Raw genomic sequence first — 57,451 nt, 5'->3', positions numbered from 1 at the left:
GATTGTGGCGGACGAAAAGGCCGGATTGCCCCCCGACCACCTCCAGCTTGTGATCGCATAGCTTGCCGGAAATGATATGGCGCGCTTCATCCATGTCGCGAGTGCGAACCACCGGATTCCGCGCGAAATATTCCTTCGCTGGCAAAGCCTCTGCTGTGGCCATCGGGTTCCTTGCAGGACGGTTGAAGGTTTTTCCGCGTCGATTTAGCGCATGAGTTCCAATTTGCTTCAAGCTTAAAATTTATACCGAAGACGGGTTCGTTTTTCGGATAACTGATTGCGTGAAAGCGTTGCAGTGTGGGCGGAGCATCCCGTTCCGATCTGCAACAACAGGACTCAGAATCATGGAAAAAGGTGTTGTGAAGGCCGATGTCGGCATGAACGATTTCGCATGGAACGTCGTGGGGCAAACCTATGTTCCCAAGTTTCTGACAGAGGAAACGTTCGTCTGGCACGCCACCATTCCCGCTGGCACTTTCGTACCGCCGCATATCCACCCGACACAGGACGAGTGGATCTACATGCTGGACGGTGATCTGGTCATCGAGTTCCCTGACGAACATTGCAAGGCCGGGACCGGCGACACGATCAAGATGCCGCGCGGTATCGCTCATGGCATCTTCAACCGCTCCGGCAAGACCGCGACATGCATTTTCGGAGTGTCGCCGGCGCGCGATCTCTACAAGCTGTTTACCGAGCTGGATGGCGTGCGGGACCCTCAGGAGCTGGTGCGCCTTTCCGCTTTGCGTGAAGTCAACTTCCTCCCCCCTTCCGATGCAGATTGACCCGAACCGGCCAGGCGACAGGGTAGGGCGGTCTGAAAGAGGCTCCGCTGCCCCTTCCGTCATCCGCCGAGCGAAACATGCGAACAAGGCCGGTCGCACGGCGGGGCGGATGGAATGAACCTGCCACCCTTGTGCGACTGGGACGACGCGTTCGCGAACATGAAACATGTCCAGAAGTCGGGTGAATTGCCTGACTTCTGGGCCGCCCGGGCGGCTGCCTACAGGGCCGGACTGCAGGCGGACGGACGCCGGCTGGACATGGATATCGCCTACGGCAGTCACCCACGGGAAAAGCTCGATATCGTCTGGCCGGACGGCACGCCAAAGGGACTTGCCGTGTTCATTCACGGCGGCTTCTGGATGCGGCTCGAAAAGGGCCACTGGACGGATTTTGCCGAAGGGGCGCGCGCACAAGGGTGGGCCGTCTGCGTGGCAAGCTACACCTTGGCACCAGAGGCGCGGATTCATGAGATCACGGCGCAGGTTGGCCAGGCCATTTCGACGGCGGCCGCGCTGGTGGACGGGCCCATACGCCTGTCCGGGCACTCGGCCGGCGGTCACCTGGTAACGCGCATGCTTTGCTCCGACAGCCCGCTCGCGGGCGACGTGCTCGCCCGCATTGCCCATACCCTGTCAATCAGCGGTCTTCATGACCTGCGACCGCTGCTGCACACCGCGATGAACCGTACGCTCAACCTGGATCTCGAAGAGGCCCGTGCCGAAAGTGCGGTTCTGGCGCAGCCGGCGGCAGCAACGCCCCTGACCTGCTGGGTCGGGGGTGGGGAACGGCCCGAATTCATCCGCCAGACCCGTCTCATGACCGACATGTGGGCGGGACTGGATGTGCCGGTGCACTGCGAAATCGACGGCAATCACAACCACTTCACGATCCTTGAAGGCTTGAGGGATGCGGGCTCGCCAATCACGGCCGCTTTTGTCGGCCCCGTTCCGCAGGATCGGCCGCGCGGCACGCTCGGGCGGACGCATGATTTTCAACCCTCAGGCACCTGAGAGATGGAGGAAGAAAAATGACATCCATGGCTCCGGGGATCGTCAAGTCCCGCCACGGTCTCGACGAGATAAGCTGGAACATTCTGGGCCAGACATATGTCCCCAAGCAGATGACCGAAGAGTGTTTGTCCTGGCATGCCACACTGCCGCCGGGAACCTTCGTGCCGCCACACATCCATCCCGACCAGGACGAATATCTCTATATTCTGGAAGGCCGTTTCGATTTCCTTCTGGACGGGCAGGACGCCGTCGGCGAGCCTGGAGATCTTGTGAAACTGCCCCGCGGCATTCCCCACGGCATCTTCAACAAGTCCGGGAAAACGATAAAAACGCTGTTCTGGGTAACCCCGACCGCGCAACTCTACGACCTGTTCTGGGCGCTTCACAATCTTGGCCCGGACGCCGATCCGGCCCAGATTGTTGCGGTGTCCGCAGCCCATTCCATCGATTTTCTTCCGCCCGAAACCGAGGATGCGCCATGAGCGTCCTGATCGCAGGGGCCGGGATCGGTGGGTTGACGACTGCCTTGATGTTGCACGCGCATGGCATCAAGGCCACGGTCGTGGAGCAGGCTGCGGAAGTTCGCGAAGTCGGGGTCGGTATCAACACCCTGCCTCATTCCATTGCCGAACTCGCCGAACTCGGCCTGTTGGCGCGGCTGGACGAGGTGGGACTGCGGACGCGCGAACTGCGGTATTTGACGCGCAACGGCCAGGAGATCTGGCGTGAACCGCGTGGTCTTCATGCCGGGCACGAGTATCCGCAGTTTTCCATTCACCGCGGTCGGCTTCTGAAGGTGTTGTTCGACGCAGTGGTCGAACGCATGGGACGAGAGGCCGTTTTGACGGGTCTGCGCCTGTCCGGCTTCATTCAGGACGACGCCGGCGTCACGGCACACTTCGTCGACACGGCTGACGGGCTCGGCTCGAGGACGATGCGCGGGGAGGTGCTGATTTGCGCCGACGGCATTCACAGTGTCGGCCGGCGCCGGTTCTATCCCGACGAGGGCGTGCCGAGCTGGGCCGGCGTCGTCATGTGGCGGGGGGCCGCGGAGTGGCCTGTCTGGGAGGATGGCGAGACCATGGCCATCGCCGGGGGCCTGGGCGCGAAGCTGGTGATCTATCCGATCGCACCCGCAAGGGACGGACGGCAGTTGATGAATTGGGTGGTGAACGTGCGCGTCGCCGATGCCTCGGTTTCGCCGCCGCCGCCGGAAAGCTGGTCGAAACAGGCGTCGCTTGCCAAAGTTCTGCCCTATGCCAGGCGCTTCCACGTGCCGGGCATGGATCTTGAGGCCCTCGTTCGTGCCAGCGGCCCGATCTTCGAATACCCGATGGCCGATCGCGATCCGCTGCCTCGCTGGACGCATGGGCGCGTCACGCTCTTGGGAGACGCGGCACACCCGATGTATCCGGTCGGGTCCAACGGCGCGGCACAGGCCATTCTGGATGCCCGCTGCCTTGCCGACGAAATGGCCGCTGCCGAGCACCCGCGCGAAGCACTCTATCGCTACGAACAGGACCGGTTGCCCAAGACCGCCGAGGTCGTGCGCACCAACCGGCTCGGCGGGCCCGAACGCGTGATCGACGAGGTCGAGAAGCTCAGTCCCCGGCGCTTTGAGAACGTGGACGACGTCCTTGGATATGAGGCTCGCAAGGCGATTGTCAAAGGGTACGCAAAGATGGCCGGCTTCGCCACGAAGGAAGACGCCTGAGCGCACAAGAAAGCCAAGGTGCCGGTCCGCGATCACGGGAAAACAAGAACAAACCTGTTCCGACGATTTCCGGCCCGCACTCACCCAGCCCCGGAGGGGGGCGAAAAGGAGGACTGATCATGAAAGCAAGATCGAAAAACACGATTGCAAACCTGGCGACCGTGCTGGCCTTGAATACCGCACTGTGTTCGGCCGCCCTTGCCGAGGATATCAAGATCGGGATGGTTGTGACGCTGTCCGGTCCGCCGGCCGCGCTTGGCCAGCAGATCGTCGACGGTTTCCAGCTTGCGCTGGATCAGAACGGCGGCAAGCTCGGTGGCGAAACCGTTTCCCTGATCGTCGAGGACGACGAACTCAAGCCGGACGTGGCTCTGCTCAAGGCAAAGTCGCTGGTCGAGCGTGACGAGGTCGATTTTGTCGTCGGGACCGTCTTTTCAAACACGCTGCAGGCGATCTTCAAGCCGGTAATCCAGTCCGACACCTTCCTGATCAGCCCGAATGCAGGGCCGTCGACATTCGCCGGAAAGAACTGCAACCCCAACTTCTTCGTTACCTCCTACCAGAACAACCAGAACGCCGAAGTAAGCGGCCTGATCGCCAATGAGATGGGGTTTGAGAACGTCGTCATCGTGGTGCCGAACTACCAGGCCGGACGCGACAACGTTGCCGGTTACAAGCAGACCTTCAAGGGCACCGTGGTGGATGAGGTTTTCACGCCTCTGGGACATCAGGATTTCTCGTCCGAGCTGGCGAAGATCTCCACATCCGATGCGGACGCCCTCTTCACATTCATGCCGGGCGGCATGGGCGTGCGCCTCGTCAAGCAGTTCGAGGCGTCCGGTCTTGATGAGAGCATCAAGTTCACGTCGGTCTTCACTACCGACGAAACGACCTTGCCGGGCCAGCAGGACGCAGCTGTCGGGTTTCTGTCTGCCGGCTCCTGGGCCCCGGACATGAAGACCGAAGCCAATCTGGCCTTTGTCTCTGCCTTCGAGGAGACATACGGCTATGTTCCAGGCTCTTTCGCCGCCCAGTCCTATGACACGGCCAATCTGATTGCCAGCGCATTGGAAAAGACCGGCGGCGACATGGGCGACAAGGACGCAATGCGCGCCGCGCTTGAGGCGGCGGACTTCAACTCCGTTCGCGGATCCTTCTCCTTCAGCAACAACCACTACCCGGTTCAGGATTTCCATCTGCTCGAGGTGGCGAAGCGGGAAGACGGCAAGTTCTGGACCACGGCGAAGAAGACCATCGTGACGGACTATGCCGACAGCTTCCATAGCGAGTGCAAAATGTAGGAACCGGATCGCGCCCGCCCAGTCATGGAGCGGGCGCGTCCGATCTATGGAAAGGCAGATACGTGTCCTTGACTCTCTTTCTGATCCAATGCCTGAACGGGCTTCAATACGGCACGCTCCTGTTTCTGATAGCCGCCGGCCTCACGCTTGTCTTCGGGGTCATGGGGTTCATCAATCTGGCCCATGGCGTGCAATACATGGTGGGAGCCTATCTGGTTTTTGCCTTTCAACAGTTGACCGGAAGCTTTGTCGCCGCGGTGATCCTGTCCATGGCTGCAGCACTTTTGCTTGGCCTGTTGCTGGAGCATTTCGTCTTCCGGCATCTTTACGGACGCGACCATCTGGCCCAGGTGCTGGCGACCTTCGGGATCATCATTTTTCTCAATGAGCTGGCCAAGATACTATTCGGCCCGGGAACGCTGACGATCGAACCGCCGGAGTTTCTCGCCGGGTCGGTCCAGCTGACCGAGCAGCTTCGCTATCCGGTGTATCGCTTCGTTACAATCCTTGCCGGCCTGATCGTTGCCGTCCTGCTTTACATCACGGTGACCCGGACGCGCGTGGGAATGCTGATCCGTGCCGGCGCGACGACGCCGGATATGGTTTCCGCGCTTGGGATCAACGTTCAGAAACTGTTCATGATTGTCTTCGGCGTCGGCGCGATGCTTGCGGGTTTTGCCGGCGTGATCGCCGCACCGATCTTTGCGATCGAGCCTGGCATGGGAGACAACATCCTGATCATCGCCTTTGTGGTCATCATCATTGGCGGCGTGGGGTCGATCCGCGGTGCTTTCTTGGGCGCCCTGATGGTCGGCCTTTTCGATACGGTCGGACGCACGCTCCTGATCGAGGGTCTCGAGGTCGTCTTCCCGCCGTCCGTCTCCAATCAGGTGGGTCCGGCTCTGGCATCGATGCTGGTCTACATCCTGATGGCCGCCGTCCTGGTGGTGCGCCCGCAAGGACTGCTGCCGGCGAAGGGGGCCGCATGATGCGGGTGGATCGCAGCTTCTTGGTGATGGCGCTTATCTTCGCGCTGCTGCTGGCCGCCCCGTTCGTCCTGCCGTTGGTGGAGCAGACCTACCTGTTGAGCCTTTTGATCAAGGCGATGCTCTTGGCGATTGCGGCAATTTCGCTCGACCTTCTTGTCGGTCACGGCGGGATGGTCAGCCTGGGACATGCGGCCTTCGTGGCGATCGGAGCCTATGCAGCGGCAATCGGTCTGGAAAGCGGCATCGAGAACATTCTGGCTCTGCTCGTTCTGGCGGTTCTCGTGTCCGGGCTTTTCGCCCTGGTCACCGGTGCGCTGGCGCTCAGGACCTCCGGTGTCTACTTCCTGATGATCACGCTCGCCTTCGGGCAAATGGCCTATTTCACGCTGACCTCCCTTGCTCCCTACGGCGGCGACGACGGCTTGACGCTCTGGTCCATGGCAACCTTGTTCGGCAGCGATGTGGTGCAAAACGGTGGCCAGCTTTATCTGGTGATCCTGCTGACGCTGCTCGCCAGTTGGTGGGGCGTTCACCGGCTGAGCAACGCCCGCTTCGGACGGGTTCTGCGCGCGGCACGCGACAATCCCGGTCGCACGGAGATCATGGGCTTTTCGATTTTCCGCTACCGTTTGACCGCCTATGTCATCGCCGGAATGATCGCTGCCGTTTCCGGCCTGCTGACAATGCAGCATGCGGAGTTCGTCAGCCCCGCCATGGCCGCCTGGCAGCGGTCCGGCGATCTTCTGGTGATCGTGGTCCTGGGGGGACTGGGAACGCGCAATGGCGCGCTGCTCGGAGCGTTGTTCCTTGTCCTCGTCGAGGAGGTCCTCGGTTCGATCTTTCACGAGTGGCGACTGCTCTACGGTCCGTTGCTGGTGCTCATGGCCCTGCACGCCAAGGGTGGACTGAGCGACCTGCTGTTTCCCGCGCACGGACCGGAAACGACGGATGCGACCCGGGCGAACGGGGAGCAAATCTGATGGACGTTCTGGAAATTCGTAACCTGAACAAGCGTTTCGGTGCGGTGCATGTCAGTCGGAACATCTCGCTCTCCGTTCCCGATGGTCAGTGTCATGCCGTCATCGGTCCCAACGGGGCGGGCAAGACAACGCTGATTCACCAGATCTCCGGCGTGCTGCAGCCGGATGCCGGCGAGGTCGTTCTCGCCGGCCGCGACATCACGGCGAGCAAGACATGGCAGCGTGCACAAGCCGGGCTCGGACGCACCTTTCAGCTGACCTCGGTGCTGCCGTCCTTCTCCGTTCTGGAGAACGTCGCTCTGGCTGCGCAGGCCAAGTCCGGATCGAGCTTCCGCTTCTTCCGCCCAGCCGGGCGGGAGGCAGATCTGAACGAAAAGGCCATGCGGACGCTGGAGCGCCTCAAAATCGGAGACCGGGCGCTTGTGCCCGCCGACGATTTGTCACACGGGGAAAGGCGTCTTCTGGAACTGGCCATCGCTTTGGCGGGGGCGCCGAGACTTTTGCTCCTGGACGAACCCATGGCCGGTCTCGGCCGGGTGGAGAGTGCGATGCTGATCGACATTCTGGCGGATTTGCGCCGCAGCATTCCCATGCTGCTGGTGGAGCATGATATGGACGCGATCTTCCAGCTGGCGGATACGGTCTCGGTTCTGGTCGACGGCCGGATTGTGGCGCAGGGGGCCCCTGAAGACATAAGGAACGACCCGGCGGCCCGGGCGGCCTACCTTGGAGACAAAGGACAATGAGCGCGCTTCTGACCGTTGCCAATCTGCATGCAGGTTACGGAAGAGCCAAGGTCCTGTTCGGAATCGATTTCGATCTGGCCGAAGGTCAGGTGACCACGCTCATGGGCCGCAACGGCATGGGCAAGTCGACCACCGTGCGATGCCTGATGGGTCTTTTGAAGCCAAGCGAAGGCAGGATCCTCGTGAAGGGCGAGGACCTGACCGGGGAACCTCCCTACAGGGTTGCCCAGGCCGGGCTGGGGCTGGTCCCGGAGGGGCGGCGGGTTTTCCCCTCGCTTACCGTTGTTGAAAATCTGCGCGCAACAGCCCGCGCCGCGCCGGACGGCTGGACGGTTGAAAAGGTCTTCGAGGCCTTTCCGCGCCTTGCGGAGCGCAGGCGCAACCTCGGCTTCCAGCTGTCGGGCGGCGAACAGCAGATGTTGGCCATCGGGCGCGCCCTGATGACCAACCCGGACCTGCTGATTCTCGACGAGGCCACCGAAGGACTGGCTCCGCTCATCCGCGAGGAGATCTGGTCCATGCTCGCCCGCTTGAAGGCCAGCGGCCTTTCGATCCTCCTGATCGACAAGAACCTGGACGAACTTTCCGACATTACGGACCGATACTACGTAATCGAAAAGGGCGAAATCGTCTGGAGCGGTGCTGCCAAGGCATTTGACGCGAACCGGGAGAAGGTGGAGCAGTACCTGCATCTGTGAGATGGGAAAGAGGCCGTCTTGGGCGCGGTCCAGAGGGGGGAGGTCTCTCTTCCACCTGACCTTTTTCTGTTTTCGGCTTTTTGAAAGTGGGCTCTTGCCGGTTTTTCGGACACTCGGCCAAGCCAACATAGCTTGCCCTCGAACTCCACGGGGCTCGGACAGTCCAGTGTCGAGGGCCGCCGCCAAGGGGGGCGAAGCGCTCGACATCTTCGACCACGTCTGCCCCGCCCGTCACCCCTCGTGCTGTCGACCTTGCGCGCTGTCCGCTCGCGGGGCGCTGGGCGGCATGGCTGAGCGCCGATGGCTCGTCGCGTGTGCTGCAGCCCCTCTTTGCCGGTCTGATCGAAAAACCCGGGACCGGAGCATTACCGCCCTTGCCTGGTCCATTGCAGTCCTGGTGAAAGGGGGGAAGCTCCAGGCAATCTGCCGCAAATCCGGAGCCGGCCGCATTGCCGATGTGGCGGTGGTCTGCCAGTCTGTCGGCACGCCGGCAACGCCTCGGGTCTGTGACCCGCGCGCATTGACGGGCCAGGCCAGCGGAGACGATACATGAAAATCGCTTATACGATGGCGCAACAGCGTGGCGACATGGATCGCCTGCTTGCCGGGGTCGCGGAGGCGCTTGCCGCGCGCGGACTGAGGTGTTGCGGCATCGTCCAGATCAACTCCCCCGACTGCGACGACCGGACCTGCGACATGGATGTTCAGGTGCTGCCCGACGGCCCGCGCATCCGTATTTCGCAGTCTCTTGGCCCCGAGGCACGCGGGTGCCGTCTCGATGTCGGAGCGCTGGAGACCGCGGTCGGGGAATGCGGACGCCGGCTCGATTCGCAAGCGGACGTCTTGATCGTCAACAAGTTCGGAAAGCGCGAGGCGGAAGGCGGCGGGTTTCGCGACCTGATCGCCGAGGCGTTGTCCCTGGACATACCGGTGATCGTCGGGGTGAACGGCCTCAACGAGGCGGCGTTCCTGGCGTTTTCCGCGGGAGCGGCCGTGTCGCTTCCCCCGCGCGCAGACAAGGTACTCGACTGGGTGCTCGCCGCCGCCGCTCGGCTTGACGAAACGGCCTGAGCAACGGCGGCGGACGCGAGTGCCGGGTCTATCCTGCCTGGTAGGCCGATGCCGCCGTTCGCAGGAAGGTCAGACTGCGGGCGAAGGCGCGCTGTGCCGAGGGCGCGTCGTAGGCGCTCTTTCGCCAGTTGTTGAAACCGTGGCCGGCTCCGTCATAGCTGAAGACCTTGGCGCCGTCGGGAAGCTGACGGCGCAGTTCGGCGATGGCCTCGGGCGGGGTGCCTTTGTCGTCGGCGCCGAAGTGCAGCATGATCGGGCAGGCGACATTGCCGGCGATGCCGAGCTTCTCGATGCCGACACCGTAATAGCCGACGGCAGCGTCGATCCCGGATCGTGTCGCGCAGATGGTGGCGAGCTTTCCGCCGAAACAAAAGCCGAGCAGGAAGACAGGAGCGCCGCCCGCGGTCCGCGCGTGGCCGGCCAGGGCCATCACGTCCTCCGCCGCCTGGTCCCAGTCGAGCCGGGCGTACATTGCGCGCGCCGTTTCCAGGTCGTCGCCGTCATAGCCGAGCTGGACGCCAGGCTCGATGCGCCAGAAGAGATCCGGCACGATCACGTGAAATCCTTCGTCCGCCCATTGGTCCGCCAGTTCGCGAATGTGCTGGTTCGTTCCAAAGATTTCCTGGAGCAGGATGATTCGCCCGACCGGCGCGCCCGTTGCCGTTTGCGGCGGAAATACTTCATAGCAGGGGAGGTCGGCGTTGCCCGTTGCGATCCGGGTGTCTTTGCCGCGTGTCTGTTTCATCTGGTTCTCCGAAGAAAAACGGAGGTCCGCGTCACCGGACCTCCGGATTTTGGGTCACGTGCCCGGGCTTACTCGAAGCGCGCGTTGTAGGCGCGCGAGAGAAAGTCCTGGAGCCAGGTCTTGTCGTCGTCCGACATGGCTTTGGTCGCGCTGATCGCCGCTTCCAGTTCTTCGCCCGCATAAGGCGCATAGCCATTGAGGGAGGCGTCGATCTCCTTGAGGAATACCGGGTCCGCCAGCATCGAGTTGATGCCCTCTTCCAGCGCCGCGACGGCAGCGTCCGGTGCGTCTTCGTGGACCATCAGCACCCGCCCGAGGCTCACGGTCGCACCGGTCATCGCCATATAGGCGCTCCACGCCGGCCCTTCGGGGTCCGCACCGTCATTCAGGCTGCGGTAGACGTCCGCGACCGTCGGAAGATCCGGAACGGAAGGATCGGCGACGAGCTTGCCCTTGCCGTTGATGAAGCCTTGCGAGAACAGCGGAATCGCCTTGCCTTCATCGATCATCGGCTGAACCTTGCCGGTGTAGTTCGGCATTGTCTGACCGTCGATGTTGGCCTCGCCGCGTTCGAAGGCGAGCAGGGTTTCCGACTTGCCCTCATACCCGGTGATGGCCTTGATCTCGGTGCCCAGGACCTTGAGACCGAGAAGCGTGTCGATCGAGGCCATGATCCCGGCACTGGCGTGGATCAGTCGATCGGAGGAAGCCGGAATGTCTTCGGGCTTTTCAATCCCCAGATCCGCCGCGGCAAAGGTGACGCGTCCCACCGGCCCCGCCATCAGCGGGTCATACTGCCCGAGCTCCGCGCGCGAGCCGCGCAGACCGAGCATGATCCGCATCAGCAGCTGGCCGGTGCCGACCATGAGGGTCTCGCCATTGGGGTCGACGCGGCTGACGTAATGGTTCGACGCCAGGATCGAACCGGATCCCGGCATGTTCTCCACGATGATCGCCGGGTTGCCCGGAATGTGGTTGTCGAGATGTTCAGCAAGGACGCGCGCGAACTGATCCGTGCCGCCGCCGGGTGAAAAACCGACGAGCAGCGTTACCGTCTTTCCCTCGAAATACGCGTCCGCCTGTGCCGCCATCGGCGCCATTGATGCCGCGCAAAGCGCGAGACCGGCAAGAATTGTTTTCTTCATGAAGGTCCTCCCTTACCAACCGTTCGGCTCCGTCCGAACGATAACTGTTGACAGTTAAGGCGCATATTGATTGAAATTCAAGAGTTGATTGTAAAAAGTGTCGATACTTTCTTGGGGGGAAACCATGCTCGATGCCGCCGTTCAGGCATTTTTCATCGTGTTGCAGCCAGGGCATCTGGTCTATCTGATGGTCGGCGTCGGGGTCGGCCTGGCGGTTGGCGTCCTGCCCGGTCTCGGCGGAATTGTCGGCATGGCGCTTCTGCTTCCGCTTACCTTCACGATGGACGCGACGGCTGGTCTGGCGATGTTGATCGGCGTGGCCGCCGTGATCACCACGTCGGATACCTTCGTATCCGTCCTGATGGGAGTGCCGGGCTCGGCCGGATCGCAGGCAACGGTCGTTGACGGCTATGCCATGGCGCAAAAGGGCGAGGGCGCGCGTGCCCTGTCGGCGGCTTTTCTGGCCTCCATGTTCGGCGGCATCATCGGGGCGCTTGCCCTGTGCCTGTCGCTGCCGATCGCGCGCGAGCTGGTCCTGTCGTTCGCCTCGCCGGAGCTGCTGATGATGAGCGTCATGGGGCTTTGCATGATCGGCGTGCTGTCGGGCAATGCGCCGCTCAAGGGCATCCTGGCTGCCTCGCTCGGCCTGTTCCTCGGCACCTGGGGGGCATCCAACATCACTGCGGAATACCGATACTCCTTCGACATGGACTATCTGTTCGACGGTGTTCCGCTGGTTGTCCTGTCGCTCGGTCTCTACGCCATCCCCGAGTTTCTCGACGTCCTGTCGCGCGGCGGGTCGATCGCGCGCAAGGGGCTTTCGGTCGGATCGGGCTGGGGCGAGGGCGCGCGCGATGTCCGCCGTCACTGGCCGCTCGTGGCGCGCCACTCGCTTGTCGGCGTGGGGGTCGGGATCGTGCCTGGTCTCGGCGCCTCGATCGTCGACTGGCTCAACTACGGGCTGCTGGTGCGCACGGCCCGCGACAAGTCGAAATTCGGCTCCGGCGATGTGCGTGGCGTGATCGCGCCTGAAAGCGCCAACAACGCCAAGGAAGGCGGCGCGTTGATCCCCACGCTTCTTTTCGGGGTCCCCGGGAGCGCGGGCATGGCGCTCCTGCTGAGCGCCATGGTGGTTCAGGGCATTCAGCCCGGCCCGCGCATGCTGACCGACAATCTGGAACTGATCTTTGCCCTTGTCTGGAGCCTGGCGATCGGCAATGTCGTTGGAACAGCGATCTGCTTCGTGCTGTCGCGGCCGATCAGCCGCCTCGCGCTCGTGCCGTTCAATCTCCTGTTTCCGATTGTGTTCACGCTGATCATCGTCGGGGCCTACCAGTCGACGCGTCATATCGGCGACCTGATGGCGCTCATCGCCTGCGGGGTTCTCGGCTGGCTGATGAAGCGCTTCGGCTTTCCCCGCGCGCCGCTCCTGATCGGCTTCATCCTGAGCGCGCTCGTCGAGCGCAACCTCTGGATCACGCTCAATCGTTACGGATGGGACTGGCTGTCGCGGCCCGGCGTGCTGGTGATCGGCGTCTTCACCATCCTGTTCCTCGGATTTGGCGTGCGCGCGGCGCTGCGCCGGGAGAAAGCGGCATGACCAAGCGTGAGCGAACCTATCACCTTCTGTTCCTGGCGCTGCTTGCCGCGATTTTCGGCTACGGCCTTGTCACCGCGCTCGGGTTTTTCCCCGGAGGCCGGTTCTTCCCCGTCACGGCAACCGCCATCGGCCTTGCGTGCTGTGGCGCGCTCGCGCTGCATCTCTTTTGGGGGGCGGAGGCCGGAGCGGCGCTCGATGCCAGCACCAAGCCGGCGGAATTTTCCTATGCGGCGCTGTTCTTCCTCGCATTCGGGTTTTACATTGCGGTTGTCTATGCGACCGGTTTCTTTCCGGCCACGGCCCTGGCCCTGCTTGTCTTTCTTCGAGGCTATGCAAGGGTCGGACTGGTTGCGTCGGCCTGTGTCACAGGGGCGACCCTTGGGGGCACGTATCTCTTCGGCATCCTGTTGAACATTTCATGGCCCCGGGGGGTGCTCTCAAGCCTTGTCTAGTATCGCCGTCGCCTCTCGCTATGGGTTGAGTCTTTCGTTCGGACTGACGGGGGGCGCCGTCTTCTATCTGCTAGGCCTGCCCTTGCCCTGGATGCTGGGCGCGATGCTGCTGACCTTGATTTGCAGCGTATCGGGCCTGCCGCTGGCCTCGCCAAAGTCGGCGCGGCCGGCGATGAGCGCCATTATCGGCGTGGTGCTTGGAACCTATTTCCAGCCCGAGCTCTTTGCCCACGCCGGCGAATGGCTCTTCAGCATTTCCGCGCTTTTCGTCTTCATCGCGCTCGCGGGCGGGATCGGCGTGACCTATTTTCATTTCGTCGGGCGCATGGACTGGAAGACCGCCTATTTCGCCGGCATGCCCGGCGGGCTGATCGAGATGGTGCTGGCTGCGGACGCAAACGGCGCGGATTCGCGCAAGGTCGCACTGGTGCATTCGACTCGCATCTTCCTCACGGTGATGATGCTTCCGCCCCTGGTCACATGGATGGAAGGGGCGGCCGGACCCGCGTCCGCACGCCCGATGATGCCTGTCACGGTCGAAAGCGTCGTGCTGGTCCTTCTCCTCGCCGCGGGCGGCGCCCTGCTCGGGCGATTGCTGCATCTGCCGGCGCGCTATCTGATGGGACCGATGCTTCTGTGTGCGACGCTCAACCTCTCCGGTGTGCTGCATGATCTCGCTCCGCCGACATTGCTTGTCTGGGGCGCGCAGATCGTGATCGGAACGGTGATCGGCTGCCGCTTCATCGGTGTCGACTGGCGGCATGTCATCGGCGTCGTCGTGCTGACGGCGGGCTCGATCCTCGCCTTTTTGTGCCTCGCGTTTGCCGTTGCCATCCTGCTTCAGTCCGTGATGGGCATCCCGCTTGCGCAGGGTGTTCTTGCCTTTGCGCCCGGCGGGGTGGCGGAAATGAGCCTCGTGGCGATTGCGCTCCATGTCGATGCGGCATTCGTCGCGCTCCATCACGTGATCCGGATTTCGGTGGTGATGGCGGTTGCGCCGCTCGTGTTCAGGTTTTTGAAACGCGGCACGTAAAAAAGCGGGCGCCACGCAGGCGCCCGCTCGTTGTCTTGCCAGGATCGTTCGCCGCCCGGTATCAGGCCTCGCCCGGCCCCTTGCGCACGGAAAGTCCGGACATGTAATCGGCAACCTCGTCGGTCGGGATCACGTCGGCGTATTTGCAGTTCAGGTCGAACAGGCTCATGGCGTGGCTCGACTCGAACCGGTCGAAGGCGGTTTCTTCCGGGATGACCACCTTGAAGTTGAACGAATAGCCGTCGACCGCGGTGGCGCGCAGGCAGCCCGAAGAGGTGCAGCCGCACAGGATCAGCGTGTCGACATCCAGGAAATTCAGGTGGCTCATGAACATCGTGCCGAAAAAGGCCGACGGCTTGCGCTTGCCGATCAGGATATCCTGCGGCTGAGGCGCGAGCGGAGCCACGGTCTGCGTCGCGTGGCTGCCTTCCTGGCTGGTCTTTTCGGTGCCGCGGTGGCTCTTGCCGACCTGGACGCCGCTGTCGATCATGTCGGCGCGGCGCTCCGACTGCGTGTAGAACACCGGCAGGTTCTTCTCCCGGGCAATCTTCAGGAGGCGTTCGATGTGCGGCACGGTCTTCCAGCCGGCCTCGCCGCAATGGGTGCGGTATTTCTTCACACCCTCGCGCTGGTCCTCGCCCGGTTCGTCACCGCAGAAATTGTACTGCACGTCGATGATGAACAGGGCCGGCCGTGTCCCGAAGCCGCCACGCTTGCCGTAGCCGGCGAGCTGGAAGATTTCCTTGTCCTTGTCGGTCAGGAACTTGTCCCAGATGCGTTCGCTCATGTCTTGAAGTCCTTTCAGCCTAGGCGCTTGAGATAGTGTCCGGGGGGCGTGTCCAGGCGAACCGCCTTTCCATCATCCACAGTGAGGGTCCCGCGCAGAACGGTGTGCGTGACCGCCCCTCGGAAGGTCTTGCCCTCGAAGGGCGAGTAATCGGAGTGGGAGGGGTAGTCCGCCGGGTCGACCGTGGTCGATCCGGCCGGGTCGACGATCGCGAAATCGGCATCATAGCCCGGCTGGATCCGGCCCTTGTTCGGCAGGGAATAAAGCTCCGCGACATTGCGCGAGGTCGTTGCGGCCAGCGTTTCGATGGCCACGCCGCGCTTGTAGTAGCCTTCCTCGACCAATACGGGAATGATCTGCGCAAGGCCCGGGAAACCGGCGGTCGCCGTCCAGATGTCCGGTCCCTTCGTCGCGCGCTTGCGGGCAACATGGTCCGATCCGATGGTGGTGACCTCGCCGTTGCGCACGCCTTCCCACAGACCGTCGACATCGGCCTGGCTGCGCAGCGGCGGATTGACCTTGCCGATCGATCCGATGCCGCTGTCGGCCGTCAGGGACAGGTAGTGGATGCAGGTTTCGATATGGATCGGCGGACGTCCCGGATGACGCAGGCGGCGCACGAGGTCCAGGCTTTCCACCGCCGACATGTGGACGACATTCACCGGACAGCCCGCCTTTTCGCCGAAAAAGGCCACGCGGAAGACGTTTTCCGTTTCCAGGAAGCCGGGCGACTGCTCGTCCCACGCCTGAAGGTCGTCGCGTCCGGCGGCCTTGAGCGGCTCGCGGAACACCGGAATCACCTCGGTGTTCTCGCAATGAACGCTGACGACACCATTCTTGACGCGCGCGCCGGCCTGCAACGCGCGAAAGAGCAGGGCGTCGTCGACCTCCGTGAAGCCCTTTGCCGCGCCCGTTGCGCCCTTGTACATCAGGTAGACCTTGATGGAGGAGACGCCATAGCGCTTCGACAGCGCCTGCAACTCCTCGACATGGCGGGTCGACGTGACGCCGAAGTGGAGACCGAAGTCGACGCTGGAGCGGGCCTCGCCTTCTGCAATCCAGGGCGCGGTCGAGGCGTCGAGATCCTCACTTCGCCAGAAACTCATCAATCCGGTGACGCCGCCAAGCGCCGCGGTCGCGGTTTCCGTCGTCCAGTCGTTTTGCTTGTCGCCGAAGCCGATATGGGTGTGGGGGTCGATGACACCCGGCAGGATCCAGCGATCCGTGCAATCGATCACGCGTCCGGCCTCGACCCGCTCCGACGGATCCAGGATCGCCGCGATGCGGCCCCCGATGATGCCGATGCTGCCGCGCGACACGCCCTCGCCCGGGAAGACGATGTCGCCATTGGTAAGCGCAAGATCAAATTTCATTCCGCTGCCTCGCGTTGCATGGCGAGGAGCCGCTCGCCGCTGTCGTTCCAGACTTCCTGGCGAACGATCCGCCGGTTCACGATCTCGAAGCGATCGACGAAACGGATGCCGTCGAACGCTGTGCCGTCCGGCCACTCTCCATAAAGCGTTCCGGAGACGAGAACGACGGTCTTGTCGTCGTCCTGCCAGGCGTCACGTCGCGAAATCGATTTCCTGATCGTGTTGTAACGCCCACCGGAATTGCGCACGATCTGGGAGATGTCGGTGAAGTTGCGGCCGCCGGGGAAGGTGATCTGCGGTGCATCGCCGACAAAGGCCTGCGCTGCATCGAGATCCCGGCGTTCCATCGCGTCGAGATATCCCACCGCGATTTCCTTTGCCTCATCCAGGTCCATGCGTGTCTCCCTTTCAAGCTGGGTAAATGCGTGTGCCGGCCAAACCGCCGCCCGGTCTTGCCGGTTCAAAGGTGCCGGGACCCCGTGTCCGGGCCAGCTGCGGCCTCCGGTGCTGTCAGTTCGCCGAGCAGTGTTTCGAAAATTCCGCCGCGCGCGAGCTGAATGCGCTCTTGCGTGCCGGAAATGTCAATCCGCGCGGAAAAGTCGGTCACGGTTCCGTCTTCGGCTTGCGCGCGTACCTGCAGCGCCTTTCCGTGCGCAAGCGCATCCCGGATGCCGCTGAACGTGTAGCGCTCGAAGCCGGTCAGGCCGAGGTTGCCGGCCGTGGCGCCTGCGTCGAACACCAGTGGCAGGATGCCCATTCCGATCAGGTTCGCGCGATGGATACGTTCAAACGATTCCGCCAGAACCAACTGGATTCCGAGAAGCTTCGGACCCTTGGCAGCCCAGTCGCGGCTGGACCCCATTCCGTAGTCCTTGCCGGCAAGCACGAATGCGGGCGTCTCCGTCTCGCGATACTGCGTGGCGGCATCGAAGATCGTGACCGGATCGCCGTCCGGCGAAAGTCGGGTGAAACCGCCCTCCAGGCCGCCGGCAAGATCGTTCTTCATGCGCTGGTTGGCAAACGTGATCCGCGCCATGAACTCGTGGTTGCCGCGTCGCTGCGTGACCGCGTTGAAGTCCTTCGGTTCCACGCCGCTGTCGATCAGGTAACGGCCGGCCTGGCTGTCGGCCAGGATCTCGCCTGACGGCGTGACATGGTCGGTTGTCAGCGAATGACCTGCCTTCACCAGCACTCTCGCGCCGTCGATGACGTCCGGCAGCGGACCGCGCGTCAGATCGAAGAAGGGCGGGCGCTTGATATAGGTAGAGGCCGGATCCCAGGGGAACACGGCGCCGGTGGCCGTTTCCAGACCATGCCAAAGCTCGGATCCGTCGAACAGCGTCTTGTAGCTCTCGCGGAACCGGTCGGCCCGCTGGCTGTCGCGCACCAGCCGGTCGATTTCATCGCGGTCCGGCCAGATGTCGCGCAGAAAGACCGGCGTGCCATCGGCGCCTGTTCCCAGCGGTTCGGTCTCGAAGTCGATGTCGACGCGCCCGGCAAGCGCAAAGGCGACGACCAACGGGGGCGAGGCCAGATAGGCCGCGCGGCAGGTCTTGTGGATACGCCCCTCGAAATTGCGGTTGCCGGACAGAACGGCGGCCGCCACGAGACCGTTGTCGAGCACGGCCTCGGCGATTTCCGGACGCACCGGCCCGGACTTGCCAGAGCATGTGGTGCAGCCATAACCGACGATGTGAAAGCCGAGCCCTTCCAGCGGGGCCATAAGGTCGGCGTCAGTGAGATAATCGCGCACCAGACGCGACCCCGGGGCAAGCGATGTCTTGACCCACGCCGGCGTTTCCAGCCCGAGCGCGCGTGCGTTCCGCGCCAGAAGGCCGGCGCCGATCATCACCGAGGGGTTGGACGTGTTGGTGCAGGAAGTGATTGCCGCTACGGTAATCGTGCCATGCGTGAGTTCAACGTCCTGACCGTCAAGCCGGGTGCGAACGCGGGTGTCGATCTCCGCCTCGGACAGGCCGTATCCGCCGTCCTGTGTCGGCTGGGCGAGCGTGTCGCGAAAGGCCGGCTTGATCTCGGTCACCGATACCCTGTCCTGCGGCCGCTTGGGACCGGCGACACTCGGGACAATCGACGAAAGGTCGATCTCCAGCGTCTGCGAAAACACCGGGTCCGGGTCGTCGGTTTGCGCAAAGAGGCCGCTCGCCCGGGCATAGGCCTCGACAAGCTCGACATGCTCGGGCGCGCGCCCCGACTGGCGAAGGTAGTCTATCGTGCGTGCATCGATGGGGAAGTAGCCGACGGTTGCGCCGTACTCCGGGGCCATGTTGGCCAGTGTTGCCCGGTCGGGAACGGCAAGGGCTGCAACGCCCGGCCCGAAGAACTCGACGAAGGCGCCGACCACGTTCAGCTCGCGCAGGCGTTGCGTCACCGTCAGGACCAGGTCGGTCGTGGTCGCGCCCGCAGGCAGCGCGCCCGTCAGGCGCACGCCGACGACCCGGGGGATGCGAACGACGTATTTTTGACCAAGCGCGGCAGCCTCGCCGTCGATGCCGCCGACACCCCAGGCGAGAAGGCCCAGACCGTTGACCATCGGCGTGTGGGAATCGCAGCCAAGCACGAATTCCGGCGCGACAATGGGTCCGACGCCCTCCACGGCGACGGTGTCGACGACACGCGCGAGCTTTTCCAGGTGAACCTGGTGAATGATGCCGGCGCCGGGCGGGACCACCTTGAGACGCTCGAAGGCCTGCTGCGCCCACTTGAAGAACGCATAGCGTTCGTGGTTGCGCTCGTATTCCTTCTCGATGTTGCGCGCCTCGGCGTCCGCGCGTCCCGCGACATCGACGATAAGCGAATGGTCGACGACCAGCGTGACCGGCACGCTCGGCTCGACTGTCGCCGGATCCTTGCCCTTCGACGCAAGCACATCGCGCGCGGCGGCAAGATCCATCAGCGCCGGCAGTCCGCTGGAATCGGGAAGAAGCACGCGCGTCACGGAGAGCGGAACGACCAGATCGCCGTCGTCGCCGGACCAGGCTGCGACGCGCTCGACGGTCGCGCTCAGACCGGGGTCGACCAGGGCCTGCCGTGCCAGATTTTCCAGAACAACGCCAAGGCTTTTCGGCAGCGGCGTTTGCCGCGCCTGTGTCAGGGCCTTCACGTCGATGATGGTGTGAGCGTCCGCGCCGCTGTCCGGGAGCGTGGCGAAGGGTATGCGCGTTTGGCTTTGCATTGGTCCTCCTTTCCTTCGCACATATCTGTCCGACGAAAAAGTGTCAACACTTTTGTTGAAACAAGCTTGAATGTGGATGAAAATTGGGCTAGCGTCCCCGATATTGCAATATGTATCAGTGAAGTGTCGACAGAAGGGGCGTGTCTTGGCGGTGAAGCAGCAGAGGACTCTGGTCGACCAGGTTTTTGAGAAGATATTCGACCTTCTGGTCCGTGGCGAGATCCCCCTGGGCGGGGTCGTGAATGAAGCGGCGCTTGCAGAGCGTTTTCAGGTGTCGCGAGGTCCGGTGCGCGAGGCGGTGAAGCATTTGCAGGGGCGAGCGCTGGTCGTGAAGGAACCCTATCTCAAGGCGCGGGTGGTTGATCTGTCCGTTGTCGACATGATCCAGATTTTCCAGTTGCGCGAGGCCGTTGAAGGCATGTCGGTGCGCCTGGCGACACAAAACATGTCCAACGAGGGCCTGGACCGGCTCCTGTCGGATTTCTCCGACGCGCTGGAAAACCAGGACGGTCCGGCGCTCGATGTGCATGTTCGCATTGCCGAGGCGAGCGGAAACAGCCGGATCCGCTCGTTGCTGTGCGACGAACTCTACTACTTGCTGCGGTTGTATCGCGCCCGGTCCGGCGACGCGCCGGGACGACGCCAGAATGCCTTTTCCGAACATTGGCAGATCCTGCGTGCCATGAAGGCGCGCGATGCGGATCTCGCCGAATCCTTGATGCGCGCGCATATCGCGCGTGCCACCAGCGCCCTTCATGACCTTCTGGAATCCAGGGATGAGGACGGCGCGGACCAATCCGAAAAGAGGAATGCCGGATGAAGAAAACCGATCCCCGACAGGCAAAGCCGACAAGGGTCTTGCGGGAACTGCTCGCAGGCGAGGACATCCTCGTTTCACCCGGCGTCTATGACGGCTACAGCATTCGTCTGGTCGAGAAGATGGGCTTCAAGACCGCCTGTACAACCGGAGCCGGGCTGGCCAATTCGCGCATGGGCGTGCCGGATGTCGGCATCATGGGTCTGACCGACAATGTCGACGCCTGCCGGATGATCGCGCGCAGCGTTTCCATCCCGGTGATGGCGGATGCGGACACGGGCTACGGCAATCCGGTCACCGTCTATCACACGATCCAGCGCTTCGAGGAAGCCGGCGTCGCCGGTGTCAACATCGAGGACCAGGTCAGTCCCAAGCGTTGCGGCCACATGGCGGGCAAGGACGTGATCGACATGCGCGAGATGGCGCGCAAGATCGAGGCCGCCTGCGATGCCCGCCGCGACGACGATTTCGTCGTTCTGGCGCGTACCGACGCGATTGCCGTCGAGGGGCTGGAAGGCGCCATTCGCCGCGCGCGGCTCTATGCGAGCGCAGGTGCGGACATGATCTTCGCCGACGCCATTCAGGGCGAGGACCAGATCAAGGCCCTGGTCGACGCGGTTCCGATTCCGGTCTCCGTCAACATGGGCTTCGGCATTCGCAACCGTCCCACCACCCCGCTCGTGCCGATCCGTCGCCTGGCCGAACTGGGCGTCAGGCGCGTGACCCTGCCGCGCATGTTGCCGGCCGCCGCCCTGATGGCGATGGAAAACGCCCTGGCGATCCTCAAGGACTCCATTCCCAGTGGCGAGGTTGTTGATCGTCCCGACCTTCTCGTCGGCATCGACGATATCTGGGGGCTGATGGGCCAGCCCGAGGTCAAGACGATGGAAGCCTATTACAACGATCTGGATGGCGTGGATCTCGCACCGGCCAATGCGCCGCTGGAATCCGGCACGGCCGTTTAACCGGTCTCTTTCCATCGTGAAGCGAACAGCGGCGGCCCCTGTGGCCGCCGTTTTCGTTTGTGGGGGGCTTGCCGCGTGTGAGCCTGTGCCGTTTCTCCTGCGGCTTGTTTAAAGCCGGTGACGGGCAGATGCGGCGGGCACGGCCCGCGACACCTGCAAGCGGCACATGCGAACAAGCGGCACATGCGAAAAGAAAAGGGCCGGCGCATGGGCCGGCCCTTTTCAAACGACGTGTCGTTTCGCGGATTGCTAGAATGCCCGCTTGAGCCTGCGGGCACCGCGTCGCAGCGCCGGAAGCATCAGGAGCAGGATCAATCCGGCGGAGCAGGCGAGAAAGGCCGCGCTGATCGGACGGTCGATGAAGGTCGAGAGATCGCCGCGCGAAAACAGCAGCGCCCGACGGAAATGCTGTTCGATCATCGGCCCGAGGATGAAGCCCATCAGCAGCGGCGCGGTTGGATAGTTCAGCATGTTCATCAGGTAGCCGATCACGCCGAAGACGATGACCATGATGACGTCGAACGGGTTGTTGTTGACGCTGTAGACACCGACGCAGATGAAGAAGATCACCGCAGGAAACAACAGCCGTTGCGGGATCGTCAGGATGCGGACCCAGACGCCGATCAGCGGAATGTTCAGGACCAGCAGCATCAGGTTGCCGATCCAGAAGCTGACCACAAGACCCCAGAACAGGTCCGTGTGGACGGTGAAGAATTCCGGTCGGGGCGTGATGCCGTGGATCATCATTGCGCCAAGCAGAACGGCCATCGACGCATCGCCCGGAATCCCGAGAGCAAGCGTTGGAATGAAGGCGGCCTGGGTGGAGGCATTGTTCGCGGCTTCCGGCGCCGAGATGCCCTCGATCGCTCCCTTGCCGAAACGCGAGGGATCGCGCGCCACCCGCTTTTCCATGGCATAGGCAAGGAAGGCGGCAAGCGTCGGCCCGGCGCCGGGCAGGATGCCGATGAAGGATCCGATGCCCGCGCCGCGGATCGCCGGCCTCCAGGTCTGGCGCAGGTCGTCGCGGGTCGGCATGAGTTCGCGCAGGCGCACCTTCTGCAGATTGTCCGTCGGCCGGTCCGGCTGCCCCGCATTCTTCAGGATTTCCGCCACGCCGAACAGGCCCATCGCCATGGCGACGAGGTTGAGCCCGTCCTGCAATTCCAGGATGCCGAAGGTGTAGCGAATGGTTCCGGAGGTCGTGTCCATTCCCACCATCGCCAGGAGCAGTCCGGCGATCACCGAGATGATGCCCTTCATCGGGCTTCCCACCGCCATCGTCGCGGCGGCGATCAGCCCCAGCAGCATGATCGAGAAATATTCCGCGGAGGAGAACTGGAGCGCCATCTTGCCGAGGGCAGGGGCGAAACCCATCAAGAGCACGATGGCGACGCATCCGCCGAAGAACGAGGTGATCGTGGTGATGAAAAGCGCAACGCCGGCCCGTCCCTGTTTGGCCATCGGGTACCCGTCAAGCGCGGTCACCGCCGTGGTCGAGGTTCCCGGCAGATTGAGCAGGATGGAGGCGGTGGAGCCGCCGTACTGCGCGCCGTAGAAGATGCCGGCGAGCATGATCAGCGCGCTCATCGGCTGCAGGTGATAGGTGATCGGCAGGGTCATCGCCACGGCGGCGAGAGGGCCGATCCCTGGAAGCACGCCGATGAACATGCCGAGCGACACGCCGATCAGGCAAAACAGCAGGCCCTCCCATGTGACCGCCATTTCGACGCCGAGTGCAAATCCGGAAAACAGGTCCATAGCTTTTATCCTCCGAAGGGGGATAGCGGGATGCCGAGACCCCGGATGAAGATGGCGTAGCCGGCAACACACAGGCCAGCGGCAAGCAGCAGGCTTGAGCGCCAGGTCGACGAAATCTCCACTGACGCGCAGGCGAGCACGAGGATCACCGTCGAGGGTACGAAACCCACCCTGTCGATCAGCAGGGCCCAGGCGAGGATCCCGCCCATGATCAGGACGAAAGGCTTCAATCGCGGACGGGTCGCGCTTGGCGGGGTGTTGCGGTTCTGGATGGCGGCGATCGCCGCGCAGGCGACCAGAAGAACGCCGAGCGTGATCGGTACGAACCCGGGTCCCATGCGCGTGACCGAGCCGACGGGATAGTCCCGCGCGATCCACAGGGCGCCGAACCCGGTTGCCATGAAGGCGAAGGCCGCTGCCAGCTCCGCCCGGTTCCACTTCGCTTTCATACGTCCTCCCGGTTCGACTGAACCCGTTTCAAGAGCGTGGCGCCGGAGGCGAGCGAGGCACCGCCGCATTGATACAACGTTTGTCCGGTAATGCTGCCGGCATCTGGCCCGAGAAGAAAGGCGACAGTTCCGGCAATCTCCCCGGCGGTGACAAGTCGGCCGATCGGCGGAACCGCAACCGTCGCATTCGCGCGGTCGGGATCCGCCAGCATCGGCGTATCGGTTGCGCCCGGCGCCACCACATTCACTGTGATGCCGCGCGCGACGAGGTCAAGCGCCAGCGAGCGCGCCAACCCGTCGAGGGCCGACTTCGACGCGGCATACAGCATTCGTCCCGCGCGGCCCTGTGCGGCTCGGCTGGACACCAGCACGATGCGGCCCGCACCGTCCGTCATGGTCGGTGTGACGGTATCGGCAAGACGTGCCGCAGCGGCCACATGAACGGCCCATAGTTCTGTGCCACCGTCGTTCCAGGTGGCTTGATGGGCGTCGCTGCGCATCACGCCGGCTGCATGGACCAGCGCCGTCCAGCGTTGGCCCGCCACCGCACGGCAGACGCGCGCGCAGGCCTCATGATCCGCAAGATCGGCAACGATATGGTCGTGGAGGGCGGGAGAGGTCGGAGTGGCCGGCGCGCGGTCGATACCGGTGACACGCCAACCCGCCTGCGTCAGGCGTTGTGCGACTGCGTAGCCGATGCCCGAAGCCGCGCCCGTGACCAGCGCCGTCGCCATACCGTCGCCCTTCAATGATCTGTCGTTCATTCCGCTCCCGATTGCCCGGGCCGCCGCCCGCCGTCCTTCGCGACCGCCTTCATACTCCTATTTTGGGTCAAACTGTCAACAGTATATCTATTCGCTTGAATCTTTGGTTGACTGCCGGACATGCGCCCGATTGGTAACCTACGGAAAACCACGAATAAATAGTAAGCCGATAACGTCAGTTGCATGGGCGACCCGCTTCTCGGAAAAGGTCTCATGCGATTCCGCGCAAAATGGTTGACACTTCCGCCTTCTCTCGGGAATAGTGTTGACACTTTTAGGGAGCGGAGAGAACATGAGGACAATTGTCGGGGTTTCCCTGCTTTTGGCGTCGGCGGCACCGTGCATGCGGTGGTGGCCATGACGCAGCCTTTCGACATCGAGCTTGACGTGCTGGTCATCGGCGCGGGCGGCTGCGGCCTGACGGCTGCCGTTGCCGCGCATGAGGCGGGCGCCGAAACGGCGATTGTCGAAAAGCTAGAGCGTGCGGGCGGGAACACCGGCCTTTCCAGCGGATCCGTGCCGGGAGCGGGGACACGCTTCCAGGCACTTGCCGGGGTCGCGGACGATGCCTGTCGGTTCCGCCGCGACCTGACGCAGGTTTCCGGTTCCCACGATGTGCCGCACATCGAAAGGATGCTCGCCGACATTTCTGCCGAGCTTGTCGAATGGCTGGTGGACTGTGCGGGCGTTAATCTGGAGCTGGTGGAAACCTACCGTCACGTCGGGCATTCGGTTGCACGTCTTCATGCGCCGCCGTCGCGCGACGGCGCCGATCTGGTGCGGGATCTGGAGCGCGCCGTCGAAACGCGGGGCATCGCCGTCGCCTTCGGGCAGCCGGCGGTACGATTGCTGGTGTCGGGCGAGCGCGTCGTCGGGGCGGAGACCCTTGACCGGCGTGGCGAGGTCACACGGATCGCGGCGTCTTCTGTTGTTCTTGGATCCAATGGCTTTGGCGCTTCGCGCACGCTGCTGGATCAGCTTTGTCCGTTGGCGGCACGTGCGGAATACGCCGGTGCGCCGGGAAGCGAAGGCGAGGCGATCCGCTGGGGGCGGGAACTCGGCGCGGGCCTTGGCAATGTGAGCGCCTTTCAGGGCCATGCCGGACTTTCCGCCCGCAATGGCGCGCTCGTGACCTGGACCGTGATCGAGCGCGGCGGGATCATCGTCGATCGTCACGGAAAAAGATTTGCCGACGAAACGATCGGCTATTCGGCCTTTGCCGCGCAGGAGCTTTCCGCCGACGGCCCGTTTTACATGATTTACGACCGGCGCATTGCCGACGATGTGCGCGCCGGACAGCCGCCCTTTGCGCAGGTGTGTCAGCCGGGCGTGAGCGTTCAGGCGGATACGCTTGACGATATCGCGCACCGGTTCGAGCTTGATCCGCAGACGTTGTCTCGTACGGTTGCGGATGCGTCCCGCGCGGCCCGGGGCGGCGAGGATCCCTGTGCCCGGCGCGACTGGGGCCTGGGCGCGCTTGCCGCGCCCTATTGCGCCACGCCGATCACCCCGGCCCTGTTTCACACACAGGGCGGCCTGATGATCGACACCGATGCCCGTGTGCTTCGCACGGACGAAACGGTTGTCGACGGTCTTTTTGCCGGCGGCGGAGCGGCTGCCGGCATCAGCGGCCGAAGCGGTGCCGGCGGATATACGTCCGGAAACGGACTCCTGTCCGCACTTGGCCTCGGCTACGTCGCCGGGCGCGCGGCGGCCCGAAACGCCATGCAGGTGGCTCAGCCCCACCTTGCATCTCTTTCCCATACCCATGTCCAACACGGAGGATGACATGTTACGCAAACTCACAGGCCTGATGGCCGGCGCGGCACTTGCGCTTGGCGCAACGGTGGCCCAGGCGGAGGACTTTCCGTCCCGCCCGGTGACCATCGTGGTGCCCTATTCGCCCGGCTCCACGGACACTCTGGCACGGACGCTGTCGGAAGGTCTGTCCAAGGAACTCGGCACACCGGTCGTTGTCGAAACGCGCCCGGGTGCTGGCGGCACGGTTGGTGGCGCTTATGTCGCCAATGCCGATCCGGACGGATATACACTCCTGTTTGCAGTGAGTTCCGTGCAGACCGTGGCCCCGCATCAGCGTGAGCTTCCCTACGGGTTCGACGATCTCAAGCCGGTTGCCCGCGTCGCGGTCGGACCGAATGTGATCGCTGCAAGGGTCGGCGCGCCTTTCGAGACCATGGAAGAGATGATCGCCTATGCCAAGGAGAACCCGGACAAGGTGAGCTACGGCAGCGCCGGCACCGGTGGTGCCACGCATATTGCCGCAGAGGCGATCGCCCGTGAGGCAGAGCTCGATCTGTTCCATATTCCCTTCGGCGGTGTGACCCCGGCGATTGCGGCAACCGTTGCCGGCGATGTGGATCTGGTGCTTGGCTTTGCCTCCGCGATCCTGCCGCAGGCCGAATCGGGCAAGCTTGTGGCCCTGGCGCAGTTGAGCGAAACGCGTGCCTCGCTCGCTCCCGACCTGCCGACGCTGATGGAAGCCGGTGTCGACCTGGCCCTGCCGCCCAACGTCGGTCTTTGGGCGCCGGCCGGAACGCCGGACGAGGTCGTCAACAAGATCTCGGCAGCCGTGAAGGCGGCCGCCGCCGGCGAGACCTTCGTCAACTTCGGCAAGTCGACGCTCACGGAGATCGATTATGCCGATGCGATGACCTTCACGGAGGTTCTCCAGGCTGAGAACTCCTACTTCGCATGGCTGCTCCCGACCATCGACTTTACCAAGTAAGTCGGTTTCCCAGTCGCGAGAAGAGGCCGGCGCCGGCAACGGCGCCGGCCTTTTTGCATTCGTCTCCCGCCGGCGCCGTCACGGCATCGCGCTGCCGGCCCGCCCGTCCGCCTGGCTTGGACGGCGCGTCGTTTCGCGAACAACAAGCTCGCCCGCAAATTTTAGCTGTTCCGGACGCGTGGCGTCCGCTTCGATGTTTTGCAGGAGAAGTCTCACCGCTTCCGGCACCATGACGTCGGGCGGCTGGGTCACGGTCGTCAGCGCATAGGACGGCCAGGCCGCCATCGGCGCGTCGTCATAGCCGACAACGGCGACATCCTGCGGTACGGACAGGCCGAGCTCGTGGCGCAGGACGTCGAGCGCGGCCACAGCCATATGATCGTTTGCGCAAAACAGCGCGTCCGGAAACGGCGGCGCGGCAAACAGGCGACGCGTGGCCGCCCGCGCCTCCTCGCGATCGTAATGCCCGATGTCTTCGCGGTAGAGCGTGCGCCCGTTTTGCGCCAGCATCCTGGTGAAACCCAAACGGCGGTCCCGATCCGTGGAGCTTCCCGCCCAGCCAGCAAGATAGGCGATGCGATCATGGCCGCAGTCCAGCAGGAAGCGGGCGACTTTCTCGCCGCCGTCGACATTGTCCGAACTGACCGCCGAAAGCGTTTCGTCGTCGAGGGTGCGGTTGAACAGGACCACCGGAATTCCGTTCGAGGCACATCTTGCGGCGAGTTCGGATGACAGGCCTGCAGACACCATGATCAGGCCGTCGACCTGATACTCCAGCAATTCGCCGAGGATGACGTCCATCGTGTCCGTGGACTGCTGCGTGAAAAACATCAGCGCATGGAAGCCGTTGTGCTGCAATTGGCGGGAAAGTTTTTCCAGGACATTGGGATAATAGAGATTGTCGAGATAGGCGACCACGATTCCGATCATGCCGGAACGCCGGGTGATCAGGGAACGGGCTATCTTGTTCGGCCGGTAACCCAGCGCGCTCGCGGCTGCAAGCACCTTCGCGCGCGTTTCCGCGGAAACGCTGGCGCCTGGCGTGAAGGTTCTGCTTACCGCTGATTGACTGACTCCCGCCAGGCGAGCGACGTCGAGAGAGGTTGCGGCCGCCATCGCTCTATCCGGCCGTCCAGCCACCGTCGATCATGACCGACGAGCCGGTGATGAGCGCCGCGGCGTCGGATGCCAGAAACACCACCGCCCCGGTGATGTCGGTGACCTCGCCGGTCCGGCCGAGGTGGATCTTCGAGCGTATCCAGTCCATTCGCACCGGGTCCTGCATCGTGGAGGCGGTCAGCGCGGTGGCCACGAAGGTCGGGCAGACCGTGTTCACCCGAACGTTGTGCTTGCCCAGTTCGATGGCCATCGCCCTGGTGAGCCCTTCCAGGGCGTGTTTGGAGGCGGTGTAGATCGTCCGGTCGATCCCGCCGACATGCCCCATCTGGCTGGACGTCTGGATGATTGATCCTCCGCGTCCCTGCGCCACCATGCCGCGCGAGACCGCCTGTGCGATAAAATACGCAGCGCGCACATTGACCGAAAACACCGTGTCAAAATCCGCGGGCGTTGCATCCAGAAACGGGCCCGGGCGATTGATCCCGGCGTTGTTGAAGAGAATGTCGAAAGCGCCGGCCCCGTTGATCGCCTCGAGGGCCGAGGGCAGGTCGGCGACATCCAGTGGCAGGATTTCCGCAGTCCCGCCCGCCTTGCGGATCGCCTCGGCGCCCGCCGTCAGATCCGCGCGCGAGCGCGCTGCAAGCACGACACTGGCGCCAGCATCGGCAAGTGCCGCGGCCGCCGCCAATCCGATCCCGCGGCTGGCGCCGGTCACCAGGGCGCGCTTGCCCTCCAGGCGAAACGATGGCGGGTTCGGCAGGGGCGTGCTCATGGTCTGGTCGTCCTTTCTCTCGCGTCTTGGCCCTCAAAGGGCCGACGAAACCCTCAAGCAGGCACGAACGTGCGCAATGGCGCCCGATGTCGGCCACAGCCGGGCCTTTCGTGGTGCGGGTAGCTCTGTGCGTTTTCCGCGCTTTTCCCCGCCGCAGCCCGCCGCTGGAGCGGCCCGCCTGCCGGGTCGGACGCCCGGGGTTCAGATGGGTGATCGTGTTTTTCGCCTGACCTGGCGTGTCGCCTTGCGGTTGTCCTGCCCTTTCGATCAAACTATCGTTCGGGACACGGATAGCCAAGGCCCATGCGGCACGCGCGCGCTTCGGAACACCGGATTCGCATGCATTTTCAGCGATAGATCCGGCGTTGCCTGCAATCGACATTGACCGCCTTGTCAGGGCGGTCTTAGGATCGTGCACAAATCCTGGTTGTCGAAGCTGGACTGGAACCTTGCATGATTGATTTCGCTCTTCGCCGTGCCCGCCGCCTTGGCGCGGCCACGATGGTTGCCGCCGGTTTTGCCCTCGCGTTCGGCCTGGGCGCGTCCGGGCCGGTGCAGGCACAGTCGGGCGGGGAACAGGGCACGGGGGAGCCGGCTCAAAACTGGGTGGTTCAATGCAGCGAGGAAACCCCGAAGCAGTGTCGCGCGATGCAGAACATCGTCATGCAGAAGACCAGTCAGCGTCTTTTGACGGTCGTTGTCGAGCCCCGCGAAGGCGCGCCCAATCATGCCCTCGTCCTGGCCCTGCCCCATGGGGTGTTTCTGCCTGCGGGGGCCACTGTCAAGGTCGACGACGGAGCGCCTGCGCCGATGGTCATACAGACCAGCGACGCGAATGGCGCCTACGCGGGAATGGCGATCAGCGACGAATTGCTGGCATCGCTCAAGAAAGGCACCCAGTTGACGGTCGCGTTCAAGACCGCGCAGCGCAAGGACCTTGCTGTCCCCGTCACGCTGATCGGGTTTACCGCGGCATATTCGCAGCTGGGCGGCTAGGGCGCGGTCCCCGTCCTGCCGACACCATCGAGGGAAATCGCCGCTTTCATCAAGCGGCGATTTGTTTTGGACTGATGAGTGAGTGTCACTCGCCCTGTTCCAGACGCACCAGCTCGCCCCAGTTGCGCATCGACATCATGTGACAATAGATCGCCGGCAGTGCGTCGGCATGGCGAAGGTCGAGGAAGGCCTCGTCCGAAAGCGCCGCAAAGCGTTTGTCGTCGACGACCAGGAAATCGTTCACCGTCAGCACTTCGCCCGATGCCAGCGTGAACCGTCCTGCATTGGGAACCAGAAGGTCGTGTTCGGCGAGTTTGGCGAGAACGCGTTCGCTGGCCTGGGCTTCGCGCTGGAACGCCCCGCAAAACTCCAGAGCCTTGCGCGTGATCTCGGCCGGCTCGCCGTCCTCGAAAAGCGCCGTCCCCTCGTCCGTTCCGACCTTGTCGCTGGCCGCGTCGATGCAAAGGACGAACTCGCTCTGATCCTCGCTGCGCGCCAGCACGAAGGGATAACGCCGGGCGTAGGAGGGGATGTAGGTGTTGGGCTGCCAGTTTCCTTCCCCGTCCACGAACAGGTTTTTGCCAGCGCGCAGGCCAAGTACGGCAACGGCGGCCGGCGGGGTGGTTCCAGCCGCGAACACGATGGGGTAGTGGCGCGCGGCGGCGGCGAACTCGACCGCGTTCAACGGAACCGCGTGGCTGGCTTTCGAGAAGGCGTAGTCGGGGGTCAAGTCCACGCGAACGTCCGCGTGGCGTTCAGAACGGATGGCTTCCGCGCGTTCGTAAAACAGCGGCATGCCCGACGGGGCGGCCTCCGCCTTGCGCGGTGCGGTGCCGTCGGCCTCTGACTGTGTCATGCTGGATCGTCCTTCGCCGGTTGGGACGTTGCGGGAGGAACGGGCGTGTCTCGGACAGACCCGGTCGAATGGCACTTTTTGTACAATTCCTATCGCAGGTTGCCTAGGGTCGGAAGCTGGGTATATGCATACTGTCGGTTGCGGAACTCCGGTTCCGGTAACCTCGATCCGTGAAATCAGCAACTGCTGCGAAACCGGGACTGTCCATGGCGCAATCCGATGCCGAAAAAAATTGGATCAGGGGCACGCATCTGGGCGTTGCGATCACGGGCGAGGACATTGTTCTCGACGGCGGGGTCTTTCGCGACTGCCGGTTCGACGCGTGCCGCCTGCACTACGACGGAGGAATGCTCCCCGTTCTGACAGGATGCCATTTCAACGATTGCACATGGCTGTTCGGCGGGGCGGCCGCGAACACGTTGACCATGCTTTCGGCGCTCAACCAGGGCGGGTTCGATGTCATTGTCGAGCGCACGCTTGCCGCGATCCGCAGCGGCACGATTGCCAGGCCGGCGCCGGTGGAACAGGCGAGCACCCCGGGCCGCCGCAGGGTGATCGATCTCGGGTTCGGCCAGTTTCCGGTGCCAAAAGTGTTGCGCAGGTCGGCGGCGCGGCCGACCGGCGGCTCCGGCCCGGGCCGACACGACAAGAAAGGACACGACACATGAGCGAACAGATCGACCTCTCGGCTGCGACCATGGCCGACTTCGAGGCCTGCAGGGACAAGCCGATCCGGCTCACGCTCGATGGCGAGAGCATGCCTTTGACAATTGCCGAGATCGCTCCGGTCGGTGGACCGGAACGCGATGGCGGGGCATTTTCCGTCGTGTTCCGCGGGCCGGTGGAGCCGGTTGTCGAGCAGGCGATCCATCAGATCGAGATCGAGGGCACCGGCGAAACGGCCCTGTTCATCGTTCCGCTCGGACCCGATGGCGAGGGAATGCTCTACGAGGCCGTGTTTAACTAGGGGCGGCGTCGCCCGGGGGATCCCACCGCAGCAGGTGGTAGACACCCTTGTCCTCGCGCTTGGTGAAGCCGAGGCGCCGGTAGAGCCGCATTGCCGGATTGTTGTGCTCCACGTGGATGCCGACGCCGAGACGCTTGCGCCCGGCGAGGTCCATCACGTCGCGCAGCATGGCGTCCCCGTAGCCTCTCCCCCGGCTTTCCGGCATCAGGGCGATGTCGATGATGCGGATTTCGGAGGGCCATCGCTCCAGATACAGCCGGCCGATGGCGATGCCGCCGCGTTCCACGACCAGCCAGTCGGCATCGGGATAATGCTGCATGTAATGGGCATGCTGCGCCTGGAACTGCATGTCGAGAAACGCGGTCTTTTCGGCGTCGCTCCACGGCAGCGGCGCGACCTCCTCGCGCCGGGTCGAGGCGTAGAGCGCTGCCAGGAAAGGCAGGTCGGCTTCCGCGATCCGGCGGAAGGAAAGCCCGCGCCTTGCAGCGCGGGCGAGTTCGGGAAGATGATTGCCTGATTTGGCGGGCAGGATGTCGGAAGCATCCATCATTTCACGTCGGCGTCGCCGTTGGAGGCGTGAGATCGCGTATGATGCCGAAGGCGCCGACGCCGCCGGTGGCAAGCACCGTCCATCCGGCCGACCAACTGGATGAGTCGATCGTGTATTGCGGGAGCGCCTGGAGACCGCCGGAGCCGCCGTCCTGCTGAGCGTACATCAGACGACCGTCGGCGCTGTAGTTCATCGCCGCGGCGCCGAGCCCCGGGACTTTGCCGACCTTCTCCCATCCGAGCCAATGCTGGAAGTGACTGTCGATCTGCAAGTTGCCGTAGAGGCGGCCCTCGTCGTCCGCCGCGAGCAATACCACGTGATTGGCCGCATTGAAGGAGGCGGAGACGGAGACCATCGCGCCGTCGAGCACGCCCATGCGCGCCCACCCGGACCAAGTCTCGGAACCGGGAGGGTCCTGGCGGATCTGCATGATGTTGGTCTCGTCGCCGATCATGAAGATGTTCACGGCGTCCTGACGGTCGAGCACAGCGGCGGGCACGCCGCCCGGCGTGCCGCTGGTTTCGTCGGTGATCGTCGTCCAGCCGGTCCAGTTCGAGATATCGAAGGCGTTGTCCACCTTCTGTTGATTGACCGCTAGCGCTTCCTGACCCTCGGGCCCGATGTTGGCGATGAGCATCACGCGCCCGCCGGCATTGTTGGTGACGACGAGGGACGCGACATCGGAGCCGGGAAGTGCCTGCCAGTCGCTCCAGGGTTTGTCCGGCGGCGCGCTCTCGTAAACCGTGACCTTTATCGGCTCGCTCTGCCCTGGCGGAATCTGCTCCACCGTCGTTTCGACGACCTTGTCCGGGTTCTGGAAGGCCCAGTACACCGTGCGGTCGGCGACGGCGAAGGCCGCGATCCGACCGCCGGCGTTGACCGTCATGCCGAGCTGCGAGACCTGGGTCACGCCGGACGGCATGCCAAGGCTCACGGGTGCGATCCAATGCTTGTCGTCCGTCGAATTAGGCGTTTCGGCGATATACTCTATGTCCGGGTTGATCCCTTCTGTCTGCGCCACCAAGGCGACGCGTCCGTCATGGGTGCAGCCGGTGGCGAGTCGGTCGTAAGGCTTGTCGTTGATGGCGGCCCAGTTTCCGCTCCATGGGCCATTCGGCTCGGTTTGCGCGGTCCACATCAAACTGTTGCCCCGATCGGTGCGGATCGCGACCACCATCAGCCTGGAGAGTTCGGCGAAGGGCGTCATGGCCGGCTCGTCGGTGGACGAGGGCAGGAAGGCGTCGTCTTCCAGTGTCAGTTCGGTTGCGTCAGTCATATGCGCGCTCCCATGGGTCTGTATTCGGGGGCGTGAGCCCGCCTTGTTATCCTCGCGAGGGATAAAGCCCTTGAAGTGCGATGATGAAATTCATCGTGAGATAGGGCTGCATGTTGTTGTGCGCCTGCGACCCACCCTCGGTGGGGAGTGTCTCGTACGCCATATCAATGTCGGGGGTGCCGGCGTGGTATGGACTTAAAGGAGATGCGGCGAATGTGCGGGTGTCGCTCGGCGCCGCTTCGGTTGCCAGAGTGCCTCCTTCCGAATACATGGAATGGTTGTGATTGGGCAGTTGGGACTCGGCGAGCGTCACCATTTCCGTACCGCCGCGTTGGCCGAGCCGGCGCGAGGTCAGGCCCGGTCCGCGACCCGGATGCATGGGCGCGCGCCCGGCCATGTTGGGTAGGGCCGTGGTCGTGCGCCCGTCGCCGCCATAGGTCGTTCCGATGAGGGAAAAGAGCGCGGTATTTTGAGAGATCGGCAGGAGCTGGCCATTGCAAAAGGCCCAGCTGCGGGGGGCGAAATTGCCGGCAAAGATGCGGATCTCCGCGATGAAGGGTTCAGACATGGCGGATCACTCCTCAGTGACGGCTTGGGTAGATGCCAAACAGCGCAATGATGAAATTGACACAGAGAAAGGGCATAAGATTGGTGTGCGAGCGGCTTCCGCCGGTGTTGGTCACCGCTTGCGGGGACATAGCGGTTGTGGGTGCCCCTTCCGTGTATAAGTTGCCGGACGCACTTTGCCCTGAGACCCGCCCTTGGGGGCTATCGCTGTTGGCAACGGTCGTGCTCGCCTGCATCGGATGGGTATGAGAGGGCATCTGGTTTGCGGTGAGCGTGACCTTTTCCGCCCCGCCCCGGCTGCCGAGGCGGCGTTCGGACAGGCCCGGGCCATGGCCGGCATGCAGCGGAATGCGCCCGCGCATATCCGGCAGGCCGAAGGTCGTGCGCCCGTCGCCGCCGTAAATTGTGCCGAGCAGGGAAAACAGTGCGTCGTTCTGGCTGACCGCAAGCAACTGGCCATCGCAAAAGGCCCAGCCGCGCGGAGCGAAATTTCCGGCGAACATGCGGATCTCGCCGACGAAGGGTTCGGACATTCCAGGTCCTCCCGTGATTTACGTGATGAAAATGGGACAAGGCTCAATTGCGCGAGGGGAAGAGCCCTTGCAGCGCTATGCAAAAGTTAATGGTGAGATAGGGCTGCATGTTCTCATGCGCCTGACTGCCGCCCACATTCAGGATCGTGCCCGCGCGCAAGCTCACCGCATTCGCGGGTGAATAATCGACATAAGTGCCGGCCGATCTGGCTAAAGCGTTGTTCGTGGGAAAAAGCTCACCACCTTGTGCGGAGTTCGCGCGCGCATAATGCGTATGGTTGGGCATTTCGTTGGCGGACAGCGTATGGGTCTCCTCCCCGCTCTTTTGACCTTCGGTATGGAAGTCCCCTCCATTGCTGCGCCCGACATGGATCGGCGTTCGGCCGCGCAGATCCGGAAGCGCGAAACTGGTCCGGCCGTCGCCGCCATACGTCGTCCCCAGAAGGGAATAGAGCGACTGGTTCTGATTGATGGGCAGGATCTGTCCATCGCAAAAGGCCCACCCCCTCGGCGCGAATGTGAAACCCACCATCCGAACTTCAGCCAGAAATGGCTCTGACATCTCGAATCCTCCTGAGTTTAAAAATAAGTGAAACAGTTGCGACAAACTGCGGCAACATAATATTCACAGAATCCAAACCATCGAATTGAGAATTTAGACTATATATTAACATAGTGTCGACAATAGATAAAACTGTCAATGGCAAAAGAATTATAAACATATTAAAAGTTGTTTTTTGTATATTAAAAAAGGCGTCATGATCGCTCATCCTACCGAGTGTCCGGTCGTGCTCGGGCACAAAAGCATCATGGTGTCGTGCAAGCTCCCGGATTTGCGGGAACAAGCCCGTTGTTCAGCACGACGTCAACATTGTCAGTACTGGCTGTGATCGAGTTTTGATTGTCGAGGAACGTTCGAGCGGATCCGGAGTCATTGGCGGGTCCTGTGAAGCCAGGGAGCAGCAGATTGGCTTCTGAGCCGCCAGAGCCGACCACATTGAATACAATGCCATCGGTGGCGCCACTCACGGTATTGCCGGAAATATCCGCGCAAAGTGTTGCTGGGGTGAGGAAGCCGACAAGAGCATTTATGTTGTCTCCTGCGCCGGTCGACACGATCGTGTTGTTTGAGATCGTTGCGTCGAGGCGTCCTGTTCCTTGAAGTTCGATACGGATGCCTTGACGATTGTTGGTGTTTATCTGGTTGTTGTCGATCAGGGCGACTGTGGTACCGGAAAAACCGCCGGAGTGAGTGATATCGACACCGATGCCTGAAAAGCCCGTGAACTCCAGCAGCGAGTTTTGAACCGTGAACGTACCCGCGAAGTCGTCCGCGCCGATCAAGCGTTCGCCGCTATTTGAGTTGGACGTATTCTCGATATGCAGGCCGTCGATCACGCTGCCGTCGGCGACCGTGATCGTCGTCGTGCCGCCCGATGTCAGCAGCGGGGCGCCGGAGCCCGTGTTCGGATTGGTTATCGTCGTGCCGCCGGAAATTCCGGTGAGCTCGATGTTGGACGGGGCGCCGCCGCCGAAGGTGAAGCTGTCCACATTGCGGAAACTGAGCAGCGACTGGTCGGTATCGAGCGCGAAGTCACCCGAGCCCAGATTGATGGTGTCCTGTCCGCCGCCGCCGGCATTGTCCAGCAGCACGATATAGTTCGCGCTCGCCGTCTCCGCGTCGGCGATCGATGCGGCATTGGCGGCCGAGGAGCCGTCCTCCGCGCCCGTCGGGGTTGCCGCCACCCAATAGACGGTGCCGCCGCCGCCACCGCCGCCGAGATTGGACGTGCCGCTGCCGGGAAACGCGACATCCTCGAAGTTATAGGTGCCGTTCGCCGTGACGCCGGTGATCACGATCGCCGTCGTCGTGTTGGAGATGTTGGAGTTCGTGTTGGTGGCGCCCTCGCCGTCGCCGTACTGGAAGGTGCCGGTGATATTGGCATTCGTCAGGTCGACGCCGACCGCGAGATTGTTGATCGTCGATGAGTTGGTCGTCGTCATGTTCGAGGCATTGGTCGCGCCGGTGAGGTCGATGCCGGTGGTGCCGGTGGTCAGCGAGGCGCTGGAAATGTCGAGTGTCGCGAAATTCACCGCGCCCGAGGCGCTGGTGAGATCGACGCCCGTCGTATTGTCGGCGAGGTTGGTGATGTCGACGTCGCCGAAGGTCGTGCCCGCCGTCGTGCCGATGACGATGCCGCGTGCGCCCGGATTGATGATCGTGGTCGCGCCGAAGGTCGCACCGCTGCCGGAGATTTCGATGCCGTCTCCGGCGGCGTTGGTGATGCCTGTCGTGCCGAACTGGATCGTCGCCGCGTTGTTGGTCAGCACGACGCCGTCATCAGACGCGCCCGCCACGCTGACGGCGCCGCCGTTGAAAGTGCCGCCGCTGACGCTGGTCAGGCTGATTGCATCGCCCGTCACCGTGCCGGTTGCGCTGAGCGTGTCGAAGGTGACGCCGTCACCGCCGATCGTGGTGTTCTGGATATCCACCGCTGTGCCGGTGTTGGTCGTCACCGTGTTGCCGGGTCCCTGAACGGTCACCGTCCCGCTGTTGTCGGCAACAAAGCCCGCGCCGCTCGTGGTGTCGATGTCGAGCCCGCCGCCGATAAAGTTGATCGCCGTCCCGGTGTTGTTCGTCAGGCTGACGGCGGTGTTCGTACCCGTGCTGAGCGTCTTCGTGCCGCCCGAGAAATTGATCGTGCCGTTATTGTTCGCGATGACCTGGATACCGCCTGCCGCTCCGGTCGCGCTCAGATTGCCCGAGAAGGTTACGGTTCCGGCGCTGCGCCCGGAAATCTCGATGAGATCGTTCGCCGTGGTCTTGGTGACGGTCGCGGCAATCGTCACATTGGCTGAACCGCCGTTGATATCCACGGCGATGCCGGCCGGATCATTGGTCGCGCCGATCGATCCGCCGCTGATCGTTACGGAGCTGTGGGCGTTTGAGATTTCCACACCATCGCCGTCAGTGCCATCGATGTCGACGGTGCCGAATGTCACGGCCCCATTCGCCCCGCTGAGGTTGATGCCGGCCCCCGCCGCGCCGTCGATCGTCGCGGACGTGAAGTTGAACGTCGACGTGGAAAAGCCGGAAATCACGATGCCATCGCCGGCGGCCGACGTGTTGGCGACGCTCACCGCGCCCCCGTTGAAGGCGCCGCCATCGACATCGAAGAGCCTCACTGCGTCACCGGAGACGGTACTCGACGCTGCCAGCGTGTCGAAGGAAACGCCGCTGCCGCCGACGATGACTTGGTTCATCGACAGGATCTGGCCCGTCGCCGTGTTGATCGCCTGTGTGCCGGTTCCCGAGACATTGACCGTCAGCGACGCTCCGCCGGTGCCGTTGGCGTCGAAGCCGGTGGCTGCATTGGTGTCGATGTCGAGCGCACCGGTGAAATTCACCGTGGCCGTATCGCCGGCGCCGAGATCCAGGTCGACACCGCCGCCAGCGGAGCCGGCATTGTTGATGGTCGTCGCGCCGATATTGAACGTGCCCGTCGAATTTGTGATCCGCACGCCCGCCCCGGAGGAGTCGGTCACATTGAGCGTGCCGATGTCCACCGCGGTTGCACCGGCGCCGCCGACCGCATCGCCGCCGTCGATGAAGACGCCCGAGCCGGTCGCGTTGGACGAGGTGACGCTTTGAAGGTCGAGGCTGATCTGCGTGGGATTGATGTAGAGCGCGGTGCCGTTGTTGGAGGTGATCTGGTTGTTGCTCGACGGATCGTTGATCGTGACCGTGCCGGAATCGGTCGCCCGGAAGCCGAAAGCGCCGGTGCCGTTCACCGTGATGTCGACGCCGTTGAACGTGTAGGCGCCGGTATTGGCCCCGCCGGCATCTGCCCCCAGATCGACGCCGTCCGCGCCGGCGGCCGCGCCGCTGTTGGTGATCGTCGTGCGCCCGCCGAAGGTCACGTCGCCGTCGGAATTGACGATCCGGATCGCGTCGAACGTGTTGGCGGTGATGTTCGTCGGGCCGGCGACCGTGACGGTCGATGCGCCGGGTGCATCGAACCCGTCGACCGTGAAGCCCAGTGCGACATTGGCCAGGTCCAGGGATGCAAAATCGAGATCGAAGCCTGTCGCCGCATTGGTGATCGTCGCGACCGCGGCGCCCGTGCCGGACGGGTCGGTGGCGTTGCCGATGCTCACGGTGCCGAAGTCTATGTCGACATCCGTTGCGGAAATCGTGTCGATGGAGATACCGTCCCCGCCGGAATCCACCTCGCCGACCGTCGTGTTGATGTTGACGGCGCCGAAGCTGATCGTCTGCGTGGCCTGGCTGAGATTGCCGATCTCGATACCGAAACCGGTGTAATTGTCCAGCGTCGTCGTGCCGGTGACGGAAAAGCTCGAGCCGCTTCCCAGATCGTCTAGCACGATGCCGTTGCCAACCGTTCCGCCGCCATTGGCCGAAATCGTGTCGAAGGTCATCCCGCCCGGATCGAGCGTGACTGCGTTGAGCGCGACGGCCTGACCGGTGGCACCCACGATTGTGTTGGTGCCTGTCATCGTGCCACTGAGCGACCCGCCGCCCGAACCGTCGAGGCGCAGGCCGCTCGTCAGCGTCAGGTCGGAGAAGGCAGCCGTGGAAGCGCCCGCCGTCGTCGCCAGGTCGATGGCCCAGGCACCGGTGCCGCCGCCGATGCTGCTGGAGCGCAAGGTTGCAGTGTGTGCCGCGCCGAAGCTTGCGGTGATGCCGTCACCCGTGCCGCCGTTTCGGATGTCGACGGTCTGGATGGTCGACGTGCCGGCAAGCTCGACGGTGTTGTTCGCGCCCGTCGTGGTCAGGATCGGAACGACGCTGTCGATGCCGGTTCCCGGCGCCACGATATCCGAGCTCGAAGAGATGCCCGTCAGCAGAACGCTCGCCGGCGGACCGGACGCGGAGATGCCAAGGGTCGATGCATCGACGGTTTCGCCGGCGACCATGCCGACCAGTGCCTGGCCGTCGGCGAGATTGAGCGTGCCGTCGCCCTGGGCCGCGGCGTCGATGATGTGCTGGACGCCGCCGGTCGTCTCGTCGACGAGGACGATGACGCCGGCGCCGGAGGCCTTGGCTTCAGCGATCGTGCCGGGATCGGAGAATGTACCATTGCCGGACGTGCCGCCGGTGCCGACGACGAAGAACGTCGGGCCCTGCAGGTTGGAGATGTTGCTCGCGCCGAAACCGACGTCCTCGAAGTCGTATTCGCCGGTTGCGGTGACGCCCGTCGTCACAATCGCGACATTGCCGGCGATGCCCGAGGTGTCGATCAGGCTTGCGACCGGCGCGGAGCCGTCGCCGTACTGGAACCGCACGCCGTTGGCGATATCGGAGTTGGTCAGGTCGATGCCGGTCTGGACGCCCTGGATCGTGCCCGATCCGGTGGTCACGACATCCTTGCTGTTGTCGTAGCCGGTCAGGTCGATACCCTTGGAGCCGACGGTGTTGGTTCCGGTGATGTCGAGCGTGGCGAAGGTGATCTGACCGTCGAACGTCCCGCCGGAGAGATTGACGCCCGTGCCCGCGCCGACATTGGTGATGTCGACGTTGCCGAAGGTCATGTCTCCATTGGTGCCGGTCGCGACGATGCCGTTGCCGCCGGTGCCCATGGCGATGGTCATGTCGCCGGTCGTCAGCGTACCGCCGTTGCCGTTGAGCAGCAGTCCGTCGCCGCTGGTCAGCGTCAGGTCGACCGTGCCGAACTGCATGTTCGCGGAGACATTGGTTGCGGCAATGGCGGATCCGGTCGAGCCGGCTATGGACGTCGTGCCGCTGACGGTGAAAGCGCCGCCCGTCACCGAATTGAAGCCGAGCCCGGCTGCGCCTGCCAGATTCGTACCGGTGATGGAGGTGAAGTTCACGCCGCCAGCGCCAAAGGCGATGCCGGCAAAATTCGTGATCTGTGCATTGTTGACGGAAAGCGACCCGGTTCCGACCGAGAGTGTGCCGCCGTTCTGAACGACCATGCCGAAGCCGGCGTCTGTTTCGATGTCGATGTCGGCGAAGTTGACGGTGACGTTCTGCCCCGTGTTGTCGATGAAGACGCCGGACGACGTGACTGGCGTGGTGGTGCCGATATCCACGGTTCCGGTGAAGGAAATCGAATGCGCTCCGGTGGAGGCGAAGGAAAAGATGCCTGCCGTCCCCGCACCGTTTGCAACGACGGAACCTGCATGCGTGAAGCTGCCGCCGCTGCGATTGCTGATGCTGACCGCGGTGCCGCCGGTCGCGTTGATCGAGCTTGCCGCATCGAAGGAGAAAACGGCATCGCCGTCGTCGATCGAAAGTGTGTTGCCGCCGGAAATGTCGACATTCGTCGCGGTCACCGTGCCGGAGGCGTTGTTGAACACCAGGCCGTTCGCCGCCCCCGTGATCGAGATGTTGGTGAGCGTCGTCGTGCCCGTGGCGTCGGTCAGCGTGATCGACGTTCCGCTCGCGCCCGTCGAGGTGATGTTGGTCAGCGTCGAATTGGTTGCGTTCAGCAGGATGTCATTGGCATTTCCGGAGAAGTCGACATCGTCGATCGTCGTGTTGATCGAGGGCGTGATCTCGATGCCGACGGTGGCGAAATTCGACACGCCGGATCGTTCGATCACCGTGCCGGTCGCGCCGCCGGCATCGTTGATCGCCCGAGCTGCGGTGCCATTGCCCTCGAAGTCGATCCCCGACATGCGGATGCCGTCTCCGCCGAGCGTCACGACGTCATTGCTCGCCGTGGTCGTCAGCGTGGCGGCGCCGCCTCCGGTCGGATCATCGATGGTCAGGCCGGCCGCGAACAGCTGGATCGTCGGCGGAACGGTCAGGCTCACCTGAATGGACTGGCTGCCACCCGCGCCGTCGCCGAAGGAGAGCAACTGTTGGCTTGCCAGAAGGTTCAGCGTGTCGTTCGCGTTGGTCGCAGCCGTCGAGATCGGCGATCCGTTGTCGATCAGCACGATGATGTCGCCGGCGCCTGCGGCAAGCTCTGCCGCGGCAAGCGTCATCGGGTTGGCGGCACTCGAACCGGAGCCGTCGCCGCCCCCTGTCGCACCGTCGGAATCGACGAAGTAAACCGTGCCGATGCCGAAGCCCGCGCCCGGGCTTCCGGCGAATTCGACGTCCTGGAAATTGTAGGTACCGGCCACGGGCGCATTCGTGGCGTCGATGGCGGTTGTCGCGGAGATCGTCGATCCCTGATCTATCGCGCCTTCGCCGTCGCCATAGACGAAGGCGAGATCGGTACCGTTGCCGAGCAGAACGCCGGTGTCGACGCCCGCAATGCTGGCGCTGGCGCCGGCTGCCGTTGTGTCGCCGACCTGAACCGTGCCGCCGCCTGTCGCATTGGCCAGATCAATACCGGTCGTGCCGGTGGTCGAGGAACTTGTGACGTCAAAGTCGCCGAAGGTCATGGTGCCGGAATAGGCGCCGTCGATGTCGAGCGCGGTCTGCCCCTGCAGCAGGTTCGTGTCGAAATCGGCAATCGTGATGGTATTCGACACGGTCCCGGCGATCCGGATTGCCTGGGTGCCGGTGTTGGTGCCGTTGATATCGACATCGCCGAGCACGATGTCTCCGCCCCCGGTTGTTCCGGCAATGCTGATCCCGATGCTGTTGGTCGCAATGTTCACCGTGTCGAAATGCAGACCGGCTGTCCCGATTGTCGCATTGTTCAGGACCATGCCGACGCCCGTTCCCGTGGCGTTCAGCGTGTTGAGGCCCGGAGCGCTCGCAACGCTCGCCCGCGCGCTCTGGATGCTGATGCCGGTGCCGCCGGTCGTCGAGATCGCCAGACCGCTCTCGAAGCGGGTTTCGCCGACGCCGTCGTTGTCGACAACGACGACGGCGGTGCTGGTCTGTGATTCGGCCGAGATGTTCGTGAAGGTCGTCGTTGCGTCCGCATCGTAGGACGCGACGGCGTTGAATGCCGCGTCGAAGCGCGACTGATTTGTCGTGTTGCCGATATTGATCGTGCCGCCGGCATCTGTGCCGACCTGCAGTGCGAAGGCATTGAGTTGTGCCGTCGTGCCGATCTCGACCACACCGGTCGATGTCGTTCCGAGGTTTACCGTGCCGCTGGTCTGATCGATGCGCACGCCCTGGTCGCCGTCATCGATCTTGAGGCCGGTGATCCCGTTGGCCGTTCCCGTTCCGATCGAAATGGTGCCGTTCGTACCGCCGATGAAGACACCGGTTCCACCGACGCCTTGGTCGATATCCGCCGCCGTAAGCGAAAATCCGTTCGCGCCGCTGACATTCTCAAGGTCGATGGCCCTGAGGGTATTGCCGCTGAGGGTCGCCGATCCGATGGAGATGCCGCCCGCATTCGTATCGACCGAAGAGACGACGATCCCAGGGAAGGGGCCGCTGCCGACAGCTTCAATGGAATCGAAATTCACGCCATCCGAACCGATCGACGTATTCTGGAGAAAGAAGGCTGTGGCGCCGCCGCTCCGGATGGTTCGCGTGCCGGCCGCCGCAACGCTGATGCTGCCGCCATTGCGAACCTCGAATCCGGTCAAGGCGCCTGTCTCGATTTCCAGTCCGCCGGTAAAGGCGATCTGCGACGACTGACCGTTGTTGTTGACGAAGACGCCTCTGAAGCCGAGGGCAGACGACGTGCCGAGCGATACCTGACCGCCGAAGGTCACATTGCTGGCGGCGCCCGCGCCCGTGATGGAAATGCCCTCCGTGCTTCCTCCATTCGACGCAATGCTGCCGAAGTGGGTGAAGCTTCCGCCGATCCGGCCGGAGATCGACACCGCCGTTCCGGATGTGTTGGTGATCGAGCTCGAGGCGTTGAAGGAGACGGCCGCATCGCCACCGGTGACGGACAATGCGTTGGCCCCGGTGATGTCGACATTGTTGCCGGTGACGGTGCCTTTTGCACCGTTCAGCGACAGGCCGGTGCCGGTCGTGTTGGTGATGTCGACATTTGTCAGCGTCACCGCGCCGGTCGTGTTGTTCAACTCGATGCCGTTGACCGGCGTGTCGGTGCCGGTGCCGATGGTCACGCCTTCGATGGTCAGGCCCGCGATGCCGCTGCCCGACAAGGCCATTCCCAGCGTGCTGCCCAGCGTGATGTTGCGGATCGTGTTGCCGTTGGCGACCTCGATGGTGCTGACCGCGCCGGAGGAATTGGTCAGCGTTGCCGCGCCATTGCCGGTCGGATCGGTGATTGCCGTGGTGCCGGTCGGCAGATTGGTGCCGGTGATGTTGGCCGCGATTATCAGCCCGGCGGAGGTGAAGGTTCGCCCGCCGCCGAAGGTGTCGATGGTCTGGTTGTTGGCGAGTTCGAAGGTCGCGCCGGCGGTGTCGAGCGCCGAACCGTCGTTGATCAGGATAAAGTTCACGGTTCCAAGACCCGCCGCATCGGCGATCGCGGTCGCGACCGAGGCGCGGTTTGCGGTGGACGAACCGTCGCCCGTGCCGGTGGCGGTGGCGGCGACGAAATAGTTCGGCGTGCCGGAGGTCGTGAAATTGAAGGCGCCGGTAAACCCGGTCGTGCCGAAGGCATAGGAGCCGTTCGCTGCATTCACCCCGATGCCGTCGAGTGCATAGGCGAGGCCGCCGATATCGCCGCCACCCCAGGTGAACACCGCATCGGGCGCGGCCAGCGCGCTGCCATTGGTGCCGAGTACGAGGCCGACGTCCACATTGGTGATCGTGCCGCCGTTTGTGATGGAAACGGTCCGCCCGTTCTGGGTGCCGGACAGGTCGACGCCCTTGCTGCCGCCGACGCCCGTGCCGGTGACGTCGAGGCTTTGCATGGTCAGGGTCGCATCCGCGCCGGCCATGTTCAGCCCCGTGCCCCCGCCGAGACCGGTCACATCCACATCGCCGAAGGTCAGCGTGGCGTTGTTGGTGTTGCTGAGGTCGATGCCGTCGCTGGTCGCGCCGGCGCCGAGGCCGTTGAGCGTCGTGGTTCCGGAGAAGCCGAAGGTGCCGCCGCCAGTCACCGCAATGGCATCGTCGCCTGTGTTCGTCGCGGTGAAGCCGCTGACGTTGATATCGCCGGTGTTGTTGGTGAAGGACAGCGCGTCGCCCGAAACATTGCTGACATTGATGCCCGAGAGCGTCGTCGTGCCGGTGTTGTTGGCAATCACCAGACCATTGGTGCCGCCGTCGATCGTGATGTTGCTGACCGTCGCCGACTCGTTGTTCAGGAACAGCGAGGTTCCGGTGATGCCCGAAAACGAAATGTTGCTGACGCTGGCATTCACCGCGCCGGTGACGACGATCCCGTCCGTCGCGTTCTGGATGGAGAGGTCCGTCAGCGTGAAATTCGAAACGGCATTGCCGCCGATCACCGTGGTCCCGCCCTGAATGGTCAGGTCGCGGATGGTCACGCCGCTGGCGAGCGTGACCGTCGTCACGCCGGGGTCGCCGTCGATGGTGCCATTGGTGCCCGACAACAGGAAATTCGTCGTCGATCCGTCGGCGAGCTGCACCTGGATGCTTTCGCCGCCGCCGATGAGTGTCTGCCCTGACTGGAGGGTGACGCCGGAGGTCGAGATCGGCCCGCCGCCGCCAAGCGCGATGACGATGCCGTCCGTTCCGGCGTTGGCGACCGCGGTTGCAAGCGATGCCGGGTCGGCGAAATCGCCGGTGCCGCCGCCGCCCTGGTCCGCGTAATAGATGCCGCCGTAGGGATTGCCCGTTGCCGGGTTGATGACCGGAACGCCGTTCACGGCGGTCGTGCTGCTGCTCGTGCCGACGCGAATGCCCTTGTCGCGGCGCACGCCCTCGTCCATGCGCTGCTGGATCGCCGACAGCCGGCTTTCCCCGTTGGCGCCGCGGCTTTGCGCTCCGCTGAAGAGCGGAATGCGCAACCGCGCGGAGGCAATGGCGTCGAACTCGTCGTCCTTGTCGTAGACGAGCTCCGCACCAAGCGTGAAGCGCGATCCGGCAAGGCTCAAGACGTCGTTGATCTGGTATTCGAGCCCGAGCCGTCCGCCGGATTCCGTGTCAAAGCCGTCGCGGTCGTAAATGTAACCGCCCGCATAGGCGCGCAGCCGCTGGTTGTCGGCAAAGGGCGAATCGAACATCGCGCCGATCTCGCCGGTCAGGCCGGACAGCAGGCCCTCCTTGCGGTCCACGCGTGTCCTGTTTTCGACCAGCTGGTTGTTGACGACGCTGACCCCGTCTCCGGAAACGATGGGGGAGAGCCTGGTGCGGCCGCCGATCGGGACATGCGCGTTGATGCGAAGGTCGAAGATCGAGGTGAAGGCCTCGAGGCCGAGCGTCGCACCGGCGAACGTGTTGCTGTTTTCCGTTCGCACGGCATCGACGAAAACATTCGCGCCAAGAATCAGGTCCGGCCCGACGATTTCGCGGATGCCGAGACCGAGCGACGTGGAGCCGCGGCTGTTCTCGCCATAGTCCAGGCGCATGTCGAGAAAGACAATGCTGTCTGCATCCTGGCCGATCGGCATGAACCCCTCGAGGAAGGCGTTCGTTTCCGCGCCCGCCTGAGCGCCAAGCTCGCCCCATGCGCCCCAAAGACGCTGGGAATCCTGTGCGAAAGCCTGTCCGCCGGCGCCCGCCACTATGGCGGCCGCACAGGAGGACGAAAGCAATTCCCGGCCGGAAACACGAAAACGGCGGGTGACGGGCGGATTGTAAGAAATGACACTCTCCCAAATGTTCAAAAGGAGAAAAACAAATGGCACCCAACCTTCGCTGGTGGTCCTTTTGGGGTCTTCGCAATTTCATCAACCAATGCGAGCATTTCAATAAGTGTTTCGCCCTTCGGCTTACGTAGGGTGACAATTTGGTAAGGGTGTTGCCAAGATGATACAGATTGGTCTGGTGTCCGCTTCGGCTCAAGGTGCCTGCGGCCGTTCGCGCTGTTGCGCCCGAGGCTGGGTGAAGAAACGGTCGGCGGGCGGATGTGGAGTCCGGAGCGCAAGGCGGGCTCCATACCCTCGTGGCCCGTCGTGGCGGGTCTCCGCCTTTACTGTCATGCAAGTTTGGAGAGTCCTGTGACGCGTTCCGCAAGCCCGCCGCCGCTCGTTCCCGTTCCGTTGACCGCAGACGTCTTTGCCCCCTTTGGCGATGTCATCGAGGCGGACCAGGCGCGCAGTCACCTGATAAACGAGGGGCGCACGCGCCGGTTTCATGCACTCGCGACAAGTGCGCCGGGGGAGGGCGGCGAGGCGATTCTCTCGATTTTCCGGGGAACGCCGTGGCCGAGCCCTGTGACGGTTCGCATGCTGGAACGTCATCCGCTGGCATCGCAGGCCTTTGTGCCGATGGAGCGGCACTCGTGGCTGGTCGTCGTGGCCGATGCGCCGCGCGCCGATGCGTGCCGCTGCTTTCTCGCGCGGGGCGATCAGGGCATCCAGATCGGGCGGGGGATCTGGCACCATCCGCTTCTGGTGCTGCAGCCCTTGCAGGATTTCCTTGTGGTCGACCGCGCGGGCGCGGGCAACAATCTGGAGGAAGTCTGGTTTCCCGACGGCGAGAGCGTCACGCTCGCAGCGGTGTGAGGCGAGCGAGCGTGACGGTTTTCGGATTTTGACAGCCGTTTCCGGCGTGGCCGGGATTGCCCCTCAGAAGACGAGCTTCGGCAGGAGTGTCGCGATCGACGGCAGCAGCCAGACCAGGGCGATGCCGCCGATCTGCAGCGCGATGAAGGGCAAGACGCCCTGATAGATTTGTCCCGTCGTGATTTCCTTCGGCGCCGCGCCGCGCAGATAGAACAGCGAGAACCCGAAGGGAGGCGTCAGGAAGGACGTCTGCAGGTTGATCGCGATCAGCACCGAAAGCCACACCGGGTCGTGGCCCATGATGATCAGGACGGGGGCGACGAGCGGCAGCAGGATCACCGAGATTTCGACGAAATCGAGGAAGAAGCCGAGCACGAAGATCAGCGCCATCACGAAGACCAGGGCGCCTTGCGGGCCGCCGGGCATGTTGGCGAGAAACTCCTCGACACGGAGATCGCCGCCAAGGCCCCGGAACACCAGCGAGAACACGCTCGCCGTCAGGATCGTGGCGAAGATCATCGCGGTCACGGCAAGTGTCGAGGTCATCACCGGCTTGAGCACGCCGGCGCGGAACGTGCGTGTCAGCGCCTGCGCGACGGCTGCGATCGAGATGAGTACGAGGAGGCTTGCCGCCCCGCCGACGATCCAGTCGAACACGGTTGCGTCCGTCCGCTGCAGGCGCACCGGATGAACTCCGGCAAGCACGGCAAGCAGGGCGAGGGCGATGGCCCCGCCGATCACCAGTTTGGTGGACCCGGCCCCCAGGCGCGCGCTGGCCATAAGCAGCGCGCCCACCGCGCCGACGGAAGCGGCTTCGCCCGGCGTCGCGATGCCGCCGAGGATCGAGCCGAGCACCGCGATGATCAGCAGCACCGGCGGCAAAATGGCGGTTGCAACCTCCCGGCGGCTCGGTTTCGTCGCCAGCGACTTCATCGCGGGTGCTGCGTCGGGCGACAGCCAGGCCTTGATGAGCAGATAGACGATGTAGATGCCGACGAGCGTCAGCCCCGGCAGCAGGGCCGCGGCGAAGACCTGACCCACCGAAATCGTCTCGATGGTGAATTTGCCCTCGCGAAACTGCGCCTGCTGATAGGCGTTGGACATCACGTCGGACAGGATGATCAGCAGCGTCGACGGCGGAATGATCTGCCCGAGCGTGCCGGAGGTGCAGACGATGCCGCTGGCAAGCTTCGGGTCGTAGCCGTTGCGCAGCATGGCCGGCAGGGCGATGAGGCCCATGGCAACCACGGTCGCGCCGACGATGCCGGTGGAGGCAGCCAGCAGCGCGCCGACCAGAACCACCGAGATGCCGAGCCCGCCGCGCAGAGTGCCGAAAAGCCGGCCGGCGGTTTCCAGCAGGTCTTCGGCGATGCGGCTTTTCTCCAGGACGACGCCCATGAAGACGAAGAGCGGAATGGCGATCAGCACCTGGTTGGTCATCAGTCCGAACACGCGCTGCGCCAGCGCGCCGAGCAGGCTCATGTCGAACTGGCCGGTGAAATAGCCGAGAAATGCGAAAAGCGTCGCGATCCCCGCAAGCGTGAACGACACCGGGTAGCCGATCAGGATTGCGCCGATCAGCGCGGCGAACATCAGGAGGTCGAGCGGCAGGCTCATGCGCGTGTCTCGTCTTTGTCGGCGGTGTCGGGCGTGGCCAGCCGCGCGATGTCGCGCAACAGGCAGGCCAGTCCCTGCACGATCAGCAGGACGCAAAAGGCCGGAATGAGGGATTTCAGCAGGAAGGACGCGGGAATGCCGCCGACCGAAATCGCGCCTTCCATGACCGACCAGGAATTGCGCACCGACGGCCAGGAGTGCCAGGCCAGGACGACCATGGAGGGGAGCAGAAGAAGCAGCGCCCCTGCGGCATCGATGCCGGCGCGGCCGCGCCGCGTCGCCTTGGCATAGAAGATGTCGACGCGAACGTGGCCATCGACCAGGAGCGTGAAGCCGGCGCCCAGCATGAACAGGAAGGCATGCAGATAGAGAACCCCTTCGCTCAGCGAGACGAAGCTGATGCCATAGACATAGCGCAGCACGACGATGGCGAACTGAAGGAGCACCATGGCAAGGGCGAACCACCGAACGCCCGCGCCGACGAGGCGGTTGAGGCGGTCGAGCCGGTCGGCAAGACGTTCGAGCACGGGCTGTTCCCTTTTCGGCAGGCAGTCGGCGGGAGGGCGAAGGGCGCTGCGGGCCACGATCGCGGCCCGCAGCGTGTCGTCGACGGTTGCGCCCGCAGGCGCGCAGCGTCAGTACTTGTAGTCCATCGCGCGGGCGTTCATCTGCCCGTTGTCGGCATAGGGCATATAGCCCGCGATGCTCTTGCGGTAGCTGAGGAAGCTCTCGGTGATGCGGCGCACGAGTTCGTCCTCGTCCTCGCGCAGGTCCGCGATCACTTCGCCGGCGGCATTGCCCATGGCGACGATCACGTCGTCGGGGAGCTTCTTGACCTGCACGCCCTGTTCCGCGACGAGCTTTTCCAGCGCAAGTGCGTGTTTGGTCGTGTATTCGGTCCACACCGGGTTGTAGAGGGACTCGCAAGCATAGGTAACGGCCTGTTGCAGGTCGACGGGAAGGGCGTCGAAAGCCTCCTGGTTGACCGCGCATTCTTCCGCGGAGGACGGCTCGCCCACACCGGGCCAGTAGTAGTTCTTGGCGACCTGGTAGAAGCCGAGCGCGCTGTCGGTCCACGGGCCGATGAATTCGCCCGCGTCGAGCGCGCCGGACTGGAGCGCCTGGAACATGTCGCGCCCGCCCATGGCCTGCACGGCCATGCCGAGCTTGGCACACATTTCCGACGCAAGACCCGTGGTGCGGAAGCGCATGCCCTTGAGGTCTTCCGCTGAAGTGATCTCGTTGCGGAACCAGCCGGCCCATTGCGGCCCGGAGTTGCCGCAAAGGAACGGCTTCAGGCCGAAGCGCCCGTACATCTCGTCATAGAGCGCCTGACCGCCGCCGTGGGCGAGCCAGCCGAACTGTTCGTCCGCGCGCAGGCCGAAGGGCTGCGAGCCGAACAGCAGGATGCCCTTGGACTTCGAGCCCCAGTAGGCCGGAACCGCGTGATAAAGCTCGGCCGTTCCCTCGGAGACGGCATCGAAGACACCGCTGCCGGGAACGAGTTCGCCGGCGGCGAAGAGTTGCACCTCGATCCGGCCGCCCGACAGGGCGGTGATGCGGTCGGCGAGATTCTGGGCGGCGACGCCCGGGCCGGGCAGGTTCTTCGGCCAGGCGGTGACCATCTTCCAGCGCAGCGTGCTCTGGGCAACGGCGGGAGCGGCGAGGGCGGTGCCGGCGGCGGTCGCCACGGCGCCGGTTGCGGCGGTTTTCAGAAAATCGCGTCTTTTCATGACAGGGTCTGTCCTCTGGTTGCGATGAACGGTCGTCTTCTTGTTATCGGGCGGCACCGCTTTTGGCGATGCCGTCCCGCAATGGGTCTGCGTCGGCTCTGGTCAGTTGCCCAGAATGCCGGGAAGCCGCAGACCGTTCTCCTTCGCGCAGTCCTGCGCGATCTCGTAGCCGGCATCCGCGTGACGCATCACGCCGGTGGCCGGATCGTTCCACAGCACACGCTCGATGCGGCGGTCGGCCTCCTCGGTGCCGTCGCAGCAGATCACCATGCCGGAATGCTGCGAGAAGCCCATGCCGACGCCGCCGCCATGATGCAGGCTGACCCAGGTCGCGCCGGATGCGCAGTTCAGCAGCGCGTTGAGCAGCGGCCAGTCGGAAACCGCGTCCGAGCCGTCCTTCATCGCCTCGGTCTCGCGGTTGGGCGAGGCGACCGAACCGCTGTCGAGGTGGTCGCGGCCGATGACGATCGGGGCCTTGAGCTCGCCCTTGCGCACCATTTCGTTGAAGGCGAGACCGAGCCGGTGACGGTCGCCGAGACCGACCCAGCAGATGCGCGCCGGCAGGCCCTGGAAGGAAATGCGCTCGCGCGCCATGTCGAGCCAGCGGTGCAGGTGATGATCGTCCGGCATCAGCTCGCGCACCTTCTCGTCGGTGCGGTAGATGTCTTCCGGATCGCCGGAAAGGGCCGCCCAGCGGAACGGTCCGACGCCGCGGCAAAACAGCGGGCGGATGTAGGCCGGCACGAAGCCGGGGAAGGCGAAGGCGTTCTCCAGTCCCTCCTCGAGCGCCACCTGGCGGATGTTGTTGCCGTAGTCGAGGGTCGGAACGCCGGCATTCCAGAAGGCGACCATGGCCTCGACATGATCGCGCATGGAGGCGCGGGCGGCTTTTTCGACCCCCTTGGGATCGCTCTCGCGCTTGGCTTCCCATTCCGCCATCGTCCAGCCCTTCGGCAGGTAGCCGTTGATCGGATCGTGCGCCGAGGTCTGGTCGGTGACGATATCCGGGTGCACGCCGCGCGCGACAAGCTCGGGGAAGATCTCCGCGGCGTTGCCCAGAAGGCCCACCGACTTGGCTTCGCCCGCTGCCGTCCAGCGGTTGATCATCTCCAGCGCTTCGTCGAGCGTTTCGGCCTTCTCGTCAAGATAGCGGGTGCGCAATCGGAAATCGATGGAGTCGGGGTTGCACTCCACGGCAAGACAGCAGGCGCCGGCCATTACGGCGGCGAGCGGTTGGGCGCCGCCCATGCCGCCAAGTCCGCCGGTGAGGATCCACTTGCCCTTCAGGCTGCCGCCGAAATGCTGGCGACCGGCTTCCACGAAAGTCTCGTAGGTGCCCTGAACGATGCCCTGCGAGCCGATGTAGATCCAGGATCCGGCCGTCATCTGGCCGTACATCATCAGCCCGGCCTTATCGAGCGCGTTGAAGTGGTCCCAGTTGGCCCAATGCGGAACGATGTTGGAATTGGCGATCAGGACACGCGGGGCATCCTTGTGCGTCTTGAACACACCGACCGGCTTGCCCGACTGCACCATCAGCGTTTCGTCGGCTTCCAGGTCGCGCAGCGTCGCGACGATCTTGTCGAAATCGTCCCAGGTGCGTGCGGCGCGGCCGATGCCGCCATAGACGACGAGTTCGTTCGGCTTTTCCGCAACCTCCGGATCGAGGTTGTTCATCAGCATCCGCAAGGGGGCCTCGGTCAGCCAGGACTTGGCCGTCAGCTCGGTTCCTGTGGCCGCACGGACGGTGCGGATGTTGTGGCGCGGGTTGGTCATTGGGCATCTCCTTTGGAAAGAACGCCATCGAGCGCGATGCGCTCCAGACGGCCAAGAAGCGTTGAAAGGTGCGGACGCAGGCGCGCCGCCTTGCTCTCGTCATAGGCGAAGGGCGCGGTTTCCTGCGTCAGGTGGGTCGATTGCGCCAGTTCCATCTGGATGGCGTGCACGCCGTCGTCGGGCCGTCCGTAGTGGCGCGTCGTCCAGCCGCCCTTGAAACGGCCGTTCAGGACCGTGGTGTAGCCTTCGGCCGCGCCGCAGATCTCGACCGCCGCCGCCTCGATGGCGAGCGCGCAGGAGGTGCCGGAATTCGTGCCGATGTTGAAATCCGGCAGCGTGCCCTCGAACAGGAACGGGATCAGCGAGCGGATCGAGTGGCAATCGTAAAGGATCGCCACGCCATGGAGCGCCTTCACGCGCGCGATCTCGGCGGCGAGCGCCTCGTGATAGGGCGTGTGAAAGCGCGCGCGCCGTTCGGCGATTTCCGCCTCGCCCGGTTCCTCGCCCGCGCGCCAGATCGGCGCGCCGTCGAAATCCGTGGTCGGAACGAGGCCGGTGGTGTTCTGTCCGGGATAAAGGCTTGCGTCGTCCGGGCCGCGGTTTGCGTCTATGCAATAGCGGTGGAAGGTCGCGCGCACCGTGGTCGCATCGGTGAGAAGCCCGTCGTAGAGCGTGTGGATATGCCAGTCGGTATCCGCCAGCTCCTGTCCGCGCGCGTTGAGCCTGGCGTGGATCTCTTCCGGAACATGGGTGCCGGTGTGCGGCAGCCCGAGAATGACCGGCGAGGTGCCTTCGTGGATTTCAACGGGTGTCATGGGGCGTGCTGTCTCCAGATGGATCTCACAGGTGCGGCAAAGTGGCGTCGGATGTGGCGGTCGCGACCGCGCTCGCCAGCCGGCTTTCGGCGACGAGGGTCTCCGCCAGAGCCAGATCGCCGGCCATGAAACGGTCGTCGGTCAGGCGCGGCACGACGCTGCGGATTTCCGAAATTGCTGCGGCAAGTGCGGGACTGGTTGCAAGCGGGGCGCGGAACTCCACGCCCTGGGCCGCCGTCAGGGCCTCGATGCCGATGATGCGGGCGAGATTGTCGGTCATGTCGAGCAGCCGGCGCGCCCCATGGCAGGCCATCGACACGTGATCTTCCTGGTTGGCCGAGGTCGGCGTGGAATCGACGCTTGCCGGCATCGCCCGCTGCTTGTTTTCCGACATGAGCGCGGCGGCCGTGACTTCGGCGATCATCAGCCCGGAGTTCAGCCCCGGCGTCGGCGTCAGGAAGGCCGGCAGCCCGAAGGACAGCGCCGGATCGACCAGCAACGCGATACGGCGCTGGGCGATGGCGCCGATCTCGCATACGGCAATGGCGATCTGGTCGGCGGCGAAGGCCACCGGTTCGGCGTGGAAGTTGCCGCCGGAAATCACCGACCCGTCGGAAAGGACGAGCGGATTGTCGGTCACCGCATTGGCTTCGCGGCGCAGGGTTTCGCCCGCTTGCCGCAACAGGTCGAGACAGGCGCCCGCGACCTGGGGCTGGCAGCGGATGCAATAGGGGTCCTGGACGCGCTCGTCGCCGTCGCGGTGGCTTTCGCGAATGTCCGAGCCGTCCATGAGCGCACGCAGTGCCGTTGCCGCCTCGATCTGGCCGGGTTGCCCGCGCAACTGGTGGATCTCGTCGCGAAAGGGGGCGGCCGAGCCCATCGCGGCATCGGTGGAAAGGGCGCCGGTGACAAGGCTTGCCGTCGCCGCGCGCCAGGCCTTGAAGAGGCCGGCCAGCGCCAGAGCGGTCGAGACCTGGGTGCCGTTGATCAGGCCGAGACCTTCCTTGGGGCCGAGCACGACCGGCGCAAGGCCTGCCTTGGCAAGAGCGTCGCCACCCGGCAGGCGTTCGCCGCCGACAAAAGCCTCGCCCTCGCCGATCATCACGGCGGCCAGATGCGCCAGCGGCGCGAGATCGCCGGAGGCGCCGACCGATCCCTGTCCGGGAATGACCGGAATGACGTCGTTTTGCAGCATGGCGTCGAGCAGCGACAGCGTCTCCCATCTGACGCCCGAGGCACCCGCGCCAAGCGACAGGAGTTTCGTCGCCATCACCAGACGCACGACGTCGGGGGAAAGCTCCGCGCCGACGCCGCAGCAATGCGACAGGATCAGGTTGCGCTGGAGGGTCGCGACATCGCCCGGCGCGATGCGCACGCTGGCGAGTTTGCCGAAGCCGGTGTTGACGCCATAGACCGGCACGTCACCGGCCGCGACCTTGGCGATCCGAGCCGCGCTTTTTTCCACCGCGTTGCGCACGCAAGGATCGAGCTTCGCCGGCGCGCCGCGATAGATGGCTTCGAGCTCGGGGAGGGTCGCCTTGCCGGGAGTGAGGACATGCGTCATGCGGCACCTGTCTGCCCCGAGGGGCGAATGCGGGAATGGAGAGGGTTGAAGCCGATCCGGTAGGTCAGTTCCGCCGGGGTCTCGACGTCCCAGACCGCAAGATCGGCGATTTTTCCGGCTTCCAGCGTGCCGAGATCGTCGGCGAGGCCAAGCGCGCGGGCGGCTTCGCGGGTCACGCCGGCAAGCGCTTCTTCCGGCGTGAGGCGGAACAGCGTCGCGCCCATGTTGAGCGTGAGCAGCAATGAGGTCATCGGCGAGGAGCCGGGATTGCAGTCCGTGGCAAGCGCGATGGCAACGCCGGCCTCGCGCAGGGCGCCGACCGGCGGCATCTGCGTCTCGCGAAGCGTGTAGAAGGCGCCGGGAAGCAGCACGGCAACCGTGCCGGATTTCGCCATGGCGTCGACGCTCTCCTGCGAGAGATATTCCAGGTGGTCGGCGGAGATCGCGCCGTATCCGGCCGCCAGCTTCGCGCCACCGAGGTCGGAAAGCTGCTCCGCGTGCAGCTTCACCGGCAGGCCGAGCGCCCTGGCGCGGTCGAAGACGCGCGCCATCTGCTTCGGTGAAAAGGCGATGCCCTCGCAAAAGCCGTCGACCGCGTCGACGAGACCTTCCGCGTGGGCCGCGTCGAGGCCGGGAAGCACCACTTCGTCGATATAGGCGTCGGCGCGGTCCTTGTACTCCGCGGGCACGGCGTGGGCGGCGAGATAGGAGGTCACGACGCGCACGTCGCGCTCGCGGCCGAGGCGCCGTGCCGCGCGCAGCATCTTGATTTCGTCTTCGACCGAAAGGCCGTAGCCGGACTTGATCTCGATGGTGGTGACACCTTCGGCAATCAGCGTGTCGAGGCGGCGCAGGGCGTCGGCAACGAGGTCGTCCTCGCTCGCCGCCCGCGTTGCCGTCACCGTGGAGACGATGCCGCCGCCGGCGCGCGCGATCTCTTCGTAGCTTGCCCCCTCGAGACGCAGCTCGAATTCGCGGGCGCGGTTGCCGCCGTGAACGATGTGGGTGTGACAGTCGACGAGGCCCGGCGTCACAAGGCGGCCGTTCAGGGACGTCGCCGGCCAGCCGGAAAATTCGGCGGGAAGATCGGCGCGCGGACCGGCGTAGGCGATGCGCCCGTCTTCGGAGAGGGCGAGCGCCCCGTCCTCGATCAGGCCATAGGGCGTGCCACCCGACACCATCGTTGCCAGACGCGCCTGCTGCAGAACCGTTCCGGACATGCGCCCTCCCTTGTGCGATCCGTCACAATATGTATTAGATTAATTACGATATGTATGTACATAATTGTCAATCGCAAAAATGAGGCGGATCTGATGCGGATTTGGGCGGCGGCGGCTTTGCTGGAAAACGGATGGCAGCGCGATGTCTGCGTCGAAATCGCGGCGGACGGCCGGATTGCGGGCGTTGAGAGCGGCGTTTCGCGGGATGGTGCGGGGGCCGATCGCGCGCTCGAGGTGCTGTTGCCGGCCCCTGGAAATCTCCATTCCCATGCGTTTCAGCGTGCCATGGCGGGCCTGAGCGAGCGGCGCGGCGCGGGTGCCCATGACACCTTCTGGACCTGGCGCGACATCATGTACCGCTTCCTCTCCGGCTTCACGCCGGAGGAGGTCGAGGCGGTTGCTGCCTTCGTTCAGATGGAGATGCTGGAGGCGGGCTACGCCTCGTCCGCCGAGTTCCACTACGTGCACAATCAGGCCGACGGCACGCCCTACGACGACCGGGCCGAACTGTCACAGCGCATCGCTGCTGCCGCAGAGATCTCCGGCGTCGGGCTGACGCTGCTTCCGGTCTATTACGCCGTCGGCGGCCTCGACGGCCGCGATCTCGTCGGCGGACAGCGCCGGTTTCGCTCCGATCTCGACAGTTTTGCCGCGATCCTGGACGGCGCCGACAAAGCCGTCGCGCACTTGCCGGCGGATGCGCGCACCGGCGTCGCGCCGCACTCGCTGCGCGCCGTTCCGCGCGATGCGCTCGCCCGTCTCGTCACCCTGCGGCCCGATGCGCCGCTGCATATGCATATCGCCGAGCAGACCGGCGAGATCGAGGAAGTGGAGGCGGCCTATGGCGCGCGTCCCGTCGACTGGCTCTTTTCCGAGCATTCCGTCGACGCGCGCTGGTGCCTGATCCACTGCACCCATCTGACCGGGGCCGAACGCCGGTCGATCGCCACAAGCGGGGCGGTTGCGGGTCTTTGCCCGATTACAGAATCGAGCCTTGGAGACGGGATCTTCGACGGCGAACGCTTTCTCGCCGATGGCGGAACGCTCGGCATCGGCTCCGATTCCAACATCCGCATCGCGCTCTCCGAAGAGTTGCGCACGCTGGAGTATTCCCAGCGCCTGCGCGACCGTCACCGCGCGATTCTCGCGACCCCCGATGCCTCCTGCGGCCGGCGCCTGTTCGATGCCGCCTGCGCCGGCGGCGCGCGCGCGCTTGGCCGAGAGGCCGGCGCGATTGCGGCTGGAAACTGGGCGGATCTGCTTGCGCTTGACGCAGCGTCGGTTCATTTGGAAGGCCTTGAGGGCGATACGCTTCTCGACGCCTGGATCTTTGCCGGCGACGACCGGCTCGTCAGCGATGTGTGGGCGGCCGGTCGGCATGTGGTGAAGGCGGGCCGTCATGTGCGCCGCGACGAGATCGAGGCCCGCTATCGTCGGGCGATGAACGTCCTGAGGGAGTGTCTTTGACCGCAGCAGCACCCAAATCGCCCGAGGCCTCCGGCGCCCGCG

General features: G+C 64.1%; 49 protein-coding genes (2 of these 49 cut by a window edge). 23 read left to right on the top strand and 26 right to left on the bottom strand.

The genetic code is table 11. The features are described 5' to 3' along the window. Window positions 1–163 carry the 5' portion of an AraC family transcriptional regulator gene (locus G572_RS0105985; RefSeq protein WP_029057689.1) on the bottom strand. The gene continues 827 nt to the left of window position 1, outside the view, so 163 of the gene's 990 nt are visible here — the first part of the coding sequence; it begins with the start codon at window positions 161–163; its stop codon lies beyond the left edge, outside the window. A gap of 181 nt (window positions 164–344) precedes the next feature. On the opposite strand from G572_RS0105985, the gene G572_RS0105980 reads away from it, so the two are divergent. From G572_RS0105980 to G572_RS0105935, 10 genes are all read left to right on the top strand, one after another. After that, on the top strand, window positions 345–785 hold the full coding sequence (locus G572_RS0105980; protein WP_029057688.1) for a cupin domain-containing protein: 441 nt from the start codon (window positions 345–347) through the stop codon (window positions 783–785). Between the two features lie 258 nt (window positions 786–1,043). Next, window positions 1,044–1,796 (top strand): alpha/beta hydrolase, encoded by a 753-nt coding sequence (locus tag G572_RS22780; RefSeq protein ID WP_245566161.1) that lies wholly within the window; start codon window positions 1,044–1,046, stop codon window positions 1,794–1,796. 17 nt (window positions 1,797–1,813) lie between these two features. Further along, window positions 1,814–2,278, top strand: a complete 465-nt coding sequence (locus tag G572_RS0105970; protein ID WP_029057687.1) for a cupin domain-containing protein — start codon at window positions 1,814–1,816, stop codon at window positions 2,276–2,278. After that, entirely contained in the window at window positions 2,275–3,510 is a 1,236-nt protein-coding gene (locus tag G572_RS0105965; protein WP_029057686.1) for a flavin-dependent oxidoreductase, read from the top strand. Before G572_RS0105970 ends, G572_RS0105965 begins: the two co-directional genes overlap by 4 nt. Before the next feature lie 119 nt (window positions 3,511–3,629). Further along, window positions 3,630–4,811: an ABC transporter substrate-binding protein gene (locus G572_RS0105960; RefSeq protein ID WP_051241747.1), complete on the top strand. Its 1,182-nt coding sequence runs from the start codon at window positions 3,630–3,632 to the stop codon at window positions 4,809–4,811. Window positions 4,812–4,879: 68 nt separating this feature from the next. Then, window positions 4,880–5,800, top strand: coding sequence for a branched-chain amino acid ABC transporter permease (locus G572_RS0105955; RefSeq protein WP_208979055.1), 921 nt, complete (start codon window positions 4,880–4,882; stop codon window positions 5,798–5,800). Continuing rightward, window positions 5,797–6,780 (top strand): branched-chain amino acid ABC transporter permease, encoded by a 984-nt coding sequence (locus G572_RS22775; protein WP_208979045.1) that lies wholly within the window; start codon window positions 5,797–5,799, stop codon window positions 6,778–6,780. The genes G572_RS0105955 and G572_RS22775 overlap by 4 nt, the downstream gene beginning before the upstream one ends. Further along, a complete protein-coding gene (locus tag G572_RS0105945; protein ID WP_029057683.1) occupies window positions 6,780–7,526 on the top strand; it encodes an ABC transporter ATP-binding protein in 747 nt (248 codons plus the stop codon). The genes G572_RS22775 and G572_RS0105945 overlap by 1 nt, the downstream gene beginning before the upstream one ends. Beyond that, window positions 7,523–8,224, top strand: coding sequence for an ABC transporter ATP-binding protein (locus G572_RS0105940; protein ID WP_029057682.1), 702 nt, complete (start codon window positions 7,523–7,525; stop codon window positions 8,222–8,224). Before G572_RS0105945 ends, G572_RS0105940 begins: the two co-directional genes overlap by 4 nt. A 549-nt stretch (window positions 8,225–8,773) precedes the next feature. Continuing rightward, window positions 8,774–9,295 carry a DUF2478 domain-containing protein gene (locus G572_RS0105935; protein WP_029057681.1) on the top strand — a complete coding sequence of 174 codons (522 nt, stop codon included), beginning with the start codon at window positions 8,774–8,776 and terminating at the stop codon, window positions 9,293–9,295. A 28-nt stretch (window positions 9,296–9,323) separates the two neighbouring features. Here the strand turns inward: G572_RS0105935 and G572_RS22770 are convergent, their stop codons facing one another. Then, window positions 9,324–10,040: a dienelactone hydrolase family protein gene (locus G572_RS22770; RefSeq protein WP_051241744.1), complete on the bottom strand. Its 717-nt coding sequence runs from the start codon at window positions 10,038–10,040 to the stop codon at window positions 9,324–9,326. A gap of 68 nt (window positions 10,041–10,108) precedes the next feature. After that, window positions 10,109–11,185 (bottom strand): Bug family tripartite tricarboxylate transporter substrate binding protein, encoded by a 1,077-nt coding sequence (locus tag G572_RS0105925; RefSeq protein ID WP_029057680.1) that lies wholly within the window; start codon window positions 11,183–11,185, stop codon window positions 10,109–10,111. A gap of 124 nt (window positions 11,186–11,309) precedes the next feature. Between G572_RS0105925 and G572_RS22765 the strand changes: the two genes are divergently transcribed. From G572_RS22765 to G572_RS0105910, 3 genes are read left to right on the top strand one after another with little or no spacing between them, the layout of a single operon-like run. Further along, complete coding sequence (locus tag G572_RS22765; RefSeq protein ID WP_051241741.1) at window positions 11,310–12,785, top strand: tripartite tricarboxylate transporter permease; 1,476 nt, start codon at window positions 11,310–11,312, stop codon at window positions 12,783–12,785. Next, window positions 12,782–13,237: a tripartite tricarboxylate transporter TctB family protein gene (locus tag G572_RS25365; RefSeq protein ID WP_029057679.1), complete on the top strand. Its 456-nt coding sequence runs from the start codon at window positions 12,782–12,784 to the stop codon at window positions 13,235–13,237. The genes G572_RS22765 and G572_RS25365 overlap by 4 nt, the downstream gene beginning before the upstream one ends. After that, a complete protein-coding gene (locus G572_RS0105910; protein WP_084649913.1) occupies window positions 13,230–14,270 on the top strand; it encodes an AbrB family transcriptional regulator in 1,041 nt (346 codons plus the stop codon). The genes G572_RS25365 and G572_RS0105910 overlap by 8 nt, the downstream gene beginning before the upstream one ends. A gap of 61 nt (window positions 14,271–14,331) precedes the next feature. Here G572_RS0105910 and G572_RS0105905 read toward each other — a convergent pair whose 3' ends face one another. From G572_RS0105905 to acnA, 4 genes are all read right to left on the bottom strand, one after another. Then, on the bottom strand, window positions 14,332–15,057 hold the full coding sequence (locus tag G572_RS0105905) for an isochorismatase family protein (RefSeq protein ID WP_029057677.1): 726 nt from the start codon (window positions 15,055–15,057) through the stop codon (window positions 14,332–14,334). Window positions 15,058–15,071: 14 nt separating this feature from the next. Further along, on the bottom strand, window positions 15,072–16,430 hold the full coding sequence (locus tag G572_RS0105900; RefSeq protein WP_029057676.1) for a dihydroorotase: 1,359 nt from the start codon (window positions 16,428–16,430) through the stop codon (window positions 15,072–15,074). Next, window positions 16,427–16,825: a nuclear transport factor 2-like protein gene (locus G572_RS22760; protein WP_051241738.1), complete on the bottom strand. Its 399-nt coding sequence runs from the start codon at window positions 16,823–16,825 to the stop codon at window positions 16,427–16,429. Before G572_RS22760 ends, G572_RS0105900 begins: the two co-directional genes overlap by 4 nt. A gap of 65 nt (window positions 16,826–16,890) precedes the next feature. After that, window positions 16,891–19,623, bottom strand: a complete 2,733-nt coding sequence (gene acnA, locus G572_RS22755; protein ID WP_051241735.1) for an aconitate hydratase AcnA — start codon at window positions 19,621–19,623, stop codon at window positions 16,891–16,893. A 151-nt stretch (window positions 19,624–19,774) separates the two neighbouring features. Between acnA and G572_RS22750 the strand changes: the two genes are divergently transcribed. Then, the gene (locus tag G572_RS22750) at window positions 19,775–20,443 is read left to right on the top strand and encodes a GntR family transcriptional regulator (RefSeq protein WP_208979044.1); all 669 of its coding nucleotides are present in this window, start codon (window positions 19,775–19,777) and stop codon (window positions 20,441–20,443) included. Further along, window positions 20,440–21,405 (top strand): isocitrate lyase/PEP mutase family protein, encoded by a 966-nt coding sequence (locus tag G572_RS22745; protein ID WP_084649911.1) that lies wholly within the window; start codon window positions 20,440–20,442, stop codon window positions 21,403–21,405. The genes G572_RS22750 and G572_RS22745 overlap by 4 nt, the downstream gene beginning before the upstream one ends. Before the next feature lie 249 nt (window positions 21,406–21,654). Here the strand turns inward: G572_RS22745 and G572_RS0105875 are convergent, their stop codons facing one another. The 3 genes from G572_RS0105875 to G572_RS22740 are packed head-to-tail and all read right to left on the bottom strand — an operon-like array spanning window position 21,655 to window position 24,376. Then, complete coding sequence (locus G572_RS0105875; RefSeq protein ID WP_029057675.1) at window positions 21,655–23,163, bottom strand: tripartite tricarboxylate transporter permease; 1,509 nt, start codon at window positions 23,161–23,163, stop codon at window positions 21,655–21,657. 5 nt (window positions 23,164–23,168) lie between these two features. Next, the gene (locus G572_RS0105870; protein ID WP_029057674.1) at window positions 23,169–23,612 is read right to left on the bottom strand and encodes a tripartite tricarboxylate transporter TctB family protein; all 444 of its coding nucleotides are present in this window, start codon (window positions 23,610–23,612) and stop codon (window positions 23,169–23,171) included. Then, window positions 23,609–24,376, bottom strand: a complete 768-nt coding sequence (locus G572_RS22740; protein ID WP_051241730.1) for an SDR family NAD(P)-dependent oxidoreductase — start codon at window positions 24,374–24,376, stop codon at window positions 23,609–23,611. The genes G572_RS0105870 and G572_RS22740 overlap by 4 nt, the downstream gene beginning before the upstream one ends. Before the next feature lie 357 nt (window positions 24,377–24,733). Here G572_RS22740 and G572_RS22735 point away from each other — a divergent pair, with 357 nt between their 5' ends. Next, a complete protein-coding gene (locus G572_RS22735; RefSeq protein ID WP_084649941.1) occupies window positions 24,734–26,164 on the top strand; it encodes an FAD-dependent oxidoreductase in 1,431 nt (476 codons plus the stop codon). A 1-nt stretch (window position 26,165) separates the two neighbouring features. Continuing rightward, a complete protein-coding gene (locus G572_RS22730) occupies window positions 26,166–27,122 on the top strand; it encodes a tripartite tricarboxylate transporter substrate binding protein (RefSeq protein WP_169391291.1) in 957 nt (318 codons plus the stop codon). Between the two features lie 78 nt (window positions 27,123–27,200). Here G572_RS22730 and G572_RS0105850 read toward each other — a convergent pair whose 3' ends face one another. Both G572_RS0105850 and G572_RS0105845 read right to left on the bottom strand, forming a co-directional pair. Further along, window positions 27,201–28,238 (bottom strand): LacI family DNA-binding transcriptional regulator, encoded by a 1,038-nt coding sequence (locus tag G572_RS0105850; protein WP_029057673.1) that lies wholly within the window; start codon window positions 28,236–28,238, stop codon window positions 27,201–27,203. 4 nt (window positions 28,239–28,242) lie between these two features. After that, window positions 28,243–29,013, bottom strand: a complete 771-nt coding sequence (locus G572_RS0105845) for an SDR family NAD(P)-dependent oxidoreductase (protein WP_029057672.1) — start codon at window positions 29,011–29,013, stop codon at window positions 28,243–28,245. Between the two features lie 453 nt (window positions 29,014–29,466). Here G572_RS0105845 and G572_RS22725 point away from each other — a divergent pair, with 453 nt between their 5' ends. After that, window positions 29,467–30,009 (top strand): invasion associated locus B family protein, encoded by a 543-nt coding sequence (locus tag G572_RS22725; protein WP_051241722.1) that lies wholly within the window; start codon window positions 29,467–29,469, stop codon window positions 30,007–30,009. Window positions 30,010–30,094: 85 nt separating this feature from the next. Here G572_RS22725 and G572_RS0105835 read toward each other — a convergent pair whose 3' ends face one another. Further along, a complete protein-coding gene (locus G572_RS0105835) occupies window positions 30,095–30,865 on the bottom strand; it encodes a SapC family protein (protein ID WP_029057671.1) in 771 nt (256 codons plus the stop codon). Between the two features lie 206 nt (window positions 30,866–31,071). Here G572_RS0105835 and G572_RS25360 point away from each other — a divergent pair, with 206 nt between their 5' ends. Both G572_RS25360 and G572_RS22715 read left to right on the top strand, forming a co-directional pair. Next, complete coding sequence (locus tag G572_RS25360; RefSeq protein WP_051241719.1) at window positions 31,072–31,533, top strand: hypothetical protein; 462 nt, start codon at window positions 31,072–31,074, stop codon at window positions 31,531–31,533. Further along, entirely contained in the window at window positions 31,530–31,832 is a 303-nt protein-coding gene (locus tag G572_RS22715) for a DUF6916 family protein (RefSeq protein ID WP_037545938.1), read from the top strand. The genes G572_RS25360 and G572_RS22715 overlap by 4 nt, the downstream gene beginning before the upstream one ends. On the opposite strand, the gene G572_RS0105820 is transcribed toward G572_RS22715, so the two are convergent. The 6 genes from G572_RS0105820 to G572_RS0105795 form a co-directional block, all read right to left on the bottom strand. After that, window positions 31,825–32,382, bottom strand: a complete 558-nt coding sequence (locus tag G572_RS0105820; protein WP_156884492.1) for a GNAT family N-acetyltransferase — start codon at window positions 32,380–32,382, stop codon at window positions 31,825–31,827. The two genes, G572_RS22715 and G572_RS0105820, sit on opposite strands and share 8 nt — an antisense overlap. Before the next feature lies 1 nt (window position 32,383). Further along, on the bottom strand, window positions 32,384–33,658 hold the full coding sequence (locus G572_RS25355) for a DUF8189 domain-containing protein (protein WP_051241717.1): 1,275 nt from the start codon (window positions 33,656–33,658) through the stop codon (window positions 32,384–32,386). Window positions 33,659–33,704: 46 nt separating this feature from the next. Next, window positions 33,705–34,226: a phage tail protein gene (locus tag G572_RS0105810; RefSeq protein ID WP_029057669.1), complete on the bottom strand. Its 522-nt coding sequence runs from the start codon at window positions 34,224–34,226 to the stop codon at window positions 33,705–33,707. A gap of 13 nt (window positions 34,227–34,239) precedes the next feature. Beyond that, entirely contained in the window at window positions 34,240–34,758 is a 519-nt protein-coding gene (locus G572_RS0105805; protein WP_029057668.1) for a phage tail protein, read from the bottom strand. A 43-nt stretch (window positions 34,759–34,801) separates the two neighbouring features. Next, the gene (locus G572_RS0105800; protein ID WP_029057667.1) at window positions 34,802–35,320 is read right to left on the bottom strand and encodes a phage tail protein; all 519 of its coding nucleotides are present in this window, start codon (window positions 35,318–35,320) and stop codon (window positions 34,802–34,804) included. A 245-nt stretch (window positions 35,321–35,565) separates the two neighbouring features. Beyond that, window positions 35,566–46,275, bottom strand: a complete 10,710-nt coding sequence (locus G572_RS0105795) for an S-layer family protein (protein WP_029057666.1) — start codon at window positions 46,273–46,275, stop codon at window positions 35,566–35,568. Between the two features lie 435 nt (window positions 46,276–46,710). Here G572_RS0105795 and G572_RS0105790 point away from each other — a divergent pair, with 435 nt between their 5' ends. Further along, window positions 46,711–47,217: an ureidoglycolate lyase gene (locus G572_RS0105790; protein WP_029057665.1), complete on the top strand. Its 507-nt coding sequence runs from the start codon at window positions 46,711–46,713 to the stop codon at window positions 47,215–47,217. 63 nt (window positions 47,218–47,280) lie between these two features. On the opposite strand, the gene G572_RS0105785 is transcribed toward G572_RS0105790, so the two are convergent. From G572_RS0105785 to hutI, 7 genes are all read right to left on the bottom strand, one after another. Beyond that, window positions 47,281–48,834 carry a TRAP transporter large permease gene (locus G572_RS0105785; RefSeq protein ID WP_029057664.1) on the bottom strand — a complete coding sequence of 518 codons (1,554 nt, stop codon included), beginning with the start codon at window positions 48,832–48,834 and terminating at the stop codon, window positions 47,281–47,283. Further along, complete coding sequence (locus G572_RS22705) at window positions 48,831–49,361, bottom strand: TRAP transporter small permease subunit (RefSeq protein ID WP_037545935.1); 531 nt, start codon at window positions 49,359–49,361, stop codon at window positions 48,831–48,833. Before G572_RS22705 ends, G572_RS0105785 begins: the two co-directional genes overlap by 4 nt. A 108-nt stretch (window positions 49,362–49,469) precedes the next feature. Continuing rightward, window positions 49,470–50,567, bottom strand: coding sequence for a TRAP transporter substrate-binding protein (locus G572_RS0105775; RefSeq protein WP_029057663.1), 1,098 nt, complete (start codon window positions 50,565–50,567; stop codon window positions 49,470–49,472). 102 nt (window positions 50,568–50,669) lie between these two features. Next, window positions 50,670–52,343: a urocanate hydratase gene (gene hutU / locus G572_RS0105770; protein WP_029057662.1), complete on the bottom strand. Its 1,674-nt coding sequence runs from the start codon at window positions 52,341–52,343 to the stop codon at window positions 50,670–50,672. Next, window positions 52,340–53,158: an N-formylglutamate deformylase gene (hutG, locus tag G572_RS0105765; protein WP_029057661.1), complete on the bottom strand. Its 819-nt coding sequence runs from the start codon at window positions 53,156–53,158 to the stop codon at window positions 52,340–52,342. Before hutG ends, hutU begins: the two co-directional genes overlap by 4 nt. Before the next feature lie 25 nt (window positions 53,159–53,183). Continuing rightward, window positions 53,184–54,722, bottom strand: coding sequence for a histidine ammonia-lyase (hutH, locus tag G572_RS22700; protein ID WP_051241714.1), 1,539 nt, complete (start codon window positions 54,720–54,722; stop codon window positions 53,184–53,186). Then, window positions 54,719–55,942, bottom strand: coding sequence for an imidazolonepropionase (gene hutI / locus G572_RS22695; RefSeq protein ID WP_037545932.1), 1,224 nt, complete (start codon window positions 55,940–55,942; stop codon window positions 54,719–54,721). Before hutI ends, hutH begins: the two co-directional genes overlap by 4 nt. Before the next feature lie 90 nt (window positions 55,943–56,032). Between hutI and G572_RS0105750 the strand changes: the two genes are divergently transcribed. Beyond that, window positions 56,033–57,409, top strand: coding sequence for a formimidoylglutamate deiminase (locus tag G572_RS0105750; RefSeq protein ID WP_029057660.1), 1,377 nt, complete (start codon window positions 56,033–56,035; stop codon window positions 57,407–57,409). Continuing rightward, window positions 57,406–57,451, top strand: partial view of a histidine utilization transcriptional repressor HutC gene (locus tag G572_RS0105745; protein ID WP_084649909.1) — the 5' portion only. Its footprint extends 689 nt past the window's final position; 46 of the gene's 735 nt are visible here — the first part of the coding sequence; it begins with the start codon at window positions 57,406–57,408; its stop codon lies beyond the right edge, outside the window. The genes G572_RS0105750 and G572_RS0105745 overlap by 4 nt, the downstream gene beginning before the upstream one ends.

It is taken from the genome of Stappia stellulata DSM 5886 (assembly GCF_000423705.1).
Lineage (GTDB): Bacteria > Pseudomonadota > Alphaproteobacteria > Rhizobiales > Stappiaceae > Stappia > Stappia stellulata.
This window is presented reverse-complemented; position numbering and strand designations above follow the sequence as displayed.

What these genes read in the sequence shown, in the direction of transcription:
- G572_RS0105980 (WP_029057688.1), top strand. Translation starts at nt 345, where the DNA reads ATGGAAAAAGGTGTTGTGAAGGCCGATGTCGGCATGAACGATTTCGCA.
- G572_RS22780 (WP_245566161.1), top strand. Translation starts at nt 1,044, where the DNA reads ATGGATATCGCCTACGGCAGTCACCCACGGGAAAAGCTCGATATCGTC.
- G572_RS0105970 (WP_029057687.1), top strand. Translation starts at nt 1,814, where the DNA reads ATGACATCCATGGCTCCGGGGATCGTCAAGTCCCGCCACGGTCTCGAC.
- G572_RS0105965 (WP_029057686.1), top strand. Translation starts at nt 2,275, where the DNA reads ATGAGCGTCCTGATCGCAGGGGCCGGGATCGGTGGGTTGACGACTGCC.
- G572_RS0105960 (WP_051241747.1), top strand. Translation starts at nt 3,630, where the DNA reads ATGAAAGCAAGATCGAAAAACACGATTGCAAACCTGGCGACCGTGCTG.
- G572_RS22775 (WP_208979045.1), top strand. Translation starts at nt 5,797, where the DNA reads ATGATGCGGGTGGATCGCAGCTTCTTGGTGATGGCGCTTATCTTCGCG.
- G572_RS0105945 (WP_029057683.1), top strand. Translation starts at nt 6,780, where the DNA reads ATGGACGTTCTGGAAATTCGTAACCTGAACAAGCGTTTCGGTGCGGTG.
- G572_RS0105940 (WP_029057682.1), top strand. Translation starts at nt 7,523, where the DNA reads ATGAGCGCGCTTCTGACCGTTGCCAATCTGCATGCAGGTTACGGAAGA.
- G572_RS0105935 (WP_029057681.1), top strand. Translation starts at nt 8,774, where the DNA reads ATGAAAATCGCTTATACGATGGCGCAACAGCGTGGCGACATGGATCGC.
- G572_RS22770 (WP_051241744.1), bottom strand. Translation starts at nt 10,040, where the DNA reads ATGAAACAGACACGCGGCAAAGACACCCGGATCGCAACGGGCAACGCC.
- G572_RS0105925 (WP_029057680.1), bottom strand. Translation starts at nt 11,185, where the DNA reads ATGAAGAAAACAATTCTTGCCGGTCTCGCGCTTTGCGCGGCATCAATG.
- G572_RS22765 (WP_051241741.1), top strand. Translation starts at nt 11,310, where the DNA reads ATGCTCGATGCCGCCGTTCAGGCATTTTTCATCGTGTTGCAGCCAGGG.
- G572_RS25365 (WP_029057679.1), top strand. Translation starts at nt 12,782, where the DNA reads ATGACCAAGCGTGAGCGAACCTATCACCTTCTGTTCCTGGCGCTGCTT.
- G572_RS0105905 (WP_029057677.1), bottom strand. Translation starts at nt 15,057, where the DNA reads ATGAGCGAACGCATCTGGGACAAGTTCCTGACCGACAAGGACAAGGAA.
- G572_RS0105900 (WP_029057676.1), bottom strand. Translation starts at nt 16,430, where the DNA reads ATGAAATTTGATCTTGCGCTTACCAATGGCGACATCGTCTTCCCGGGC.
- G572_RS22760 (WP_051241738.1), bottom strand. Translation starts at nt 16,825, where the DNA reads ATGGACCTGGATGAGGCAAAGGAAATCGCGGTGGGATATCTCGACGCG.
- acnA (WP_051241735.1), bottom strand. Translation starts at nt 19,623, where the DNA reads ATGCAAAGCCAAACGCGCATACCCTTCGCCACGCTCCCGGACAGCGGC.
- G572_RS22745 (WP_084649911.1), top strand. Translation starts at nt 20,440, where the DNA reads ATGAAGAAAACCGATCCCCGACAGGCAAAGCCGACAAGGGTCTTGCGG.
- G572_RS0105875 (WP_029057675.1), bottom strand. Translation starts at nt 23,163, where the DNA reads ATGGACCTGTTTTCCGGATTTGCACTCGGCGTCGAAATGGCGGTCACA.
- G572_RS0105870 (WP_029057674.1), bottom strand. Translation starts at nt 23,612, where the DNA reads ATGAAAGCGAAGTGGAACCGGGCGGAGCTGGCAGCGGCCTTCGCCTTC.
- G572_RS22740 (WP_051241730.1), bottom strand. Translation starts at nt 24,376, where the DNA reads ATGAACGACAGATCATTGAAGGGCGACGGTATGGCGACGGCGCTGGTC.
- G572_RS22735 (WP_084649941.1), top strand. Translation starts at nt 24,734, where the DNA reads ATGACGCAGCCTTTCGACATCGAGCTTGACGTGCTGGTCATCGGCGCG.
- G572_RS22730 (WP_169391291.1), top strand. Translation starts at nt 26,166, where the DNA reads ATGTTACGCAAACTCACAGGCCTGATGGCCGGCGCGGCACTTGCGCTT.
- G572_RS0105850 (WP_029057673.1), bottom strand. Translation starts at nt 28,238, where the DNA reads ATGGCGGCCGCAACCTCTCTCGACGTCGCTCGCCTGGCGGGAGTCAGT.
- G572_RS0105845 (WP_029057672.1), bottom strand. Translation starts at nt 29,013, where the DNA reads ATGAGCACGCCCCTGCCGAACCCGCCATCGTTTCGCCTGGAGGGCAAG.
- G572_RS22725 (WP_051241722.1), top strand. Translation starts at nt 29,467, where the DNA reads ATGATTGATTTCGCTCTTCGCCGTGCCCGCCGCCTTGGCGCGGCCACG.
- G572_RS0105835 (WP_029057671.1), bottom strand. Translation starts at nt 30,865, where the DNA reads ATGACACAGTCAGAGGCCGACGGCACCGCACCGCGCAAGGCGGAGGCC.
- G572_RS25360 (WP_051241719.1), top strand. Translation starts at nt 31,072, where the DNA reads ATGGCGCAATCCGATGCCGAAAAAAATTGGATCAGGGGCACGCATCTG.
- G572_RS22715 (WP_037545938.1), top strand. Translation starts at nt 31,530, where the DNA reads ATGAGCGAACAGATCGACCTCTCGGCTGCGACCATGGCCGACTTCGAG.
- G572_RS0105820 (WP_156884492.1), bottom strand. Translation starts at nt 32,382, where the DNA reads ATGATGGATGCTTCCGACATCCTGCCCGCCAAATCAGGCAATCATCTT.
- G572_RS25355 (WP_051241717.1), bottom strand. Translation starts at nt 33,658, where the DNA reads ATGACTGACGCAACCGAACTGACACTGGAAGACGACGCCTTCCTGCCC.
- G572_RS0105810 (WP_029057669.1), bottom strand. Translation starts at nt 34,226, where the DNA reads ATGTCTGAACCCTTCATCGCGGAGATCCGCATCTTTGCCGGCAATTTC.
- G572_RS0105805 (WP_029057668.1), bottom strand. Translation starts at nt 34,758, where the DNA reads ATGTCCGAACCCTTCGTCGGCGAGATCCGCATGTTCGCCGGAAATTTC.
- G572_RS0105800 (WP_029057667.1), bottom strand. Translation starts at nt 35,320, where the DNA reads ATGTCAGAGCCATTTCTGGCTGAAGTTCGGATGGTGGGTTTCACATTC.
- G572_RS0105785 (WP_029057664.1), bottom strand. Translation starts at nt 48,834, where the DNA reads ATGAGCCTGCCGCTCGACCTCCTGATGTTCGCCGCGCTGATCGGCGCA.
- G572_RS0105775 (WP_029057663.1), bottom strand. Translation starts at nt 50,567, where the DNA reads ATGAAAAGACGCGATTTTCTGAAAACCGCCGCAACCGGCGCCGTGGCG.
- hutU (WP_029057662.1), bottom strand. Translation starts at nt 52,343, where the DNA reads ATGACCAACCCGCGCCACAACATCCGCACCGTCCGTGCGGCCACAGGA.
- hutG (WP_029057661.1), bottom strand. Translation starts at nt 53,158, where the DNA reads ATGACACCCGTTGAAATCCACGAAGGCACCTCGCCGGTCATTCTCGGG.
- hutH (WP_051241714.1), bottom strand. Translation starts at nt 54,722, where the DNA reads ATGACGCATGTCCTCACTCCCGGCAAGGCGACCCTCCCCGAGCTCGAA.
- hutI (WP_037545932.1), bottom strand. Translation starts at nt 55,942, where the DNA reads ATGTCCGGAACGGTTCTGCAGCAGGCGCGTCTGGCAACGATGGTGTCG.